This is a genomic window from Acinetobacter sp. YH12105 (assembly GCF_013419095.1).
In the GTDB taxonomy this organism is placed as follows: Bacteria; Pseudomonadota; Gammaproteobacteria; order Pseudomonadales; family Moraxellaceae; genus Acinetobacter; species Acinetobacter pseudolwoffii.
Genome location: NZ_VPAU01000021.1, coordinates 1 through 49,368, shown reverse-complemented (window position 1 = coordinate 49,368; position 49,368 = coordinate 1). Strand labels below are relative to the sequence as shown.

Sequence of the window (49,368 nt, the reverse complement as noted above, 5' to 3'; positions counted from 1 at the left end):
CAATCTTGGCTCATCAATTTTCTGACAAATATTTCTCAAATAAACTTCGAGTCATTTCTACCATCAATCAATGAAAATAATTTCGATCGATCAACCAGTAAAAATCCACACAAGTTGTTCTTCATAATCTCTTAATGATCTTTCTAACACCTCGTCAGTGCCAGAAGCTGGACTTCGATATACTTAACAACTCAGCAATTTGCTTCGTTCGTTTCCGTCTATCTCGTCGGTATGGGCTCATTATAGGGCAATTTCCTACAGGTGCAAGCGCTTTTAACTCACAGGAATCACGACTGTTTTATTTTTATGCACCAATTTGGTTCGTATTTATACAAAACATCACATAACTACATATTTTTAAAACAGAAATATGAATTAAATATTTCTGTTTTATTCTGTACCTAGTTTTTCACAACTGGCGCTTTAATGTTCACACTGTTGATCTTTACAGGCTTCACCGGCACATTTTGATGCATTCCATAGTTTCGAGTCGGTACTTTGGCAATCTGATCGACAATATCCATACCTTTAGTGACCTTACCGAAGACCGCATAGCCTGCATTTCGGGCAGAACGATCCAGAAAATCGTTATCGACCAGATTTATAAAGAATTGTGCTCGTGCAGAATCCGGCTGATTGGTACGCGCCATCGCTAAAGTACCGCGTTTATTTTGCAGACCATTCGATGATTCATTTTTAATTGGAGCTTGGGTATTGGCCTTTTCCTGCATGTTGCTATCAAAGCCCCCACCCTGCACCATAAAGCCGGGAATGACCCGGTGAAAGATAGTGTCCTTATAGAAGTTGCTCTTTACATAGTTTTCAAAGTTTTTTGCCGAGATCGGGGCTTGATCATTAAAGAGCTCAATTTCAATATTTCCCGATGAAGTTTTCATCTCAATAAGGGTATTGGCAGCAAAACCTGGCAGACTGATGGCAGTAAGGGCGATCGCATATAATGATTTCTTTAACATTTTTTAACTCATCTACTTAGAAGTAATGGTTGTGAATGACTGTATATTAATCTTTTATAACTCATAATGCAGTTGCCTGCCGACTAAAGACAAGAGAATAAGAATGAGCCATGCATTATTACAGGAGCAAAATATCCACCAGTTTCCGCCTTGGCATTTACAGGGCGAAGGTTTTATTTTGAATTACTGGCTAACACCCGGCTTTATTCAGCAAGCCAAGCAGTTCCGTATTGCCCCCTCCCCACTGGGTCGCGTGGTACAAGTGTTATTGGTGCGTTATCATTCTTCACCCATTGGTCCTTATGATGAGTTACTGATTCTGGATCATCCTTTAATTAGTAAACGACGCCTCAGCTCGATTCCTAAAATTTATGTGTCTACTCATGAATCTGTCATACACGGCCAGCATTTATGGGGTATTCCCAAAGAACATGCAGAATTTGAATGGCAGGAAAAAAATCAGGAAATATTGTGTCATATTCAGCATCAAAACCAGCGTATGACGATTCGACTCAAAAAAACCAAATCTGCGCGCAAGTTCTATATTAATAGTCATCATATTCCAGCCTCTATGCTCAAAATTCAGCAAGCCTGGAAAGGCCAGCGTTTTCAGTTCAGCCCACAATTCCGTGGCCATCTTTCCAAGCTGTCCCAAGTGGAATGGCAAAATATCAATAATATATTTCCAGATTTTTCTAAAGCCAAGTTGCTACAGAGCTTTTATGTCCCCAAGTTTAATCTGATCTTCCCTGAAGCAAAGATTGCGACCAAGCCATAACAACTTATATCAAGCCAGGTATAAAAAAGGCATTTCCATGAGAAACACCTTTTTGTATGCACGTTTTGGATTTAACTATGTTTATCCCAAAATTTGCGAAAATCCTTGCTGATCTCGATTACATATTTTTTAGCACGGCGGGAAATCGGGGTTAAATTGATAAAACCATGGGCCTGATCGATATAGTCATGATAAGAAACACTTACCCCATTTTGACGTAATTTATGTGCATAAATAGAACCTTCATCATGCAAAACATCATGTTGTGCGGTAATCACATAAGCAGGCGGCAAGTTTTTCAATTGACCATAGGTGGGAGAAACCAATGGATCATCCAGTTCAATCTGGTGGGTTTGGGCATACATCAAGGTCACCAGATCAATATCCTGATCTGACAATACCAAGCCGTCTTTATAAGCATAAAAAGAGGGATGGCGGCTTTTAAAATCAACCGCCGGATAAAGCAAGAGCTGGGCACGTGCTGCATAAGATTTGCCTGCACTACGCTGCGCCACCACTGCTGCCAGATTTCCACCTGCACTGTCTCCCGCCACCGCAATCCGGTTTTTATACACTTTCAGCTGTTTACTATGCTGATGTGCCCAGGCGAGGGCATCTTCACAGACCTGTACCATCTGCAAGGGACTAAATTCCGGTGTCAGCGGATAAGCCACACTCAGCACCTGTACTTTGGCATGCACTGCCAGAAGGCGACAGAACTCATCATGGCTGTCCAGACCACCCACCATAAATGCACCGCCATGATAAAAAATCACCATAGGCAACTTCTTTTGCGGTGCAGGATGATAATGCCGGGCAAAGATGCTGCCACTTTGCAAAGGCAGACGCAGCTCTTCTACCATTTTCACAACAGTCGGTCTGGCCTGAATTGTTTTCATGCGCGCATCAAACGCCACCCGTGCCTGTGCGACATCTTCACTCAGAAAGCTGCCATGCCCCTGTTTAAGCTGAATCGCCATCAGGCATTTGACCATGGGGTCTAAATCAGGATAGTGATGAGGATAGTCCAAAGCCTTAACCAATGCGTCTTGTGCAATACCAGGTAAGCGATCCAGCATACGCGCTGCTGTGCCTTGCCCTTTCTCCATGACACTTTTCAGTACTGGATGATTCACAGTCATTATTTTTAGTCCTTATTCTCTTAATTCTTCATAGTTTCTACACGATTAGCGTTTCAGTGACCATATTCTTATATAAGTCTTAATATCTAAGTACATATAGTTTTATCCAATACGTTATAACCTGATTTATAAAAGATGTCATTGACCGTTTAAATGGTATTTTTGACGTAGTTTTGCGAGCTTCAGTATATTTTTTATTTCAAGTTGGGAGAATGCCTATGGCTGGCAAAATTATAGCTCTGTCTCTGGCGACTGCATTTTTGGCTGTAGGCTGTGTTGCTTTCCCTGAAGATGGTGGCTACTACGATGGCCGTTATGATCAGCGTTCTGATCGCCGCTATGAACAGGACCGTCGTTATGAGCAACAGCGTCGTTATGATCGGCAACGCTGGGAATATGAACAGCAACGTAAAAGTATTGAACTGGATCGACGTAAACAGGAAGTGCAGCGTCGTAACTGGGAACAGGACCGTAAAAGACAGTTAGAACAGGACCGACGTAAAAGCCAGCTGGAACGACAACGCCAGGAACAGCAGCGTAAAAACATGATGAGCCAACGGCAAAAACAGGCTGAAACAGAGCGTAATAAACGCCGCCTGGAGCAGGATCGTAAACGGATCACCGATCAACGTGCCAAAAAAGCCCAGCAAAACCGTTCATCTAACCCACGCTGGAGCGATAATCGACGTCAACAGCAACAACAGCGTCCACGCGATCGCCGTGATTAATACTTTGATTTCACTCTTTGTTAAAAAAGCCTGTAGCAGGCTTTTTTAATGGAAAATTTTATCTCAAGCTGATTGGATAAAAGCAGTATTTTTGCATGAAGGCCGGACTAAGCCGCCAAGCCATCATTTTTATCTTGATCAGATCAAGAATGCTCAATTTTAGCAAAAAAAAGGCCTATCTTAGAGAAAAAGATAAGCCACGAAAACACATTTCAAAATAAGAAGAAACTACAGCGATAGAATCTGGAATAAATATTAATCAAAAGTTCATCTATTGAGAAATACTTTATTGCTTAGATATTAATCGCTTTTATGTCTAATAAATAATCAGGCAAAAAAAAGCCAAGTCTTGGGGGAACTCAGCTTGAAAAAAGTAACTTGAAATAAGGCAACAGCAACCGAGTTCGGCTCTCTCCTCTGAACAAGGTCGCTGTCTATGTCAGTATCATGCAATTTTTTTACTAATATTTAAAACAGATTAAAATTATTAAATTTATTTAAAAATACGATTATCAATTTTTTATATTTATTTTCAAATAATTCATGTTTTATTTTAAAGCTCAGACTGTCTATTCAGCGACGTATACAACAATGATCAGATGACTCCTTGATCATTTACTTCAATTTATCTCCGCCTATATCGCGGTAAAAGCCTGCCATCTGCTCGCTGTTTTATTCAGAATTTTGTATAAATCTTAAATTTAATCTTGACTGACGCTTGAATTTTTACACCCTGCCCCGATTTCTTTAGGTAATCAAGAACTTCAACCATGGCAGTTCAGCATTAACGCAGTGAATACTGAGGCCTGAGGACTGTACATGTTTAAGAACCCATTTAAACGGAGTAAATCAATGGCGACTGAGCAAAACGAGCAAGCTCAAAAATTTGAGCAAGAGCAAGCGGAACAAGATACAGCGCAAACTCAAGCTGAAACCGAGCAGGCAGAAGTTTCCGTTGAGTCTTTACAAGAGCAGATTGCGCAGCTTGAAGGTGACTTAAAGTTAGAAAAAGCACGTACGGCCAATGCAGTCTACGAAGCACAAAAAAGTGTGGAACGTATTCAGCGTGAATCTGAAAAGCATAAAGATACCGTTTTAGAAAAGTTCTCTAAAGAACTTTTAGAAACCGTCGACAATCTCGAGCGCGCCATTGTTGCCGCAGGTGAAGAGAAAACTCCACTGCTGGAAGGCGTTGAACTGACACTTAAATCTTTATTGAATACCTTAGAGAAATTTGGAGTCGTGGTGGTAGACACCAGTAACGGCTTTAATGCTGATCTGCATCAGGCAGTTGGGATTGATCCAAATGCCAAAGCCAATGAAATTGGCACTGTTTTGCAAAAAGGCTACACGCTGAATAATCGCCTGTTGCGTCCGGCGATGGTCATGGTTGGCGCTTAAGCCAAATAAATTCGGGAGTTTGTGAAATTTTTTCAACAATTTTACTTGAAAAAAATCGAACGGCTCTCATATCGGATAACAAGTAAATCCCTTTTAATTTCCCTTTGATAAAGGGAAAAGTTTGGGAATAAAAAAATTTTTGAGGAAACATCCAAATGGCTAAAATCATTGGTATTGACTTAGGTACTACAAACTCATGTGTTGCAGTACTTGAAGGCGACAAAGTTAAAGTAATCGAAAACGCTGAAGGCGCGCGTACAACGCCATCAATTATTGCCTATAAAGATGGCGAAATTCTGGTAGGTCAATCGGCAAAGCGTCAAGCGGTAACGAATCCGAAAAATACCTTGTTCGCGATCAAACGTTTGATCGGTCGTCGTTATGAAGACCAAGCGGTACAAAAAGATATCGGTCTGGTACCGTACAAAATCATCAAAGCTGACAACGGTGATGCTTGGGTTGATGTCAACGACAAGAAACTTGCACCACAGCAAATCTCTGCTGAAATCTTGAAAAAGATGAAGAAAACAGCGGAAGATTACCTGGGTGAAACAGTAACTGAAGCGGTCATTACCGTTCCTGCTTACTTCAACGATGCCCAGCGTCAAGCAACGAAAGATGCAGGTAAAATTGCAGGTTTAGAAGTGAAACGTATCATCAACGAACCAACGGCTGCTGCACTTGCGTTCGGTATGGACAAGAAAGAAGGCGACCGTAAAATCGCGGTTTATGACTTGGGTGGTGGTACATTCGACGTTTCAATCATTGAAATTGCGGATCTTGATGGCGACCAGCAAATCGAAGTATTGTCTACTAACGGTGATACATTCCTGGGTGGTGAAGACTTCGATAACGCATTGATCGAATTCCTGGTTGAAGAGTTCAAGAAAGAACAAAACTTCAACTTGAAACAAGATCCGCTTGCGCTGCAACGTTTAAAAGAAGCTGCTGAAAAAGCGAAGATCGAGCTTTCTTCTTCGAATGCAACTGAAATCAACCTGCCATACATCACTGCTGATGCGACTGGTCCTAAACACTTGGTGATCAACGTAACACGTGCGAAACTTGAAGGTTTGGTTGCTGACTTGGTTGCGCGTACCATTGAGCCATGTAAGATTGCACTTAAAGATGCAGGTCTTTCGACTTCTGACATCTCTGACGTAATCCTTGTGGGTGGTCAGTCTCGTATGCCAATGGTTCAACAGAAGGTTCAAGAATTTTTCGGTAAAGAGCCACGTAAAGATGTAAACCCTGACGAAGCAGTCGCAATGGGTGCTGCGATTCAAGGTGCGGTACTTTCAGGTGACAAAACTGACGTACTTCTACTTGATGTAACTCCGCTGACGCTTGGTATTGAAACCATGGGCGGCGTGTTGACTGCAATCATCGAGAAAAACACCACGATTCCTGCGAAGAAATCTCAAGTGTTCTCAACTGCTGCGGACAACCAGCCTGCTGTAGACATTTCGGTTTACCAAGGTGAACGTAAAATGGCGCAGCAAAACAAACTGTTGGGTAACTTCCAGTTAGGCGACATTCCACCTGCTCCACGTGGTGTGCCACAAATTGAAGTGTCTTTCGATATCAACGCTGATGGTATTTTGAAAGTATCTGCAAAAGATAAGAGCACTGGTAAAGAGCAATCGATCCAGATTAAAGCAAACTCAGGTTTGTCTGATGCTGAAATCGAAGCAATGATCAAAGATGCTGAAGCGAATGCTGAAGAAGACCGCAAATTTGAAGAGCTTGCAAAAGCTCGTAACGAAGCGGATGCTTTAGTTGCTTCTTCACAAAAAGCAGTGAAAGATCTTGGCGAGCAAGTGACTGCAGACGAAAAAACTGCAATCGAAACTGCGGTTTCTGAGCTTGAAGCTGCAACTAAAGAAAATGACGTTGAAGACATCAAAGCGAAAACTGAAGCACTGCAAAACATCATCATGCCAATTACACAACGTGCATATGAAGCAGCGCAAGGCCAAGGCGGTGCGCAAGGTTTTGACCCGAATGCATTCCAAGGTGGCGAAGGTCAATCTCAAAAAGCGGACGACGGCGTTGTAGATGCTGAGTTCACTGAAGTAAAAGATGACAAAAAATAATTTGTCGCTTTAACTGAAAAAACCGCGCGAAAGCGCGGTTTTTTTTATGTCTCAATTTGAAGGAATAAAATAAAAATTACCTAAATTTGATCGTATTTGCAGAAAAAGCTGTGTAAGTTAAATCAAACATTAAAATACACTGAACCGATGAAAATTCTGATTTTGCTGCCTTTACTTAGTTGCTTGGGCCTGACGGCGTGTAACCTGCCCGTTTCATCTCCCCCATCTCAAAGCACTTCGACTCAATCTACCCAAGCCATTGCCCAATTATTTGATCAGGCGGAAAGCTCTGGCATTTTAGTGATTCAGCGTGATCAACAGATACAGGTCTATGGTAATGATTTAGGCCGTGCAGATACCGAATATGTTCCCGCCTCTACTTTCAAAATGCTCAATGCCCTGATTGGACTGCAACATGGCAAAGCCACAACCAATGAAATTTTTAAATGGGATGGCAAGAAACGCAGTTTTGCAGTCTGGGAAAAAGACATGACTTTAGGCGAAGCCATGCAAGCTTCTGCTGTACCCGTGTATCAGGAATTGGCACGTCGCATTGGCCTTGAATTGATGCAACAGGAAGTGAGACGTATTCAATTCGGCAATCAGCAGATTGGGCAGCAGGTTGATAACTTCTGGTTGGTAGGCCCTTTGAAAATCACTCCAAAACAGGAGGTCGAATTTGTCTCGGCTCTAGCCCGAGAGCAACTGGCCTTTGATCCACAAGTCCAGCAGCAAGTCAAAGCTATGTTACTTTTACAGGAGCTGCAAGCTTATCGACTATATGCCAAATCTGGTTGGGGCATGGATGTGGAACCGCAAGTCGGCTGGCTCACCGGCTGGGTTGAAACACCGCAGGCTGAAATCGTGGCATTTTCACTGAATATGCAAATGCAAAATGGTATGAATCCGGCGATCCGCCTTGAAATTTTGCAGCAGGCTTTGGCCGAATTAGGGCTTTATCCAAAAGCTGAGCAGGAAGGCAAATAAGCATGGGAAATGCCTTAAAATTAAGCTATATTTTTTAAAAATAAGCATCTCAATAGCAATATGCGCCTTCTATTTTGTCTGGTCATCGTTGGGTTAATCCTGTCTGCCTCTATGCATATGCAGACCAAAGCTCATCCACAACTGCGCTACAACTCGCTTGCAGACCGGCTCAGTCATCCTTTTGACACACGTTTACGGTTTAAGGTCGATCAGGTAGATGCAGGCTTTGGGCTGAGTAAAGAGCAAGTGATTCAACTGAGCAAAGAAGCCGTCGAGATCTGGCATCAGGGCACCCATCGCGATGATCTGCTGCTCTATGATGAAAATGCCCAGCTGAGTATTCATCTGATCTATGATCAACGGCAACAGGAATATAATGCCTTAAAGAAAGTCGAAAAACAGTTGCTGGCAGATGATGCCCAGTATCAACGTCAGGTCAAAAATCTGGAAGCATCTTATCAACATCTGGAAAGTCAACAACAACGCTTGATCCAGCAAAGAGATCAGATTAATTATGAATTTCAGAAGCTACAGCAACGACGGCATCAGCCAAATTTATCTGCCTATGAGCACGAACAATTAGAATATGAGTTTCAGGCTTTACAGCGCAAATCGGAAAATTTTAAACGGGAAGCCGAGTATCTTCAGCGACAGCAAAGTTCTTTTAACCTGAATGTTTCGCTGCATCAACATAGTCTTGAAAATCATCAACAGAATATCATTCAGGCCCAGCAACGTTTTCCTGCCCGTGAATTTCATAAAGGGGTATTTATGGGTCATCAGATTCATGTATATCAGTTTGATGCAGAAGATGATCTGCGTCTGACACTGGCTCATGAACTGGGGCATGCTTTGGGCCTGTATCATCATGATGATCCAGAGGCGCTGATGTATCCGGTACTGGGAAAACAGAATTTACAACACTTTCAGTTGCGACCTGCCGACAAGACTTTGCTGTATCACCGTTAAGTAATCAGCCTGAATTCCTTAATTAATTTAAGTGTATAAGTGTTATAAAAAACACTCTATTCGGATTTCATGTTATTGTGAACGGCTACATTGTTCAGGCCATCTTTGGAGATTCATGTGAGTTACTACCATATTTTAATTGAAGTAAATGACCACATTAGTACGATTGATGAAACGCGTGATATCGAGATCTTTGATATTGAGGATATTCAGCCACATCTTCATGCGATTTTATTGCCTTATTTCAATGAACAGCTGATTGAACTGGACGATGAGAATCTGGAATATAAAGATATTTTACATCTGGAAATCAAACAGACCCTCTTGCCGATCAATGACCTGATCGAAGAAGAGCAGCGCCTGTTGCCAAGTGATACCGATATTACCATTAGCGCTTATGAGATTTTTAATAATCGTGAGCTGAGTCAGGATGTCACATCAGTAATTTTTGACCTCTTGGAAGCGGTAAAACTGGAAAATTAAGTTTTCTTCAGATATAAAAAAGTCCTCATCAAGAGGACTTTTTTATTCTACGTGTTTAGATCGAGAATGAAGATCCACAACCACAAGTGGTGGTCGCATTCGGGTTTTGCACCACAAAGCGTGAACCTTCCAGACCTTCCAAATAATCTACAACTGAACCGACCAGATATTGATAGCTGAGTGAATCGACCAGTACTTTCACATCGCCGTTGGCAAATTCTGCATCATCTTCATTCTGACTTTCGGCAAAGTTAAAGCCATAAGAGAAACCTGAACAGCCGCCACCGGTAACATACACACGGAGCATTAAGTCTTGGTTACCTTCACTGTCACGCAACTGGCGTACTTTATTTGCGGCATTGTCGGTGAGCACAAGCGCTTGGGCATTCATGGCGGATTCCTCTGTTGAATGGAATGTCTTTAAAAAGAAAAGACCATATCGAAGTATAACACACTCAATATATGGTCAGTCTCTACAGATTAAAAGTCAAATCAGAGTAATTTTATCAGGATTATTTGTAGTTCTCATCCTGTAAGGCACATTCGAAGTTTTGCGGGTTCTGTTTACAACGGAATTGCCACAGCAGTTTCATCATGCGCTTATCATATACGCCGCGTTTGGTCAGGTCGATTCTGGAATCGCGCATCATTTTCTGATAGCCCGGTTTATCTGCAGCCGGAATATCCATCCAGTATTTTGCAGGAATATCGGCTTTCATTTTGCCCAGAATACCAAAAGCGCGCGGCAACTGGCTTTTCACCCATTCACGTGATTTTTGACCATAACCCGCCGGGAATTTATCGGGACGGATAATGATATTACCGGTCACTTGCAACACCGGATAATTCACAATCGCACCTTTTGTACCTAAGCCTTTGTGTAATTCTAGGGGTTTAAATACCGCAGCGGGTGCGCCAATGATATCAACCTGACCATTGTTAAACTTGGCGCCAAAGTTGGTGACATCGGCACTAACGGCTTGAGCACCAACCTGCTGCACCATGATTTTTTGTGCTTCATCATAGTCGAGTACCGCAATTTTTTTACCTGCGGCTTTGGCCACGGTATTAATACTACGGTCATTGACCAACAGAAAAGCATCACCGACAGGAATCACCCCCACCACTTCATATTTGCCATTGAGCATATGTTTGGCAAAAGTCGGACTCGCCAGACCCTGCATCACTTTAACGGCCAGATTCAGATCTGGAATCGCCCCGATAGCATCCAGCGAGCCGGTAAAACTGTTGAACTGACGCCCGCGCATTCCAGTAACACTAATCCCGTCACATTTTCCGGCTTTAAAATCTTCTGCAACCACGGCTTCATTGGTATTCACTCTAAGCTCGATATCAGCGCCCCAGTTTTTCGCTGCCAGCTGATAATCTTTCATGACGCTATGCACATCGCCATTTTTGCCCACCAGATCAAATACGCACATCACCTGTTTGGCCTGTACCAGACCTGAAACAGTAAATGTCGCTGCGGCCAATGCCAGTATTTTCCATCTTCTTTGCATCATCCTAATGTCCTTATACCTTGTTTTTGTTATTGCGATTTCAGCCGCATCTAATTGTTTTTATATTAATCATAAGAAATCAATCTTTAGATCAAGCTTAAGCTATTTAATCAGCTGTACAATGGCTGATCTGCCTCAGTTCAACCACAAAAAAAGCTTAGACTCAGCTAAGCTTTTTCTTTAAAAATCAAATTACTCACCCGGAAGTGAACACTCAAAATTGGCTTTGTCGACAGAACAGCGCGCGCGTTTTAACACTGACATCATGCCAGCATCATAGATTCCGCGTTTGGTCATGTCCATACGGCCATCACGTAACATTTTCTGATACTTGGTTCTATCTTCCACGCTCAGATTCATTTTATATTTCGACGGAATTCCGGCTTCCAGACGGCCGATCATGGCCATACTTTTTGGCAGGTTTTTGATAAACCAGTCACGCGATTTTTGCCCAAAACCTGCCGGGAATTTTTCCGGGCGAATGACAAAATCGGACGTCACATGCAGCACCGGGAAATTAAACATCGCGCCGTTATTGCTAAGGCCTTTATAAATCTCTAGCGGTTTATAAGCATAGGCTGGTGCCCCCACCATATCCACCTGACCATTGTTAAATTTGGCCACAAAATTGGATACATCGGAAATCACGGCCTGTGCACCAACACGCTGCACCATAATTTTCTGGGCATCGTCATAGCCCAATACCGCGAATTTTTTACCTGCGGCTTTTTCGATCGAGTTAATATTTTTGTCACGGACAAAGATGAACGCCGAACCAAGTGGTGCAATCCCGGCAATTTCGTATTTTTTACCACCCAGATTAGTCACCATTTTGCTGGCATTGCGTTTGTCCAGCGCAAAACTAATGGCACGCTGTGCAATTGCATTGCTCGGTGCACCGCCCAGTGCATCGATAGAACCGGCAAATTTATTGTATTGACGGGCGCGCATGGCAGTCATAAATACACCATCACATTTTCCGGCTTTAAAATCATTGTCGGCAACAGCTTCATCCTGGCGGGCAATCAGATTGATTTCTGCGCCCCAGCCTTTTGCAGCCAGTGCCCATTCTTGCGCCATCTGGAAAGACTCACCCGATTTACCCAGTAAGTCAAACACGCAGATATCGACTTTTTCTGCATGCACTGCATTGGCAAAACCAAATGTAGAAAGTGCAGCCAATGATAAGAGTGCTTTTTTCATTGTATTATCCTTTGGAATCTTGTTATTCGCTGAGTGGCCGTACACGGAACAAATATTAAGCAAGTTTAATTAAAAAAAATAGAGCATTTACTCCATTTAAAACCCGTGTTTTGGCCTATAAAGATAAATCAGCGTATGTTCTAAATATTATTTTATAAAATATTTTTAAATATCAATTTCTTAATATTTAATAGAAGTTTCGTATCATTACATTTAATCCGTGAGAGTTACAAAGATATACATCATTTGAATTTTATTCGCCACTAATTGAACACTCAAAATTGGTTCTTTCGACGGTACAGCGGGCACGCTTCAATACCGTCATCATGCCGGGATCATAAATCCCCTGCCGGGTTAAATCGATGCGGCCTTCGCGTAGAATCTTCTGATAGGCAATGCGATCTTCACGGCTTAAGTTCAGCTTATATTTATTGGGAATTTCCGCTTCCATACGTTTCACCATGGCAAAACTGCGCGGCAACTGTTTCACAAACCAGTCTCTGGATTGTACTGCGAAAGAGTCAGGAAATTTATCCTGCCGGATGATCAGGTCGGCAGTGACATTGATTACTGGAAAATTAATCATGGCGCCTTTATTGCCCAGACCTTTTTCTAATTCAAGCGGTTTAAAGGCATAAGCCGGTGCAGCCACAATATCGACTTCGCCCTGATTAAATTTACGGATAAAATTGGAAATTTCCGACATTACCGGCACGGCTTCAATCCGATTGACCATAATTTTCTGGGCATAGTCATAATGCAGCACGGCAAATTTCTTGCCTTTTACCTGTTCCAGTTTATTCAGCTCGCGATCACGGACAAAAATATAAGCCGGGCCAATCTGCCCGATCCCAGCCACTTCAAATTTTTCTTTGCCAATCTGGGTGATCAGGCGCTTGCTGTTGCGTTTGTCCAGTACATAACTGATGGCTTTCATGGCAATGTCATTATTTGGCACACCACCAATCGCATCAATGGAACCGGCGAATTTGTTATAGGCACGGGCCCGCATGGAGGTCATATAGAAGCCATCGCATTTTCCGGCCTTGGCATCCTGATCCACTTTGGCTTCGTCCTGATAGGCAGTCAATTGAACATCAGTATTCCAAGCTTTTGCAGCTAAAGCCCATTCCTCCATTAATTTAAAAGATTCGCCAGACTTGCCCAGCAAATCAAAAACACAGACATTTACTTTGGCATGACTTGAAGTCGATGCCAGTAGACCCAGTGCAGATAAAACTAAAAATCCCTTTTTCATTTTTATTTTACTCTATCGTATTTTTTGCTCGATCAGCTTCTACTATAAACAACTGTTAATGCTGAAAATAGAGCTTATACTCAACTTATGCGTCCATAATATATAAATTCACAGTATTTAAAAGCTGGCTCATTTCAGTAAAAGTCGCAAGATTTTTCATTTTCACAAGGCTTTCCTTTAGAATAGGCGCATCTTATTTCTTAGCTTTGATTTCTCAATGATTCAGTTAGACCAGTTATCTATACGTCGCGGTGGACGTGTTTTATTTCAAAAAGCGTCGATGCAGTTACACCCAGGATGGAAAATTGGCCTAACCGGTGTCAATGGTGCCGGGAAATCGACCCTGTTTTCAGCTTTGCTCGGCGGCATGGAGTCAGACACCGGTTCGTTGACCCGTCCTGCGGTATGGACCGTGGCGCATATGGCACAGGAAATCAAAGCGCTGAATATGAAAGCCATTGATTTCGTCTTGTCCGGCGATGAAGAATACTGGGATATTCAGCAGAAACTGGAGCAGCCAGATCAACTGGATGATGCAGAACTGGCGCATTTATATGGCCGTTTTGATGAAATTTCAGGTTATTCTGCGCCGGCCAAAGCTTCGCAACTGATGGCCGGTCTGGGCTTTTTTGAACATCAATCCCAACTGGATGTTTCAAGTTTTTCTGGTGGCTGGCGCATGCGCCTGAATCTGGCGCGTACCCTGATGAGCCGTTCCGATTTACTCCTTCTTGATGAACCGACCAACCATTTAGACCTGGATGCCATTCTCTGGCTCGAAGACTGGCTGAAAGCCTATGAAGGTACGCTGGTGCTGATTTCGCATGACCGGGATTTTCTCGATGCGATTACCGACCATATTTTACATATTGAAAATCAGGAACTGATTTTATATACCGGTAACTACTCGACCTTCGAGCGTACCCGCAGTGAACGTCTGGCGCAGCAGCAACAGGCTTATGAAAAGCAGCTGGAAACCCGCGCACATCTGCAAAAATATATTGACCGTTTTAAAGCGCAAGCCACCAAAGCCAAGCAGGCACAGAGCCGGATCAAACAGCTGGAGCGTATGCAGGAACTGTCTGCTGCCCATGTTGATACACCATTTACCTTCAGTTTCCGTGAACCGACCAAAATGAGTTCGCCTTTATTGCAACTGGAACATGCCGATATTGGTTATGGTGACAAGCTGATTGTCACCAATGTCAATTTACAGATCACGCCAAGCAGCCGGATTGGTTTGCTCGGGATGAATGGTGCCGGTAAATCTACCCTAATTAAATCGCTGGTCGGTGATTTAAAATTGCTTCAGGGTCTGCGCAAAGACTCGGAACTGCTCAATATTGGCTACTTTGCCCAACACCAAATGGATGCACTGGATGGCAATGCCAGCCCGATGTTACAGCTGGCCCGTATTGCCGATAAAAAAATCAGTGAAGCCAGCTTACGTTCTTTCCTGGGCAGTTTTGGTTTTAGCGGCGAACGCATGGATACGCCAAGTGAAAGTTTCTCAGGCGGTGAACGTGCCCGTCTGGCTTTGGCATTGATTGTCTGGCAGCGTCCAAACGTGTTGATTCTGGATGAACCGACCAACCATTTAGACTTGGATATGCGTCATGCATTAACCATGGCCTTGCAGGATTTTGAAGGTGCTGTGGTGCTGGTGTCGCATGAACGCCAGCTGATTGCCAGTGTCTGTGATGAATTGCTGCTGGTACATAATGGTCAATGCCGTGAATTTGACGGTGATCTGACCGCTTATGCCGACTGGTTACGCCAAGCCCGCATTGAGATGATCAAAAATGGACAAAAGCCAGCCGAGCCGGTGAAATCTCAGGTTGAAGTCAAAGCAACCATTTCCAAACTGGACAAAGAAGCACAGCGTAAGGAAGCGGCACGCCAGCGGGAACTGAGCCGCCCGATTCGTAAAAATATCGAAAAATGTGAAACACAGATTTCAAAGCTGCAACCACGACTGGCTGAAATTGAAAGCTTGCTCGGAGATAGTGCTTTATATGATGCCTCACGTAAAAATGATTTGCTCAAACTGATGAATGAGCAAACCGAGCTGAAAGCCAAACTGGAAACAGCCGAAGAACAGATGCTGGAACTGATGATGGAACTGGAAAGTCTGGAGCAGTCCTTCTAACACTATTTCAACACCCCCATTATCTGAGAGATGAGTAACAAGCGTTATTCATCTCTTTTTTTTATTAAAACCACCCATTTTTAATATTTTCCTCCTGCTTTTCATCTTCGTGTAGTTCCTCGCTATTCTTAAGTGCTGCATCTCTTCTTCAAAACTCGACACATTTTGTCGTGAATTACGCAAGTGCCATATAAGTTTATTTTTTAAACAGTGGAGTGGCTTTTTTCATACATTAATTTACAGCGTCAGCTTGCATCCTAAGGCTCTAATACAAGTGTTTTTTAATTTTTGGCAGCCTTGATTCGAGTCTGTTTAATGTTGAACTAGAGAGAGGAAATCCGCATGCGTGCTCTTACTTATCACGGTACTCGCGATGTACGAGTTGAATCTGTTCCTGATCCAGTCATTCAGGAAGCAGATGATGTCATTCTCAGAGTAACGGCTACTGCTATCTGTGGCTCAGACCTGCATCTTTATCGTGGGAAAATTCCCGCAACCGAACAGGGTGATATTTTCGGTCATGAATTTATGGGGGTGGTCGAAGAAGTCGGTCCTGAAGTCACTTCAGTAAAAAAAGGCGATCGGGTGATTATTCCCTTTGTGATTGCATGTGGCCACTGTTTTTTCTGTGAACACGAGCTGATGGCTGCCTGTGAAAATACCAATAGCGGACGTGGTGCGATTATCAATAAAAAACAGATTCCACCAGGTGCCGCCCTGTTTGGTTATAGCCATCTGTATGGCGGTGTACCAGGCGGTCAGGCCGAATATGTGCGGATTCCCAAAGGCAATGTCGGACCGTTTAAGGTTCCCGGTTCCCTGCCTGATGAAAAAGTATTGTTTCTGACCGATATTTTACCCACAGCCTGGCAAGCTGTGACCAATGCCCAGATTGGCCGAGGTTCCAGTGTCGCCATTTATGGAGCTGGGCCGGTCGGTCTGCTGGCTGCGGCCTGCGCACGCATGCTTGGTGCCGAACAGATCTTTATGGTCGATCACCATCCTTATCGCTTGCGTTTTGCTCATCAAACTTATGGGGCGATTCCGGTCAATTTTGATGACGTGGATGCAGCCGAATTCATCATTCAAAATACGGCAGGTTATCGTGGTGTCGATGCGGTGATTGATGCGGTGGGTTTTGAGGCCAAAGGGAGTATGCTGGAAACGGTAATGACCAATCTAAAACTGGAAGGTTCGAGTGGTTCTGCGCTAAGACAATGTATTGCGGCGGTGCGCCGTGGCGGTGTGGTCAGTGTGCCGGGGGTTTATGCCGGTCCAATTCATGGTTTCCTGTTTGGTGATGCCTTCGATAAAGGCCTGACCTTTAAAATGGGACAAACCCATGTGCACAAGTTCCTGCCACAATTACTGGAACATATTGAAAATGGTGATCTTTCGCCAGACCTGATTATTACCCATCGCATGAAACTAGAAGATGCTACTGAAGGTTATCGCATTTTCGATAAACGTGAAGAAGACTGCCGCAAGATTATCCTGACACCATAAAAATTTAAGCAATAAGAAAGCGCCGTCAGGCGCTTTTTTTGTTTTTTACCGCATTTGATGAATTGTATTTTTTCTATTTTCAATTCACAAAACTTTGATGTCCTTTTCTGTTTTTTCTAAACATCATGCATAGCATGATTGTCACAATGAGATTTAGCACTCAGCCAGAAAATATAAACCTCAAGAAGGAATAAAAACAATAACACGATGATTTTAAATTAAAAAATTAAAATTCACTTGATTGTTAAATTAATTATGTAGTTTAACTACACCCTCTATTTTTCAATCAAAATATGTTTCACGCTCATTATTAAATAAAACTACAATAGATATATAAGTAATTAATTTTAAAAGTATTTATAGTTTTCAATAAAAATAGCTGCTCAAGCATGCTGACGAGTAGCTATTGATTTTGCAGGGTTGTATAACAGAGGAAATATAACTCTAAATAGCACTTTAAATTCAAAACGCCATTTTAAATTCAAAAGCACTTGTCCACAAGCCAAATATTTTAAATTTAAAACCAGAAATTAACTAGAGAGGGAGTTGGTTTGTGGATAAATACAATCTTATTCACATAACTAATTAGGGATAACTTTGTAGTTATCCACATATTTGATCATATTTAGAGCAGACCTTAAAATAATCCTATTCACATATTATTTGAGATACGGCAGGATATTTTAATAAGCCATTCAAATAATAGAATTTAAAAAAACCAGCTTTATCATTTTGTATTTATTATTTTCCAGCTCTATCGCTCTCCACTCTTCAATTCGGCCTTCGCTACGGGTATTTTTCATACACCAACTTTGGCTTCAATGGCTTCTACACGCTATTTTGCAGCACATGTACAATTGATCCTAGTATCGATAGTTATCCTTTAAACCCTGCTAAAATCTTCATATTTATAGTGGCACAATTACTCCCTCTCACCATGATAAATTGCATTCATCCAGATCTCATACTTGTCTTTATGTTGCTTACTTATGGATAATTCTTTTTAGGTCGATTAGCCACCGCTTAATTCGACTTTTTTATAGCTAAAATTAACTGATCATTTGGCAGAAAAGCACGCTCTAGATTGGAATTCCTCCAAAAAAATTCAGATGATATTCGCATAAATTTTGCATCAAAAAAGCGCCTCGAAAGGCGCTTTTTAAAATCATCTTAATCAGGTATCAATGTCTGCATTCAAGGCATTTTCTTCAATGAAGGCACGACGTGGTTCCACATCATCGCCCATCAGACAAGAGAACATGCGGTCTGCTTCAATCGCATCGGTGACTGTCACTTGCAGCATGTTACGATTATCCGGATCCATGGTGGTTTCCCACAACTGTTCCGCATTCATCTCACCCAGACCTTTATAACGCTGGATCATCATGCCGCGACGCGAGTCAGACAGAATATGCTGCCAAACCTGATGAAAATTGTTCACGTTAATCTTACGATCACCTTTTTGCAAATAAGCACCCTCTTCAAGCAGGCTGAACCAGCTCTTCGAATTCTTTAATAAACGTGCATATTCACTTGAACCTAAAAGCACAGAGTCTAATAGATAACTATGTGGCAGGTTATGCACATAGATGGTGATTCTTGGTAACCAGCTTTGAGTTTTCTGACCATCTGCCAGTTCTTTCTCAAAAGATTCCAGCGTTAATTCTGGACGTAGCGTCGGCTGAATGGCTTCAATCGCTGCACGCAGATTTTCACCCCAAGTTTCAACATAACTTTTATCTTCAAGCTGATCGAGTTTAAAGGCGTCCAGCGACAGCAAAGCATCGAGCAAGCTCGCCGGATAACGCTGGGTTAAACGGGCCAAGCTCTTCTGTGAGGTTTGATAATCGGCAATCACCCTTGCCAGTGCTTCACCACGAATCGCAGGTGCTTCAGCACTGATATGCAGTTCTAGCTCGTCAATGGCATTGGAAATCAGGTAAGTTTCCAGTGCATCGTTATCTTTGATGTACTGTTCCTGCTTGCCTTTTTTCAGCTTGTAGAGTGGTGGCTGGGCGATATAGATATGACCACGCTCGACCAGTTCCGGCATCTGACGGAAGAAGAAGGTCAACAGCAGCGTACGAATGTGCGAACCATCGACGTCAGCATCGGTCATGATAATGATTTTATGATAGCGCAGTTTGTCCGGGTTATATTCTTCACGACCAATACCACAGCCAAGTGCAGTAATCAGTGTGCCGACTTCCGCAGAGGAAATCATCCGGTCGAAACGCGCACGCTCTACGTTCAGAATCTTACCTTTCAGCGGTAAAATCGCCTGCATTTTACGGTTACGGCCTTGCTTCGCAGATCCACCGGCAGAATCACCCTCGACCAGATACAATTCAGACAAGGCTGGATCTTTTTCCTGACAATCGGCCAGCTTACCTGGAAGACCGGCAATATCCAGTGCGCTCTTGCGACGAGTCATTTCACGGGCTTTACGCGCTGCATCACGGGCACGTGCGGCATCAATAATTTTGCCGGCAATCGATTTCGCTGCTTGTGGATTTTCTAAAAGATATTCAGAAAATGCCTTGTTCATGGCCTGCTCAACCGCAGTTTTCACTTCACTCGACACCAGTTTTTCTTTGGTCTGCGAAGAGAATTTCGGATCAGGCACTTTCACCGAGACGATCGCGGTTAAACCTTCACGCGCATCATCACCCGAGACTGCAACTTTTTCCTTTTTCAGGATATTTTCGCTGTCCATGTAGTTATTTAAACCACGGGTCAGTGCAGCACGGAAACCAGCCAAATGTGTACCACCATCCTTTTGCGGGATGTTATTGGTAAAGCAGCGTACGTTTTCCTGATAAGAATCATTCCACTGTAATGCCACTTCTACCGTAATGCCGGTGTCGAGCTGTGCAGTAGTGAAATGGAAAATATCGTTCAGATGCGTTTTGCCTTCGTTAATGTATTTAACGAACTCAGATAAACCACCTTCATAGTCATAGATATTTTCAAGGTTGACGCGCTCATCGCGAAGTACAATGCGTACACCTGCGTTCAGAAACGATAGTTCACGCAAACGACGCGCCAGAATATCGACATTGAATATGGTTTGGCTAAAAGTTTCAGCACTTGGGTAAAAACGTACAGTGGTACCTGACGTTTCGGTTGTCCCTGTTTCACGTAATTTATAAACAGGATCACCATGACGGTATTCCTGTTCATAGGTTTTACCTGCACGACTGATGTTCAACAGTAGTTTTTCAGAGAGTGCGTTGACCACAGACACACCTACGCCATGCAAACCGCCTGAGACCTTGTAACTGTTGTCATCAAACTTACCGCCGGCATGCAGAATGGTCAAAATCACCTCTGCCGCAGACACGCCTTCTTCAGGGTGAATATCGGTTGGAATACCACGACCGTTGTCAGAAACTGAAACCGATTCATCTTCATGAATAGTCACTATAATTTCATCACAGTGGCCTGCCAAGGCTTCATCAATCGAGTTATCGACTACTTCGAACACCATGTGGTGCAAGCCTGTACCATCGTCTGTGTCACCAATGTACATGCCCGGACGCTTACGTACTGCGTCTAAACCACGTAATACCTTGATGCTAGAGGAATCATAAGCCTTTTCAATGGTTTGTTCTGTTTGAGAAGCAGCTTGATCTTCTGAACTCATGGTTTCTCCCTAGTGAAAAATAGGTCTATCCCAAGATGGGTAAAACTAAAAAAATACTATTGCACAACAACCTGAACTGTACCGTTTTCAACATTGAATAACTGATATGAGATAGACAAATCATGTAAGTGCTTTTGTACTGATTCATGGTCTAAGGTGGTAATAAAAACTTGACTACCAAGTTGGCTCAATCGCTCAATTAAACGTTGTTGTGCGGTTAAATCTAATTCTGCTGTCACATCATCTAATAATACCACAGTTTCCTTATTACAAGAATGCAGCATTGCGATTTGCGACAGTTTTAACGCCATCATCAGCAGCTTTTTTTGCCCGCGTGACAGAATCACATCAGCATCCCCCAGAGGGGTTTTCAGACGCAAATCTGCGCGATGTGGACCGTATTCTGTATAACGTCTTTCCAGATCTTTTGCATGCTGATTGGTCAGATCATTCAGCAGGCCGGTTTCACTATGAAACCCCGGACTGTATTCCAGACTGATCTGCAGATCAGGCAATAGCTGCTTTAGATCATCTTCAAAAAAGGACTTCCACTGTTCCACGATACCCGCACGTTGCGAATGCAGAAGTTCACCATACTCACTCAGCATCTGGTTCCAAGGCTCCAGATCGGACAGACTCAAGAAACGTTTGCTTTTGAGCAAACTATTGCGCTGCTTCAAGGCACGCGAATAATATTGCCAGGCATGATAAAACTCAGGTTCCACGTGGAACATTAACCAGTCTAAAAGTTGACGTCGTGGCTTGGCACCATGATCAATAATATCGGTACTTTGTGGGTCAATCAGCTGCAAAGGCAATAGCTTGGCGAGTTGGCCCTGCGTTGCCACCAGATCACCATTGACCTTAATCAGCTGTTCCCCGCTGGCCATTTTTTGCATGCCGATTTTTTCGGTCGCGGACTGTGCAAACACAATCGCGTCTTGTGCGCCATGCTGAATATAATTTTTCGGGATATGGGTACGGAAAGAACGACCGGCAGCTAGCAAATGAATCGCCTCTAAAATCGAGGTTTTACCTGAACCATTTTGGCCATAAAAAACATTAAACGGCTGCAATCTGTGGAGAGCAACCGTCTTTAAATTCCGTACACGCTCAATATGTAAACGCGTAATATGCATGTCTTATACGAGTATCAATAGCCGCGACTTAAACACGCATCGGCATGACGACATAAGTTTGATCGGTATGTGCCGGGTCTTGTACTAACACAGACTGATTGGCTTCAGTCATGGTCATGGAGACATCATCACCATCCAGCACACCCAGCACCTCAATCAAGTACTGCGCATTAAACGACATCTCCAGCGGTGAGTCGGCATATTGAATGGCTAAGTCTTCAATCGCCTCATCCTGTTCCGGGTTATTGGCGCGAAGTTGCAGGGAATCGGCATTAAAATTCAGGAACACGCCACGGAGTTTTTCATTACTTAAAATCGCGACACGCTGCAAAGACTGCTTGAACACATCATGCGCAATCATCACGATTTTGTCACCGCCACGTGGAATCACACGACGATAATCCGGGAATTTACCATCAATCAGTTTGGTGGTGAAACGCACGGTAATATCGGCCTGTTCCTTGTCACGGCTTGGCATATTGATGGTCACATTCAGCAGTTCACGACCAATCAGCAAAGATAACTGCTCATCTTCAACACTGAGCAGACGCTGTAATTCCGCCACGGCTTTACGTGGCACAATCGCTTGAATCGGCTGGGTCGCAGTAGATTGAGCCGCAGTTTCACAAAGCGCCAGACGGTGGCCATCGGTGGTCACAGCACGCAGCTGATTGGCATCAATTTCCAGCAAAGTACCGGTCAGGTAAAAACGCACATCCTGCACCGCCATCGCAAAGGCAGTTTTCTCGAATAAACGCTTCAGCTCACGCTGGGTAACAGTTACTTGCGTACCTTGGGTGTTTTCAGTATTCAGTAATGGATAATCATCAGCAGGCAAGGTACCCAGCACAAAACGGCTGTTACCTGATTTGAGAATGCAGCGCTGATCTTCAGTAATATGCAAATCCACCAATGCCGCTGAAGGAAGTGACTTACAGATATCAATCAGCTTACGCGCCGGAACTGTGGTTTCCCCGGCCTGCAAACATGCACCTTCAGCCAGTGCGGTACTGGCCACCAGTTCAACCTCAAGGTCGGAACCGGTCACCGTTAATGCCTGGGCAGTCACCTGAATTTTCAGGTTAGATAAAATATTTAAGGTATGGCGACGTTCAACCGCTCCTACGACATGTGAGAGAACATTCAGTAAGCTTTCTTTCGCGATTTTTAAACGCACGGTGCATTCCTCTAAAGCTGAAGATTAATATAGAAAAAGTGAATTTTTAACGGTTTACTATGCGGCAAAAGCAGCCGCATAGCAAGAATAGAATTTGAGCGATTTAGGTCAACTTTGCAACAGACGTTGCAGGTTTTTATAGTCTTCGTTAAAGATTGGATCTTCCTCACGCAGGCTCTGCACTTTCTCGCAGGCATGCATCACGGTACTGTGATCACGACCACCAAAAGCCATGCCAATTTCTGGAAAACTGTCGCCGGTCAGTTCACGTGCCAGACCCATCGCCAGCTGACGTGGACGGGCATAAATTCGGGTGCGTTTCGGTCCGACAATCTCTTTTAAGGGAATACGGAAATATTCACTGACCACACGCTGAATATTTTCAGTACTGATGGTGCGGGCACGAATCGCCAGCACATCTTTTAAGGATTCACGCACCACATCCAGATCAATCGGTGTGCCTTTAAAACGTGAAATTGCCACCACTTTGTTTAGCGCACCTTCTAGTTCACGCACGTTGGCCACCACCTGCTGCGCAATAAACAGGGCACAGTTACGCGGTAAATCCACCTGATTGCTTTCGGCTTTTCTTAATAAAATTTCAATCCGGGTTTCAATATCCGGTGGTTCAACCCCGACCGACAAGCCCCAGGAAAACCGTGAAACTAAACGTGGATCCAGTTCAGTCAGTTCTTTTGGATAGCGGTCCGAGGTCAGAATAATCTGCTTAGATTCATCTAAAAGTGCGTTAAAGGTGTAGAAAAATTCTACCAGGCTGGCTTCTTTACCGGCCAGTAAATGGATGTCATCGACCAGTAACAAATCCAGAGAACGGCAGTTTTTCTTAAATTCTTCCACTTTGCCTTGCTGCAAAGAACTAACAAAATCTTGTACAAAGCTTTCCGCGGTCATGTACATCACCCGTGCATTCGGCTTGGCCTGCAACAGTGCATTGCCCACGGCCTGCATCAAGTGAGTTTTACCCAGACCGGTCGGCCCATATAAAAATAAGGGATTATGCTGTGAAGCACCGAGTTGGGTCAGTACCTTGCGACAGGTTTCTGCTGCCATCTGGTTAGAACGGCCTTCGACAAACAGCGAGAAAGTAAATAACGGATTGAGCTGACGTCTACGGCTATTTTTAACCGTATCTTCTTTTTCTTTTTTCGGTTTTTGTACCGGCATTGGGGTTGAACTCAACGCCGCGGTGGTGGTCGCTGGCTGTTCACTGGCCGATAAAATCGCACCAGGACGTGAATCGACCAAAATTTCGACCTTGCGTACCCGTCCTTCAGACAGCTGTTCGGCCAGAATCGTAATCAGTTCCAGATGATGCTCTTGAATGTAACGCGTCCAGTAAGGATTAGGTGCATACAAACGCAAGCTATCTTCCAGCTCTTCTGCAACCAATGGGCGAATCCACATTGTAAAGACATTTCCAGAGAGCTCTTGTCGCAGGCGATTTAAGCAGTCCGTCCAAAGCATGTGAATCCCCTATTCATTCCATTGTTCATTCAAAAAGATGACCGCGACCAAAAGCGGGTCGCCATTCTAACCAAGTTATCCACATCTGTCATGATCATTTCCACAGAAACTGTGCAAAAAGCCATCATCGTGCATAAATTTAAATTTAAAACCCGGTGTGGATAAGTTTATCCGCAAGCTGTGGATAAAATATAGCACAAAGTTATCCACAAAGTATAAAATTATTAGAAACAGTTTTATCCACAACATAAGTGTATGTTTAGTTAAATAAAAAGTGGCTTATCCATAGAAAAAGTGCTCCCTAATAATAATAAACTTAAATTTATAAATTTGAATTTATTTATAAGCTTTGAGTTTTCTGTGGATAAATCGAGAGACTACGAATTTAAATTCAAAAACAGAATCTTGCTTTTAAAACCCTGGATGGATTGTGGATAACTTTGTTGATAGAGTTGTTTATAAGTTATATATCTATGTATAACAATAATTTAATCTGTGGTTAAGTATAATTTAGTCATTTTAGCAACAGTTTTTTTGAAAACTCGTATAAAAATCTTTTTTAAGCTTATTTCAAAAGAAAAGTGCTTTTGCATTGACAGCTCAAGCAATGAGCACTAAAATCGCGGACCTTCATAGAAAGATCATTTTTTGGAGTTTCAATATGAAACGTACATTCCAACCATCTGAATTAAAGCGTAAGCGTGTTCATGGTTTCCGTGCTCGTATGGCTACTAAAGCTGGTCGTCAAGTATTAGCTCGCCGTCGTGCAAAAGGTCGTCATAGCTTAACTGTTTAATCAGTTACGCTAAGACGATTTTGGGTGTTATGACAAAACTTTATAGTTTTGGTACAGAGTTGCGATTACGCTGTGCCGCCGATTATAAAGGTGTGTTTGATGGTGCGCTTTTTAAAGTGCATCAGCCCCATTTCTTATTTCTTGCAAAACATTCCGAACTGCCAAATAGCCGTTTGGGTTTAGTTGTTGCTAAGAAGAAAGTGCGCCGAGCACACGAACGAAATAGAGTAAAACGACTTGCTCGCGAAAGTTTTCGCCTGCATCAACAGCAATTAGATGACTTAGACATTGTAATCATGCCAAAAATTGGTGTGGAAGCAGTGCCTAATGCAGAATTGCATCAGCAATTACAATTTGCTTGGCAAAAACTGAACCGTCTTGCCAAAAAGCATACAAAAATAGCCCCCTCCCCACAAAAGTAGAGTAGGCCAATGGTACGTTTACTACATTGGTTGATACGTTTCTATCAGATTGCGATCAGTCCTTTATTGGGGCCGCGCTGTCGTTATATTCCAACTTGTTCTCAATATTCCTTGGAAGCAGTCCAGATACATGGGGCTGGACGTGGAGTGTGGCTGGCTACTAAGCGTATTTGCCGTTGTCATCCGTGGGGGGGCTCGGGATATGATCCTGTTCCCTCTAAAGCGATTCGTTTTATTTCATTTCAGCAAATAGATTCTCAAACGCTTCACGTTGCTGTACCCTTTCGTGATCGTTTATTGAACCAAAATCACTCTCACCACTTGGGGTAATACATATGCAACAATGGGCCAGGATTGCAATTCTCGGAGCCATGTTTGTTGTCGCATATTTGCTCATTTTGGCGTGGCAAAAAGATTATGGAAATGCTGAAACCAAACCGCAGCCAGAAACTGCTGTTGTTTCGCATGACGTATCTGCAGATTTGCCAAATGCTCAGACGGCTACAGTTGCCTCTGATCTGCCACAAGCGAATATGCCAGCGCAGCAAGCCACGGATGCCACAGCACCTGTAAGTCAGCAGCTTATTTCAGTACAAACTGACCTTTATCATCTTTGGATCAATCCGAAAGGTGGTGATATTGTTCGTGTTGAATTACTCAATCATGACAAAAACAAGGACAGCGATGAACCGTTCGTGATGCTGGAAAGCGATGCGAAACGTACTTATGTCGCTCAGTCTGGTCTGATCGGTCTGAATGGACCGGACAGCAGCCGTAACGGCCGTCCGACGTATGAGCTGGAAAAAACCGCTTATACCTTGGCAGACGCGAAAGCAACCAAATCTAAAGAGGGTGAAAACCTTAAAGTCTTGTCTGTACCGTTGGTATTTAAAACCGCGGATGGTGTCGAGATTATCAAAACCTTCAATTTCACTGAAGGTGAATATCCGGTTGTTGTGAACCACAAAGTGGTGAACCGCAGTGCTCAGACCTGGCAAGGTCAGATGTTTGGCCAGATCAAACGTGATAATTCAGAAGATCCGGGTAAATCAGACCAGGGTATTTTCACGCTAGGGACTTTCCTGGGCGGTGCCTGGGGTACGCCAGACGAGCAGTACAACAAGCTTAAATTTGACAACTTTGTTGAAGAAAAAGTCAGTACTGAAGCGACAGGTGGCTGGGTTGCCATGGTACAGCACTACTTTGTCAGTGCTTGGGTACCTGGTAATCTGAAGTTGACTCAGGGTAATGGTGAAGCGTATAGCGCCAAGCTTGAATCACGTAAATCAACCGATAACATGAACATTATTGGTTTTACTTCTCCAACCTTTAATGTGCCTGCAGGTACTGTGGCCGAGATTGATGCGACCTTCTATTCAGGTCCAAAAATCCAGTCAGAATTGAAGGATTTGGCCACAGGTTTAAACCAAACAGTCGATTATGGCTGGTTATGGCCAATTGCGAAACTCTTGTTCGTGGGTCTGGAATTCTTCCATGGTTTAGTGGGTAACTGGGGCTGGGCAATTATTCTATTGACCATTCTGGTGAAACTGATTCTGTGGCCATTGTCGTCGAAGAGCTACCGCTCAATGGCGAAAATGCGTGTGATTGCTCCAGAAATGCAGCGTATGAAAGAAGAGTTTGGTGAAGACCGTATGCGCTTCTCTCAGGAAATGATGGCACTGTATAAACGTGAACAGGTCAATCCGCTTGCGGGCTGTTTACCGCTGTTATTACAAATGCCAATCTTCCTGGCTTTGTACTGGGTATTGATGGAATCGGTTGAACTGCGTCATGCGCCATGGATGCTCTGGATTCAGGATTTATCCTCAATGGATCCATGGTTTATCCTGCCATTGTTAATGGGTCTGACGATGTATATTCAACAGTCCTTAAATCCTCAACCCACTGATCCAATGCAAGCCAAAGTCTTCAAGATTATGCCGGTGATTTTTACCGTATTCTTGCTGTTCTTCCCTGCGGGCTTGGTTCTATACTGGATTGTGAACAACTTGATCACCATCCTGCAACAAGGTTTGATCAACAAGTCTGTTGCTAAAGAACGTGCCAAACGTGATGAAGCAACGCCAGTCAACTAAGTTGTAATGACGGGCTGAATAAATCCGCTTAAGATGATACTCTTAGGCGGATTTTTTTTGGCTGAACTTTTGGATTTTTTAGGTGAATTTTATGCTCAACCGAACCACGACTATTGCTGCGATTGCAACGCCACCAGGACGTGGCGGCGTTGGGGTGATTCGCCTATCGGGTCCAAAATCCTATGAAATTGCCGAAGCACTCACAAAACAACCCCTTGCCGGTGCACGCTATGCTGCCTTTCGTAAGTTTTACGATACCGCTGGTGAAATTATGGATGAAGGCCTAGCCATTTGCTTCCCGAATCCGCATTCTTTTACCGGTGAGGATGTAGTGGAGTTACAAGGTCATGGCGGTCCGGTGATTCAAAATGCCTTGCTTGCACGTTTGCTGGAACTGGGTGCGATTGCTGCCAAAGCCGGTGAGTTTTCTATGCGTGCTTTTGAAAATGGCAAGATGGACTTGGTACAGGCTGAAGCCATTGCTGACCTGATTGATGCCACCTCACAAGCAGCTGCGCGTTCTGCGGTTCGTTCCCTGCAAGGTGCATTTTCAACCAAAGTCAATACGGTGCTTGAGCAGCTGGTGCATTTACGTTTGCATGTGGAAGCCGCAATTGATTTTCCAGAAGAGGAAATTGACTTTCTGGCTGATGGCAAGATTCTGAATCTGCTCGATGGTGTGGCGACTGCGGTCACGCAAGTTCAGCAATCAGCACGTCAAGGTCAGTTATTGCGTGAAGGTTTGCAAGTGGTGATTGCCGGTAAACCGAATGCCGGTAAATCTTCATTACTGAATGCGCTGGCCGGGATTGAACGTGCGATTGTGACGGATATTGCGGGTACTACGCGTGATGTGCTGCATGAAAAAATCACCTTAAATGGCTTGCCAATTACCCTGACGGATACCGCAGGCTTGCGTGAGACCGGGGATATTGTCGAAAAAGAAGGGATTCGCCGCGCAATCAAGGAAATCGAACAGGCCGATTTGTTACTGCTGGTCTATGACCTAAGTCAAGGTGAAGATCCGCTGCAACTGGCCCAAGAATATTTTGCTGAACATATTGAAGCAAAACGCTTGATGCTGATTGGGAATAAGTGTGATCTGACTGGTGCTGAAGCTGCAATTGCTGATTTGAATGGTTTTCGGCATATCGCAGTCTCTGCCAAGCAGGAAACTGGTGTGCAAGCGCTCATAGAGGCGATTACAGCGCATGCAGGCTTCCAGCCTGAAGAAGATACCTTTATTGCGCGTACCCGTCATTTAGACGCAATGAAACGCACTCAACTGTATTTGGCTGAAGCACGTGAACAATTGGTGGTGTACAACGCCGGTGAACTGGTGGCGGAGTCCTTACGTCTAGCCCAGAATGCACTGGGGGAAATTACTGGTGACTTTAGTGCCGATGATCTGCTTGGAAAAATTTTCGGTTCGTTTTGTATTGGAAAGTAAGCAAAAAATTATGCATAAATAGCCCTCATCAGAGGAATGCCAGTCAGTTAAGAAATTGACTAGTATTTTCTTTTTTAAATTCATGATCATATTTGACAAGTAGAAAAGTCATCCGCAACTGTTTGAGGCAGGACTAGATTTAAAAATGATTGTTTCTGCGACAAATTTACTAGTCGATGGTGGCTGACGAGTTTTGTGGTGAGGAGTGTTGCTCCGCAAGATGCCTTCCTTGCGAAGCTTCGCTTCTCATTTGGGCGAAACCAAAGTAACAAATTATTTTCAAGTATTTGATTTATAAGGTGAAGACTCCGTCATGAACGACTAAAAAGTTAAAGAGTCTATTTCTAAACTCCTTAACTGATCAGCATTACCTCATCAGAGGGCTATTTTAAGCTTTTACACTGAGCTTCTGGTGGCATAACCAGAGCACGACACATAAAGCACTCATCGCCACACAGAAGCTGATCACAGCGAAATTTAATCCAAAATGGTCGGCCAAGTAACCCACCGCAAGAATCGGCACAATGGTGCCCAAATAGCCAATAAACAAGTAGGTCGACATCACCGCGGCCCGGTTTTGCAAAGTGGTTATAGCATGAATTATGCCAAAAGCCCCCATCAGGGCAAAACCATGCCCAATACCAAATAAGAGATCGCTCACGAAGAATAAGAAACTTGCCTTAAGCAACATACACAATGCAAGGCTGAGCAGGCTAATCAGCATCATGACCAAGCCGATATTCAGACATTTTTTTGCAGCTACCGCTTTGGCCAGGTATTGCACCACTGCAGATACCAGCAGAATACAGGTAATGGCGGTACCACTTACTAAAGGACCATGCCACGGTAAAATATCTTGCACAAAAGAAGGCGAAAGTGAGGCAAATAAACTAAAGGCAGCAAAGGCACTAAATGCAGTGAACCCAATGATCATAAATACAGCATGATATTGAGCCTCAGGACGCTGTAATTTGGGGGCGATACTAAAGGGCTGACGCTCAAAAGCAGGCACTTTTAACCAGAATAAGCCGATAAAACAAAGCACTGCTCCAACAATAATCGGAATATAGGGAGTCACCAGCGGGGCTTGAGAAAACTGCGCAATGACTCCCCCGATAAACGGACCCAGACCAAAGCCAATCGCAGTCAAAATAGAGACCCATTGCGGCGCAAGCTGCTTATGACTCTCCGGAATGGTCTGCATCATGCCAAGCATGGCAGAAGTCGTCATCAAACCAGAGGCAATCCCGATAATGAAACGGCCCAGAGATAAAATCAGGGCATTATTGGCAAAGACCGAAATAATCAAACCCAGACTAATAAACACGAGGCCAATTTGTAGAGTTTTTAAAAAGCCAATGCTATTGCTGGTGCGCCCCAGAAACAATAAGGTGCCCAGACAGCCAAACATATAGGCGACAAAAATATAGGTAATCTGGCTTGGGGATAAATTCCAGAGTTGTTGATAAATCGGATAGAGTGGACTCGCCAAAGCAGTACCAATCGTTCCCATGATTAAAGCCAGGCTGACCATCCAGAAGGGTCGCCAAGTGGTTATTGTTGTCATGAACATGCCGTTATAGTGTTGATCCTTGGCCAATCCATGTCAGGGCATAGCGAAGAAAAAGAAAAGTATATGCAGTGTAGAGCGGGCCAAGAAACATGGTCAAGGGCGAATCAGTAAAAGATTTTAAATCAAATAGATGTGTTTATATATTTCAATAAAATAATATATTATTTTATGAGATATAAAATCTTAACCAGAATTTAATCTCATACAAGAATTTATTTTTGTCCGTCATTTAAGCTTCTTTTATCGCTTCTGTTCCACGTGAAACATAATTCACTGATTAAACTTGGAATAAACAGTAACATAAATCCGTGGGTAATTTAAAAGCAGACCCATTAGAATCGAAGCATATTTTTATCTGATTCATGTAGAACATTCATGTTAAAAAAAACACTGATTATTGCTTTAAGTACATTTGTTTCAAGCTTCGCATTCGCTAATATTGATATGGTAAAAGCCAATCTGGCAAAGAATAGCCCCAATTTAAAAATCGAAAATATCCAGACCACGGAAATGAAGGGCATCTACAGTGGTTTTATGCAGGGTCAAGTGGTTTATCTGAATGAAGATGCCCAGCATCTGATTGCCGGGGCGATGCTGCGGATTCAGGATCAGCATAATCTGACCCGTGATTTGATACTAAAACAGAACAGTGTTGACTGGAAAAAATTGCCGCTTCAAGATGCTGTGAAAAGTGTAAGAGGTACGGGGAAACGTCAGATTGCGATCTTTTCTGACCCAAATTGCCCGTATTGTAAACAGCTTGAAGTAGAGTTGAAAAAACTCAAGGATGTGACGATTTATACTTTTATTCTGCCTTTAAAGCCACAATCGGTTGCGCCTTCAAAACAGGTGTATTGCGCGTCTAATCCTGCTCAGGCCTGGGAAGATCTGATCACTCAAGGTAGCCTGCCAAAATCGAAAAAAAGTTGTGCCAATCCGATTGAGCGAAATAAAAAACTGGCCCAGTCTTTGGGTGTGAATGGGACACCAGCAATTATTTTTTCGAATGGTTTTAAAGTCATGGGGGCCTATCCGGCAGAACAGATCGAACAGATTTTTAAGGAATTTTCACTATAAAGTTGAGAGATATACAAGAGCAAAAAGCACCCGACTGGGTGCTTTTACTGGAACTGCTCAGATTGAGCCAGAACCGCTTAGACCGTACGGCGTTTGGTCAGCATGTTATAAATAAACAGAATAATCACCGCACCGATCACGGAAGCAATCAGACCTGCCGCAGAATCTGCCGAATAAAGACCGAGCATACGACCAGCAAATGTAGCCAATAAGGAACCGGCAATACCTAACAGGGTCGTCATGATAAAGCCTGCCTTGTCATTACCTGGATGGATTGCACGTGCAATCAGACCCGCGATAAAACCAATGACAATCGCAACAATAATTGTCCACATAGGTATGCTCCTTGTTATCATGTCTTTGTTTTTACATCATGTTTAATTATCTTGAAACAGAATAGAAAGCAAAAAAAGTTGAATCCTGAAACGAGATGTTATTTTTTGTTCCTATTTTTCTGTCTATTTGAGACATAAAAAAAGTGGCCTAAGCCACTTTTTTAAATAAATTTTAAAGACCGATTTCACCAATAAATGGCAGATGACGATACTTCTGGTCATAGTCCAGACCATAACCTACGATAAATTTATCTTCAACTTCAAAGCCCAAAAATTCGACCTTTAAATCGATTTCACGACGTGATGGTTTACTTACCAAAGTACACAGTTGAATCGAGTTTGGTTGGCGGGTTTGTAGGATTTCCAGCACCTTGCTCAAGGTATTTCCCGAGTCAATAATATCTTCAACCACCAGCACGTCTTTGCCACGGATTTCGCCGTCTAAATCTTTCAGAATTTTTACATCACGCGAAGATACGGTGCCGCCGCCATAACTGGATACCGTCATGAAATCCAGTTCATGGGGTTTGGAAATCACCCGACACAAATCGGCCATAAAAATCACTGAACCACGTAATAAACCGATGAGCACAAGGTCTTTGTCACTATGGGCATAGTGTGCATCGATTTGAGCACCAAGCTCTTTGACTTTAGCTTGAATTTCTTCAGCGGAAATCATTACGCTCATTTGAACGGTCATGGGTAGATACCTAAAAAGTAAAAATAGCAAAATAAAAAAGGTGTTGACCTGCAACACCTGAATACACTGTAATTTTAATACATCCCTACTGCAGATGCACCTGTTTTGCATGCTGTAAATGTAATCATTTCTTTGCTGCCTGCGAATCCCTGCGCAGGATGAAAGTACAGGTCAGCAACATGGCAGAGACGATCAGCCAGCAATGGCGGTGCTGGGTTTTAGTCGTCTGAGCGGGTACATCGGGCTTTGACATAGATAGCTTCTCCGTAGACATAGGTCACTGCAATATTACGGTCATCGCCGAGCATGGTCAGTGCAAAAAATGCATCTTCAATATTTTTGGCTCTGCTTTGACGTAATTGCTGTAAGGCAGTGGCATTTAGATCCAGCACCACAAAGTCCGCTTCCTTGCCGATATTAAAGTTCCCCAAACGATCGTCCAGACTTAAGGCTTTAGCACCGCCCAGCGTTGCATGATACAAGGCTTCAAAAGCAGAGAGTTTTTCTCCCTGCAATTGCTGCACTTTGTAGGCTTCATTTAAGGTCTGTAGCTGGTTAAACGAGGTGCCTGCCCCGATATCGGTACCCAGACCGACTTTCACCTGCTTGTCCCACGCTTTCTTTAATGGGAATAAACCACTGCCCAGAAACAGGTTTGAGGTCGGACAAAAGGCAATCGCTGAATTGGTCTGCTGCATGCAATCCCACTCCTGCTCTTCCAGGTGTACACAATGTGCAAACACTGATTTTGCACCGGTTAAACCATAGTGATGATAGACATCCAGGTAGCCTTTACGTTCCGGAAATAACTCTTTGACCCAGGCAATTTCATTTTTATTTTCACTTAAATGGGTATGTACATAGACATCTGGATATTCGGCTTTGAGCTGACCTGCTTTTTCAAGTTGTTCATTGGTGGACGTCGGGGCAAAGCGAGGGGTAATGGCATACAGGTTACGGCCCTGCCCATGCCATTTCTCAATCAGCGCTTTAGAATCGGTATAAGCACTTTCTGCCGTATCTTTCAGCGCTTCCGGTGCATGTCGGTCCATCAAGACTTTACCGGCGATCAGACGCATATTTCTGCGACTCGCCGCTGTAAACAAAGCATCTACCGATTCAGGATGTACGGTACAGAAGACCAGTGCCGTGGTGGTGCCATTTTTAAGCAATTCCTGCACAAAAAATTCGGCGATTTTTTCGCTATAGGCTGTATCTGCAAACTGGATTTCTGTTGGAAAGGTATAGGTATTTAACCATTCCAGCAGTTGTTCGCCATAGGCCCCGACCATCTCGGTTTGCGGGAAATGAATATGGGTATCGATCAATCCCGGCACAATCAGCTGTTCAGGATAATGGGCGACCTGGATATTTTCAGCTAGATGTTTCTGCCCTTCATCCCAGCTGCCAAACCATTGAATCTTGCCGTCTTGCATGATAATCAGACCATCTTCTACATAGCGCACCTGGTCATCAATCTCATGTGCCTGGGCAACTGTATGCTGGATATCAAGGAAACGACCGCGGACTGCCGTTGTTGCAATCTGAGAAGACATGTTAAAACCTGTGCTTTTAATTTTTTCAATAGATTGTAACCCACTTCAGTGGATTTATAACGTGATCATGCTGACTTCATTTGCCTGAGTTAAGTCGAAGCTGTGGTAAGGCAGTCGAGCAATAAAAAAAGTCCGCTCATGATTGAACGGACTTTTGTGACGCTAAAGATGATCGTCTATACAGTTATTAGAGCGTGGTTTGGTTATGTTTTTTACTGTGGCGAATCGACAGGATCGCCGTGATTGTCAAGACAATCACAATAAAGCTCAGTGAAATCCAGATTGGCATATGGAATACATCCAGCATCAGCATTTTAAAGCCGATAAAGACCAGAATAATCCCGAGGCCATAGGGCAGATAATGCATTTTTGATGCGGCACCCGATAACAGGAAGAACATCGCGCGCAGACCCAAAATCGCCATCAGGTTAGCAGTCAGTACAATGAAGGGATCGGTGGTCACAGCGAAAATTGCCGGAATAGAATCGACCGCAAAGATCACATCCGAGGCTTCGACCAGAATCAAAACCAGGAATAACGGCGTTGCCCACAGTAAACCATCTTTACGGATAAAGAATTTGTCAGCTTCAAGTTGCGGGGTAATCCGCATACGTTTACGCAGCCATTTCAGAATCGCCATATCTTCAATATTGCTTTCTTCTTCATCCTGACCACGCAGGAATTTAAAGCCGGTATACACCAGAAAGGCACCGAAGATATACAAAATCCATGAGAATTCCTGAACGAACCAGGCGCCAATAAAAATAAAGATGGTTCTGAGGACAATCGCACCGAGTACACCGTAGAGCAGCAATTTACGTTGTAGCGCGGGTGGAATGGCGAAAGCAGCGAAGATCATCAGCCAGACAAAGACGTTATCAATTGCCAGAGATTTTTCCAGCAGATAACCGGCAAAGTATTCCATGACCTTGGCATTGGCAATTGCAGTACCTGCGGTCTGCTCCAGATAGAGCCATAAACCGCCACCAAATAAGGTCGCGACACTGACCCAGGCAATACTCCAGTAGGCCGCAGTCCGGACTTTGACCTCCTGGCCATGCTGATGTTTAAAACCGACGAAATCGATGATCAGCATGACTGCGACAATCGCGAAAAAGACAAGATACAGCCACAGCGTACCAATTGTTTCCATGTGAATTCTCCACATCTGACAATCGGCCATAAAAAAAACCTTGACCTGTTGTCAGATGAAAAACATCTATACCAACATGATCAAGGTCTTGCCTACATCTTAGTGTTACACTTCTCATTGAAAGTGTCGCAGTGAGATGCTCAGATACCGACTTTTTGCAAAGTGTAATGACGATATTCTGACACGTTGAACAATCTGAACCACAATTGCTAAACGTTTGGAGGAGGCTACTCCCCTTGTTCAAACGAAATTCTGTTTGAGCCAATGCTCAATATGCAGAAGCATGACAGATTTTTATTAAGACTACAATTTCATTTACAAAAATGCATGATTCAAGCTATTTTTTGGGCAATAAAATCCGGACGGCGAATTAAATATAACGTGATGAGAAAACCCAGACTGGCCAAGATGGCCCCGAGCCAGCCAATACTGTGCAAGCCGATCTGTGCCGTTGCGATCCCACCGAGTAAAGCGCCAGCACCAATTCCAATATTATACAGGCCAGAATAAATCGCCATGGCCACGTCGGTGGCATCGGAGGCCAGATTTAAGGTCTTGGCTTGCAAGGCCAGACTGAAACCAATAATACTGATGCCCCAGAGTAAAGCCAGGGTATTTAACTGCAAGACATTGCTGGACAACGGCAGCAATAATAGCAACGAGATAGCCAGTCCAAGTGTGAACAGTGGAATAGTAAGTTTGGGAAAATGCGGTGCAAAACGGCCAAATAGATAAGAGCCGATTAAACCTGCCCCACCATAGACCAGCAATAAAGTCGTGGTCTGTACAGAACTGAGCTGGGCAATATTCAGTGAAAATGGCTCGATATAACTATAGGCGGTGAATTGTGCACTAATTACAATGACCGTCAGGGCAAATACCAGCATCAGGCTTGGACGTTTTAACAAGGTTTTCAAGCTGCTGAGTGAACCTGAATTGACACTCGGTAATAAGGGCAAGGTTTTGGCCAGTAGCAGGCAGACCACGCTGGCGACGATGGCAATCAAGGCAAAACTATTGCGCCAGCCATAGGCCTCCCCGATCATGCGACCAAAGGGAATTCCCAGAACCATGGCCATGGCAGTACCTGTGGCCAATAAACCCAAGGCTTGAAATTCTTTGCCTGCTGGTGCGACACGTACTGCAAGCGAAGCGGTAATTGACCAAAACAGCGCGTGCGCTACTGCAATCCCGATCCGGCTAAATACCAGAACACTGAAACTCCAGGCAAAATAAGACAGCACATGACTGGAAATGAAGACCGCAAATAAAACCATCAACAAGAAACGTCGTTCAATGTTTTTGGTCAGTAGCATCATCGGTAAAGACAATAAAGCCACGACCCAGGCATAAATGGTCAGCATCAACCCGACCTGAGTCGCCGGCATGTCAAAACTTGCACCAATATCACTGAGTAAGGCCACGGGAATAAATTCGGTGGTGTTGAAAATAAAGGCGGCACTGGCTAACGCAATTACGCAGATCCATTGACGTCTTACCGAGGAGCTAAAAGAAGGGCTGGACATAAATATCTGGCTTAAACAACAGACAGGCAGTTTAAACCTGTTCATTGCACGGTGATATCAGGAAAGCGCACAGATTCACAATCGTTTAAAGAAATCGAACAATATGCGACTGAAAAATATGTCAGTCTGGATTAAAAATACGGAGTTTAGAGGATGTTGATTGAGCATCAGCAACAAGGCAGTCAAGGTCAATGGTTTGTCGAGCCAAATGAAAAGCGTCTGGCCGAAATGAGCTATTTCTGGAAAGATGAGGATCGACTGGTGATTGAACATACCTGGGTCGATGACAGTTTGCGTGGACAGCATGTCGGACATTATCTGGTCGAAGCAGCAGTCAAGTTTGCCCGTGAGCAAGGGGTCAAGATTATTCCGGAATGCCCTTTTGCTCAATCGGTATTTGAGCGTGATCCTAATTTCAGCGATGTGTTAAGCAGTTAAAAATGAAAATAAAGGTGGAGATCTATGCAGATTCAATATCAAGATTCAAAACGCGGTGGTGTATTTTTTATGGAAGATCAAGGTCGACGTCTGGCCGAGATTACCTATCAATGGCGGGAAGCCTCGGTGATTATTGCAGATCATACCTGGGTCGATCATTCCTTGCGTGGTCAGGGCGTTGCCCGAAAAATGCTGGATGTGCTGGTCGATTTTGCCCGTGAAAAAAGTTTAACCATCATTCCGCAATGTTCCTATGTGGATGTGATGTTTAAGCGTGACCAAAGTTTATCTGATGTCGCGGCCTCTTCTACTTAATCATTTAGATCGATTTGCCAAGAGCAAAACGGCCTAATGAGCTTTCAATACAAGCTGATAAGTAGTGCGGTGATATGCCCTATTTTTCACTCCAGCTACAAATAAAAAAAGTCCGCCAAGCGGACTTTTTACTTTCCCGCATTAATTGAGTTCGATCATCACTTTCAAGGCCTTTTCATCGGCTGCATGCTTGAACACATCATAAGCTTTTTCAAATTCATTAAATTTAAAGTGATGGGTCGCCAGTTTTTCCAGCGGTAATTTACCGGAACAGCAGGTTTTGAGCAGCATAGCAGTGGTATTGGCATTGACCAGTCCGGTGGTGATGGTCAGGTTTTTAATCCAGAGTTTATTCAGTTCAAAATTAACTGATTTGCCATGTACGCCGACATTGGCAATATGTCCACCCTCTTTGACTACATGCTGGCAGATATTCCAGGTCGCCTCCAGACCAACCGCTTCAATGGCACAATCGACCCCTCGCCCATCCGTCAGCTCCAGCACACGTTGTATGGCATCTTCTTTCGCGGAGTTAATGCTATGCGTCGCTCCCACTGTTTTGGCGAACTCGAGTCGGTTGTCATCCACATCGACCATGATGATGTTGGCCGGTGAATAGAATTGAGCGGTCAGCAGGCAGCTCATGCCGATCGGGCCGGCACCGACAATCACCACATTGTCTCCGGGTTTGACATCGCCATATTGCACACCAATCTCATGTGATGTCGGCAAGATATCCGACAGGAACACAGCGACATCTTCATTTAACCCTTCAGGTAAATGATAAAGAGAAGTATCCGCAAACGGCGTGCGTACATATTCGGCATGAGTACCATCAATCATATAGCCCATGATCCAGCCGCCTTCATTGCGACAATGTGCATACAGCTGTTTCTGACAGTTTTCACAGGTTCCACAGCGGCTGACACAGGAAATAATCACCCGGTCGCCTTTTTTGAAGTTTTGAACGGCAGAACCGACTTCTTCTACAATGCCAATGCCTTCATGACCTAAAATACGGCCATTAAAACTGCCCTGTTTGCGTGTGGCTTGCTGTTCAATTTCCGGGTTTTTACCTTTCCAGATCCCGAGGTCTGTACCACAAATAGTGACTTTAGTGAGTTTGATAACCGCATCGCTGGGATGCAAAATAGTGGGAATGGGACGGTCTTCAAACCGGATGTCGTTTTCGCCGTAATAGACCATGGCTTTCATTGTTGTCATGACACATCTCCTGAAGGAGTGAGGAATGAGAATGACCTGATTCTGATCTGGCTGTCAGGTCTATAAATACCTGTGTTCTTCTCGATTGTGCCTTGAGTGATGTGCTGCTGCAATCTATCTCGCGTTCAGATTGCAACAAAACATCATGCGTAATGACTAATGACTAATGACTGATGACTGATGAGTGATCGGCATTTTAGGCCAATTTGACATCATGCGATGCAAAGATCAAAACTGCCATTCTCTCTTTTTGCTAAAACAACTGCCCTAAAAAAAAGAAGCCCGCATCGCGGGCTTCTTTTTTCACATACTTATCCACGCATCTATTTTATGCGTTTAAAGCACTGATCAATTTCTGATGCAAACCACCAAAACCGCCATTTGACATAATCACTACGGCATCGCCCTCACCTGCCTCTGCTACCACGGTCTGAATGATGTCATCCAGTGTGCGTGCAATTTTGGCTTTATTTGGCGCAGCATTAATTATCGGTTGCAGATCCCAGTCCAGTCCTTCCGGTTGATACCAGATTACTGCATCGGCCAGACGTGCTGAATGAGCCAGACCCTCTTTATGACTGCCCATACGCATGGTATTGGAGCGTGGTTCAATAATTGCCCAGAGTTTACGTTCACCCAGTCGTTTGCGCGCGCCCTCCAAGGTCGTATCAATCGCTGTGGGATGATGGGCGAAATCATCATAAACCTCAATACCACGGACTGTGCCTAATAGTTCCATACGGCGTTTTACCCCACCGAAATTAGATAAAGCTTCACAGGCGGTTTCAATGGAGACGCCGACATGCTCGGCAGCGGCAATCGTCGCGAGCGCATTGGCCACCGAATGCTGTCCGGTCATGCTCCACTGCACTTCACCTTTCACCACACCGTGTTGCAAGACTTTAAAGTGAGAACCATCTGTCGATAACTGTTCGGCATACAGTTCAGATTTTTCATTGGCATCCAGACTGGTGCGCACCACCGGTGTCCAGCAACCCTGCTCTAGTACTTCATCGATATTGCTTTCGGTAATCGGCGCAATGATTCGGCCTTCGCTTGGAATAGTACGAACTAAATGATGGAACTGTTTTTGAATTGCAGCCAGATCATCAAAGATATCAGCATGGTCAAATTCAAGGTTATTTAAAATCGCCGTTTTTGGATGGTAATGCACAAACTTGGAACGCTTGTCGAAGAAAGCCGAATCGTATTCATCCGCCTCGACACAGAAATATTTGCCGCCACCGAGACGTGCACTCTCACTAAAACCCAGTGGCACACCACCAATCAGGAAGCCTGGCTCTAAACCAGCTTGATCCAGCACCCAGGCCAGCATGGTTGTGGTGGTGGTTTTGCCATGTGTACCCGCAACCCCCAATACATGTTTGCCTTGCAGAACATGATCTGCCAGGAACTGTGGGCCTGAAATATAAGGCAAGCCTTCATTCAGCATATATTCTACTGCATCAATACCACGCTTCATGGCATTGCCGACAATGATCAGGTCCGGATGTGGCTGCAAGTGACTACGCTCATAACCCTGCATCAAGCTGATGCCTGCATTTTCAAGTTGGGTCGACATCGGTGGATAGACGTTCAAATCTGAACCTGTCACCTTGTGGCCCAGATCGCGTGCAAGGAGCGCCAGCGATCCCATAAAAGTGCCACAAATACCCAAAATATGCAGATGCATCTACTTCACTCCGTTCCTGTCTGACCCATCACCTTATATTGGTGCGGTTATCATGATTTATTCAATTTGCAAGCAACGATAGCAAGGCTTACACGGAAAAGATAGTCAAAGTTCAAGCATTGCTGCGGGAATTTTTAAATCCTGTTTCACGGATAAATTCAGAGAAAATTTCAAATTTAGAGAATATCTTTTTGCAAAATAAATCGTAGAATAAACCCGATCTTTTTGCAGAGTACATGCCGATGTTACCGGCTTTATTTCTTCTGGTGATTGCCAATTGCTTTATGACCTTGGCATGGTATGGGCATTTAAAATTTTTACCGCATGATGCGCCGTTGTGGCAGGCAATTTTATTCAGCTGGATGATTGCCCTGTTTGAATATAGCCTGATGATTCCGGCCACCCGATTACTGGCACAGCAGGGACTGGCCGTGGGGCAAATGAAAATCACTCAGGAAGTGGTGACCTTGCTGGTCTTTGTGCCTTTTATGATTTTCATGTTTAAGCAGCCCTTTAAACTGGATTATCTCTGGGCAGCCTTGTGTCTGTGCGGATGTGTGTATTTTGTCTTCAGAACTTCCTGATCGAAAGCTTTGCAGACTACAGGCCTATTTTTATTCCAGTTTTTAATATTCTGCCAAAAAAATAAGAAAAATCGAACCTTGCTTTGACCGTTAAATTTTATGAAGCCGAAAAATCAGTCTATAATAAGCACCTCCTATTAAAGCTTGGCTCTCTCGTCGAGATTTATTTTTTGTTACTTTAATCTCTGGAAAATTTGCAATGAATGCGGCTGCTGCACAAGATGCTCCTCTAGTAGGAATTATCATGGGTTCTCAATCAGATTGGGCAACTCTCGAACATACTGCCAACATGCTCAAGCAGCTTGGTGTCCCATTTGAAGCTGAAGTCGTTTCTGCACACCGTACTCCTGACCGTTTATTTGAATATGCTGAACAGGCGCGTGATCGTGGCATTCAGGTGATTATTGCCGGTGCTGGTGGTGCTGCGCATTTGCCGGGCATGTGTGCGGCAAAGACTGATCTTCCAGTCTTGGGTGTGCCAGTCAAATCATCCATTTTAAACGGCGTCGATTCTTTGCTTTCAATTGTACAAATGCCAGCAGGTATTGCGGTGGGTACGCTTGCGATTGGCCCTGCCGGTGCAACCAATGCAGCCATTATGGCAGCGCAAATTTTAGGTCTGACCCGCCCTGATATCGCGAAAAATGTTGCAGATTTCCGTGCGGCACAAACAGATAAAGTGGCAAGCAATAACATTCCTGGTCAAAACTAAAACCAAGCTTCATACGGGACAGACATCATGGATAAAACCATCGGTATTTTTGGCGGCGGTCAGCTCGGGCGCATGATGGCGCAAGCGGCATTGCCATTGAATATTCAATGTACTTTCTTTGAAGCAAGTACGGATTGCCCTTCTGCGGCACTCGGTCAAGTGATTTCCAGCAAGGCCGAAAATGGTCTACAGGATTTTATTGACAGTGCTGATGTATTCAGTCTGGAATTTGAAAATACACCTCTTTCAGATGTGGATGTGCTGGTGAAAAATAAAGACCTGTATCCACCACGTCAAGCCTTGGCAATTGCACAGCATCGTCTGTCTGAAAAAGCCCTGTTTGATACGCTCGACATTCCTGTTGCGCCGTATAAAGCAGTGACTGCACTTGATGGTTTACAGGCTGCTGTGGCTGAACTGGGCTTACCGATTGTATTAAAGACCTCTCGCGGTGGTTACGATGGTAAGGGTCAATTTGTCCTGCGTAGTGCTGATCAGATTGAGCAGGCTTGGGCGGAACTTGGCCCTGCCGGTGAACTGATTGCAGAAAGCTTTGTGACGTTCTCACGTGAAGTGTCGATCATTGCGGTACGTGGTCAAAATGGTGATGTAAAAACCTGGCCCCTGGCTGAAAATCATCATCACAATGGCATTCTGTCGCACTCGATTGTGCCTGCGCCGAACAGTGCAGACTTGCAGCCGGTCGCACAGGACTACATTACTCGCCTGCTGAATCATCTGAACTATGTGGGCGTCTTGACCCTTGAGCTGTTTGTGACAGATAAAGGTCTATATGCAAACGAGATGGCACCACGTGTGCATAACTCAGGGCATTGGTCGATTGAAGGTGCAGTCTGCTCACAGTTCGAAAACCATATTCGTGCGGTGGCCGGTCTGCCACTGGGTTCAACGGAAGTGATTCGTCCAAGCGTACTGGTGAATATCATCGGACAGCATCCAAAATCTGCAGATGTTCTGGCTTTAGAAGGTGCGCATTTGCATCTGTATAACAAGTCAGAGCGTGAAGGTCGTAAGATTGGTCACATTACCCTGATGCCAACCGACAGTACTCAGCTGACGACTTTATGCCGTCAACTGGCGAAGATTTTACCGAATCCACTGGCATTGAGCGAAGATATGACCATTTAAACGCTATCTTGCTGATAAAAAAAGCGATCACTTCGGTGGTCGCTTTTTTATTTATCCAGATTCAGGCATGATTGCGCCTCTTCGAAAATGCCTGCCATTTATCGGATCATGATATTTTTCAATTGATTGTAAAATGAACAATTGCGTATACATAAAAGAGTCTAAATGAAGATTCACAGACCACAGAGAAATACTTTGAATTTAAAATATTAAATTTAAAACAGTCTTTGAATTTAAAGTTTAAATGAATTCAAAATATGAATTTAAATTCAAACCGCTACTTTGAATTCAAAGTTTAAATTTAAAAATAAATCAAGCCACCCTGTTTTTAATTCACAAAATAAAACCTTGATAAATATCTGATTAATCCTGTTTATGTTAAGTTATCCACAAAGAAGGTTTTGAATTTAAAGGTTGTTTCCTGGATTTTAAATTTAAATTCAAACAGCGCCGCTGCTTTTGAATTTAAAAACAAGTTGTGGATAAGTTATTTAAATTTAAAACTACAAAATGAATTCAAAAGTGCAGAAATTATGAATTTAAATTTACCTATTTGAGCTTTAATTTTCATCATGAGCTGCTAAGGTAGAAAAATAATTCAAAATCTAAATATTCAAGGGTCTTATGCAACGTTTTGCGCTTGTGGTTGGTTCTTTATTCTTGGCTGTTTCTCAGGCAAATGCCGAGCTGATTATTAATGGTCAGCGTGTCGACACGACTACTTTGCCTTCAGCGGCCAGCAGCCCGTCAAATTTCCCTGCCCAGAATAATTTTCAAAACTGTTTGGCGAATTTACGTAGTCAGGCTGTAGCAAAAGGTGTTAGTGCAGGCAGCTATGACCGTTATACGCAAAATTTAACGCCTGATTATTCCGTAATTGAACGTTTAAACTATCAACCGGAATTTTCTACCCCGATTTGGGACTATTTGTCTGGTTTGGTCGATGAAGAGCGGGTTCAGCTCGGCCGGCAAAAATTACAGCAACATCGCGAAGTCTTAAATCGTGTTTCCGCAGCCTATGGCGTGCCTGCAGAAACGATTGTCGCGGTATGGGGTGTAGAAAGTAATTTTGGTGATATTTCCGGTCGCTATCCTTTATTGCAGGCTCTGGGAACATTGAGCTGTGAAGGGCGACGCCAGAGTTATTTCCGTGGTGAGTTTTTTACCACGATGAAACTGTTACAGCGCGGTGATGTACGAGAGGATCAGCTGAAAGGTTCATGGGCTGGAGCTTTTGGTCATACCCAGTTTATGCCATCGACCTATGATGAGCTTGCGGTCGATTTTGATGGCGATGGCCGCCGTGATCTGGTCAGTAGTATTCCGGATGCTTTGGCATCAACCGCCAACTTTTTAAGCAAGCGTGGTTGGCAGGCCGGACAGCCTTGGGGTTTTGAAGTAAAAATCCCGCAAGGCATGTCAATCTCAAATGAAGGCCGTCGCAATAAAAAATCACTGAATAGCTGGATTAGCCGTGGTGTAGTGCGTGCCGATGGTTCCCCTTTAATTCAAGGGAATTTATCAGCATCTTCTCAAGCTGGCTTGCTTGCGCCTGCCGGCCCAAATGGCCCGGTGTTCCTGGTCTTTAGAAACTTTGATGCCATTTATAGCTATAATGCAGCAGAAAGTTATGCCTTGGCGATTGCGCATTTATCTGATCGTTTACAGGGTAAAGGGAGCTTCAGCACATCTTGGCCAACCGATGACGCGGGTACTTCGCGTTCAGAACGTCGCGAGATTCAGCAATTTTTACTAAATCGTGGCTATGACATTGGTGCGGTGGATGGTCTGATCGGTGATAAAACCCGTCAGGCGATTCGTCAGGAACAGCAGCGTTTGGGCTTGAGTCCGACCGGCCGCGCCGGCCAGCAGATTCTGCGTGCGTTCCGTAATGAAAATGCCAAACTGATGATGCAATAAGTAAGATTGAAAATGAAAAAGGTCTGTATAAATGCAGACCTTTTTTTATAACTTTAGATTGCTCTGGTCAGGTTTAAACAGCAGTAATGGTTCCCAGAACACGGTAGCCTAAAGCACCGGTCACCGCTGGCAGGTTACCATTGAGTTGCTTGATAAAACGCATCGCCAGCCAGGCAAAGGCGGTGGCTTCTACCCAGGTCGGACTGAGGCCCAAATCAGCCGTGGTTTGTATGCTCCATTCATGTTTGCGTAAGCGCCAGCGCAGTTGCTCAAGTAAATAAGAATTATAAGCGCCACCACCACACACGAAAACTTGTCCGGTATCCATGCCAGAACGATAAATGGCTTTTTTAATGGCGCGGGTAGTGAGCTTTAATAAGGTCGCCTGCACATTTTCCGGGGTATCTTCCAGTTCATCGTATTGCAGGTCATTGCGCCAGTCGGCAATCTGTTCATCCAGCCATTCCAGGTTAAAGTCTTCACGGCCGGTACTTTTAGGCGGTTCTTTAGAGAAAAATTCGTGTGACTGTAAACGATCCAGCAGGCTGCGAATCGGCGTACCATAAGCGGCCCAATTGCCATTTTCATCATAAGGCTGGCCGGTATAACGCGCGCACCAGGCATCCATCAGAATATTGGCCGGCCCTGTATCAAAGCCATAAACATCATCAGGCTTTCCGGCAGGTAACAGGCTGACATTAGCAATCCCGCCCAGATTTAAAATTACTCGGTGAATGCTGTCATGCTGGAAAATATCCTGATGAAAGGCTGGCACCAATGGTGCGCCTTGACCGCCCGCCGCCAAATCACGACGACGGAAATCTGAAATCACCGGAATCTGGGTGATTTCGGTAATAATATTGGGGTCACCAATTTGCAGGGTAAAACCATGCTCAGGGCGATGGCGGATGGTCTGACCATGTGAGCCAATGGCTTTAATTTTAGATTTATCTAACTGGTTGTTTTCAATCAGTTGATTGATACCATGACCAATCATTTCTGCCAAGGCCACATCGGCCTTGCCCATACGGTCAATTTCATTGTCATCGGGCAAAGTCAGTGCCATCAGCTCATGCCGCAGGTCAGGATCGAATGCCAAAGTGAGTGTGGCATGAAGCTGTAAAGGATCAAAAGAAGCAGCAACAATATCGACACCATCCATGCTTGTGCCGGTCATTACCCCAATATAGATCGCTGTCATGGTTATTCTTAAGCCTGCAATATGCTGAAAAAGTGTTAGTATATCGCACAAATTGAGTAACTGATGTATTGGATTTTGTGATGTCAAATTTCCTGCCGGCTGAAGAACAACTTGCCCTCATTCAACGAGGCACCCATGAAATTATTTCTGAAGAAGACCTTCTTAAGAAATTAAAAAAGAATCGTCCATTAAAAATTAAAGCAGGTTTTGACCCAACTGCGCCTGACCTGCACTTAGGTCATACGGTTCTCATCAATAAGTTAAAAGTGTTCCAAGATTTGGGCCACGAAGTGTTCTTCCTGATCGGTGACTACACGGCGATGATCGGTGATCCAACAGGTAAAAGTGCTACACGTCCACCATTATCACGTGAACAAGTTTTAGAAAATGCAAAAACCTATCAAGAACAGGTGTTTAAAATTCTTGATCCAAACAAAACCAAAGTTGTATTTAACTCGGAATGGTTTGCACAAAAAACCGCGGCTGATTTAATTCAATTGGCATCACAGCAAACTGTGGCGCGTATGTTGGAGCGTGACGACTTTACCAAGCGTTATAACAGTCAACAGCCGATCGCGATTCACGAATTTTTGTATCCATTGGTACAAGGTTATGATTCGGTGGCTTTAGAAGCGGACGTAGAGTTGGGCGGTACAGACCAGACCTTTAACCTGTTGATGGGTCGTACGCTACAAGGTCGTTATGATCAGGAAGCACAAGTGTGTATTACGGTGCCTATTCTTGAAGGTTTAGATGGCGTGAATAAAATGTCTAAATCTTTAGGCAACTATATTGGTGTATTTGATGCGCCAGGTGCGATGTATCAAAAAGTGCTTTCAATGCCGGATGCATTGATTGAGCGTTATTTTGATCTGTTGAGCTTCAAAACCATTGAAGAAATTCAACAGTTATTAAAAGAAGTGGCTGAAGGCCGTAATCCTCAAGAGGTGAAAAAGATTCTTGCGCTGGAGCTGGTTGAGCGTTTCCACGGAAGCGACGCTGCTGCGCATGCACATAAAGGTGCGGGTAATATCATTACTGAGGGTGAATTACCGGAAGGTACGCCAGAAGTGACTATTTCACGTGGCGAGTTTGGTGGTGAAATCTTTATTACTTCAATTTTACGTGAAGCAGGTTTGACCAAGAATGCGGCCCAAGCCAAAGATGCTTTAGGTCGTGGCGCGGTGAAAGTGGATTGGCACACTGTAGATAGTTCTTATTCGGTCAAGGAAAATCTGACCTTGATCGTTCAGGCCAGCAAAAAAGCGATTGCGAAAGTTACTTTCACCGATTAAAAAATTGATAAGTTATTGAAATAAAAGCAGGCTTCGGTCTGCTTTTTTATTGATGTTCTATATTCATAAAGCAAATAAGCAACTTCAAAAAAAACCCTATAAAAACAAGAGTTAAATTTTCCCAAATTGCTTGCTTTTCGGGTTTATTATCTATAGGATTTATTCATCTAGAGAATTGGTTCAAAGCATCTAGAGGGTGATAATAAGACAACTCCACAATTTATAAGGTCTCTTCCCCAAGAGACTCTTTTTTAAGCTTTAAAGTGAATAACTATAATAATGACATAATGGATCGGGTAAAGATTCAATTCTAAGGAGGAGATTTTGGGAGAGATCTCTTCCTTTTTTATTTGTAGCGATTTCATTCTGAACCTTTAAAATCGCAGGTATTATTTTCTTGGAGGACATTCCACCTAGAATTCATCCTCTAATTAAGTGTTGTTTTGCTAGCTAAAGGGTGGCTGACTATATTGGTTCGCAAAAGACACCACAATATAAAAAGAAAGCAGAGGGGGTTCGATGTATCGCTATCCAACAGAAAATATTTTTGATGAAGACATTGATTGTATTTTAAGTTTCTTATTTGAATATCAGTCTGCCGAACAAAAACAGCAACGTTATATCCCTGTCTATAACTTATTTATGCAGCTTGATCTGGCTGCGAATTATTATCTATTTTCCCTGATTGAAGAGCGTTTACCGCGACGTGCAAAACTATTTTTTGTTGCTGAAGACTATCAGGGCAAAAAAGACATAATTATAGAAGTCATGCAATACTGGCTTGGGCAGCGCAAGCAGGAAAAGTAACTGAATAGAATTAACCTGCTGATATGTTCTATCTCTATATAGATAAGCAAGCTTGTGCGGCCTTATACCCAAACACCAAAATCATTGAATAACATCTTTATAGCCTAAGATACCGATACGCTTTTATAAGAAGTTTCACTAAAAAAGTGCGAATGAACTACCAAGCCGAAAGGAAAGAATCGTTGGTTTCGCTAATATGTCATGATTTGGTTTTGTTTCTGGGGGTTGAACGAGATAAAAAGCATTATTTAAGGATAAACAGCAAAAATTACTACTCTAGCTATTATTTTGATCGCTTTTAAGTCTAATTAAATTTTGGCTTATAAAAATAAAATGATGTGTTTAGTGCATTTATTGCATAAAAACGCTTAAAAATTAGATAAAAAAGCGATTTTTTAGGATTTTTTGTAGAAAAAAAAGACATACGTGAAAAATATAGTGAATTGGGGGTTGCAATGATTCTGAAATCCTCTAGAATGCACCCATACCGACGAGATAGACGAAAACGAACGAAGCAGATTGCTGAGTTGTTAAGTATATCGAAGTCCAGCTTCTGGCACTGACGAGGTGTTGGAAAGATCATTAAGAGCTTATGAAGAACAACTTGTGTGGATTTTTACTGGTTGATCGATCGAAATTATTTTCATTGATTGATGGTAGAAATGACTCGAAGTTTATTTGAGAAATATTTGTCAGAAAATT

General features: G+C 43.6%; 42 protein-coding genes. 23 read left to right on the top strand and 19 right to left on the bottom strand.

All coding sequences use genetic code 11. The features are described 5' to 3' along the window. Window positions 1-401: 401 nt before the first annotated feature. Entirely contained in the window at window positions 402-974 is a 573-nt protein-coding gene (locus FTU44_RS13290; protein WP_180051082.1) for a peptidylprolyl isomerase, read from the bottom strand. Window positions 975-1,077: 103 nt separating this feature from the next. On the opposite strand from FTU44_RS13290, the gene FTU44_RS13285 reads away from it, so the two are divergent. Then, window positions 1,078-1,752, top strand: coding sequence for an acetoacetate decarboxylase family protein (locus FTU44_RS13285; protein WP_100535518.1), 675 nt, complete (start codon window positions 1,078-1,080; stop codon window positions 1,750-1,752). 71 nt (window positions 1,753-1,823) lie between these two features. Here FTU44_RS13285 and FTU44_RS13280 read toward each other — a convergent pair whose 3' ends face one another. Next, window positions 1,824-2,894 (bottom strand): alpha/beta hydrolase, encoded by a 1,071-nt coding sequence (locus FTU44_RS13280; RefSeq protein WP_180051079.1) that lies wholly within the window; start codon window positions 2,892-2,894, stop codon window positions 1,824-1,826. Window positions 2,895-3,112: 218 nt separating this feature from the next. Between FTU44_RS13280 and FTU44_RS13275 the strand changes: the two genes are divergently transcribed. From FTU44_RS13275 to FTU44_RS13250, 6 genes are all read left to right on the top strand, one after another. Beyond that, window positions 3,113-3,622: a hypothetical protein gene (locus FTU44_RS13275; protein WP_180051076.1), complete on the top strand. Its 510-nt coding sequence runs from the start codon at window positions 3,113-3,115 to the stop codon at window positions 3,620-3,622. A gap of 852 nt (window positions 3,623-4,474) precedes the next feature. Then, complete coding sequence (gene grpE, locus FTU44_RS13270; RefSeq protein ID WP_005173545.1) at window positions 4,475-5,023, top strand: nucleotide exchange factor GrpE; 549 nt, start codon at window positions 4,475-4,477, stop codon at window positions 5,021-5,023. A 155-nt stretch (window positions 5,024-5,178) separates the two neighbouring features. Continuing rightward, window positions 5,179-7,119, top strand: a complete 1,941-nt coding sequence (dnaK, locus tag FTU44_RS13265; protein WP_180051073.1) for a molecular chaperone DnaK — start codon at window positions 5,179-5,181, stop codon at window positions 7,117-7,119. Window positions 7,120-7,266: 147 nt separating this feature from the next. Continuing rightward, window positions 7,267-8,106: an OXA-134 family carbapenem-hydrolyzing class D beta-lactamase gene (gene blaOXA / locus FTU44_RS13260; RefSeq protein ID WP_180051070.1), complete on the top strand. Its 840-nt coding sequence runs from the start codon at window positions 7,267-7,269 to the stop codon at window positions 8,104-8,106. Between the two features lie 60 nt (window positions 8,107-8,166). After that, window positions 8,167-9,075: a matrixin family metalloprotease gene (locus tag FTU44_RS13255; protein WP_100329869.1), complete on the top strand. Its 909-nt coding sequence runs from the start codon at window positions 8,167-8,169 to the stop codon at window positions 9,073-9,075. A gap of 105 nt (window positions 9,076-9,180) precedes the next feature. Continuing rightward, window positions 9,181-9,558: a hypothetical protein gene (locus FTU44_RS13250; RefSeq protein WP_167381287.1), complete on the top strand. Its 378-nt coding sequence runs from the start codon at window positions 9,181-9,183 to the stop codon at window positions 9,556-9,558. Between the two features lie 55 nt (window positions 9,559-9,613). Here the strand turns inward: FTU44_RS13250 and erpA are convergent, their stop codons facing one another. The 4 genes from erpA to FTU44_RS13230 form a co-directional block, all read right to left on the bottom strand. Next, entirely contained in the window at window positions 9,614-9,949 is a 336-nt protein-coding gene (gene erpA, locus FTU44_RS13245) for an iron-sulfur cluster insertion protein ErpA (protein ID WP_004281944.1), read from the bottom strand. Between the two features lie 121 nt (window positions 9,950-10,070). Next, window positions 10,071-11,078, bottom strand: a complete 1,008-nt coding sequence (locus FTU44_RS13240; RefSeq protein ID WP_257226506.1) for a putative solute-binding protein — start codon at window positions 11,076-11,078, stop codon at window positions 10,071-10,073. Window positions 11,079-11,270: 192 nt separating this feature from the next. Then, complete coding sequence (locus FTU44_RS13235) at window positions 11,271-12,281, bottom strand: putative solute-binding protein (RefSeq protein ID WP_100329867.1); 1,011 nt, start codon at window positions 12,279-12,281, stop codon at window positions 11,271-11,273. A gap of 253 nt (window positions 12,282-12,534) precedes the next feature. After that, a complete protein-coding gene (locus FTU44_RS13230) occupies window positions 12,535-13,539 on the bottom strand; it encodes a putative solute-binding protein (RefSeq protein ID WP_100535514.1) in 1,005 nt (334 codons plus the stop codon). A 217-nt stretch (window positions 13,540-13,756) separates the two neighbouring features. Here FTU44_RS13230 and FTU44_RS13225 point away from each other — a divergent pair, with 217 nt between their 5' ends. Both FTU44_RS13225 and FTU44_RS13220 read left to right on the top strand, forming a co-directional pair. Further along, window positions 13,757-15,688 (top strand): ATP-binding cassette domain-containing protein, encoded by a 1,932-nt coding sequence (locus FTU44_RS13225; protein ID WP_180051067.1) that lies wholly within the window; start codon window positions 13,757-13,759, stop codon window positions 15,686-15,688. A 342-nt stretch (window positions 15,689-16,030) separates the two neighbouring features. Next, window positions 16,031-17,194 (top strand): zinc-dependent alcohol dehydrogenase, encoded by a 1,164-nt coding sequence (locus FTU44_RS13220; RefSeq protein ID WP_180051064.1) that lies wholly within the window; start codon window positions 16,031-16,033, stop codon window positions 17,192-17,194. A 1,174-nt stretch (window positions 17,195-18,368) separates the two neighbouring features. Here the strand turns inward: FTU44_RS13220 and gyrB are convergent. The 4 genes from gyrB to dnaA form a co-directional block, all read right to left on the bottom strand. Continuing rightward, the gene (gene gyrB, locus FTU44_RS13215; RefSeq protein ID WP_100329864.1) at window positions 18,369-20,840 is read right to left on the bottom strand and encodes a DNA topoisomerase (ATP-hydrolyzing) subunit B; all 2,472 of its coding nucleotides are present in this window, start codon (window positions 20,838-20,840) and stop codon (window positions 18,369-18,371) included. A gap of 56 nt (window positions 20,841-20,896) precedes the next feature. Then, window positions 20,897-21,979, bottom strand: a complete 1,083-nt coding sequence (gene recF / locus FTU44_RS13210; RefSeq protein ID WP_005173511.1) for a DNA replication/repair protein RecF — start codon at window positions 21,977-21,979, stop codon at window positions 20,897-20,899. A gap of 28 nt (window positions 21,980-22,007) precedes the next feature. Next, entirely contained in the window at window positions 22,008-23,156 is a 1,149-nt protein-coding gene (gene dnaN / locus FTU44_RS13205; protein ID WP_005173508.1) for a DNA polymerase III subunit beta, read from the bottom strand. A gap of 108 nt (window positions 23,157-23,264) precedes the next feature. Continuing rightward, window positions 23,265-24,641 (bottom strand): chromosomal replication initiator protein DnaA, encoded by a 1,377-nt coding sequence (gene dnaA / locus FTU44_RS13200; protein WP_005173504.1) that lies wholly within the window; start codon window positions 24,639-24,641, stop codon window positions 23,265-23,267. Between the two features lie 661 nt (window positions 24,642-25,302). Here dnaA and rpmH point away from each other — a divergent pair. The 5 genes from rpmH to mnmE all read left to right on the top strand — a co-directional run bounded on the left by rpmH (window position 25,303) and on the right by mnmE (window position 29,408). Continuing rightward, window positions 25,303-25,437: a 50S ribosomal protein L34 gene (gene rpmH / locus FTU44_RS13195; RefSeq protein ID WP_000831329.1), complete on the top strand. Its 135-nt coding sequence runs from the start codon at window positions 25,303-25,305 to the stop codon at window positions 25,435-25,437. Window positions 25,438-25,466: 29 nt separating this feature from the next. Continuing rightward, window positions 25,467-25,859: a ribonuclease P protein component gene (gene rnpA, locus FTU44_RS13190; protein ID WP_100355778.1), complete on the top strand. Its 393-nt coding sequence runs from the start codon at window positions 25,467-25,469 to the stop codon at window positions 25,857-25,859. Between the two features lie 9 nt (window positions 25,860-25,868). Continuing rightward, window positions 25,869-26,189, top strand: coding sequence for a membrane protein insertion efficiency factor YidD (gene yidD / locus FTU44_RS13185; RefSeq protein WP_005173498.1), 321 nt, complete (start codon window positions 25,869-25,871; stop codon window positions 26,187-26,189). 5 nt (window positions 26,190-26,194) lie between these two features. Then, window positions 26,195-27,958, top strand: a complete 1,764-nt coding sequence (gene yidC, locus FTU44_RS13180; protein ID WP_005173495.1) for a membrane protein insertase YidC — start codon at window positions 26,195-26,197, stop codon at window positions 27,956-27,958. Window positions 27,959-28,049: 91 nt separating this feature from the next. Further along, window positions 28,050-29,408: a tRNA uridine-5-carboxymethylaminomethyl(34) synthesis GTPase MnmE gene (gene mnmE, locus FTU44_RS13175; RefSeq protein WP_159516723.1), complete on the top strand. Its 1,359-nt coding sequence runs from the start codon at window positions 28,050-28,052 to the stop codon at window positions 29,406-29,408. Window positions 29,409-29,796: 388 nt separating this feature from the next. Here the strand turns inward: mnmE and FTU44_RS13170 are convergent, their stop codons facing one another. Next, window positions 29,797-30,942: an MFS transporter gene (locus FTU44_RS13170; RefSeq protein ID WP_180051088.1), complete on the bottom strand. Its 1,146-nt coding sequence runs from the start codon at window positions 30,940-30,942 to the stop codon at window positions 29,797-29,799. Window positions 30,943-31,356: 414 nt separating this feature from the next. On the opposite strand from FTU44_RS13170, the gene FTU44_RS13165 reads away from it, so the two are divergent. After that, window positions 31,357-32,058 (top strand): DsbC family protein, encoded by a 702-nt coding sequence (locus FTU44_RS13165; protein ID WP_180051061.1) that lies wholly within the window; start codon window positions 31,357-31,359, stop codon window positions 32,056-32,058. Window positions 32,059-32,135: 77 nt separating this feature from the next. On the opposite strand, the gene FTU44_RS13160 is transcribed toward FTU44_RS13165, so the two are convergent. From FTU44_RS13160 to FTU44_RS13140, 5 genes are all read right to left on the bottom strand, one after another. Beyond that, window positions 32,136-32,393, bottom strand: coding sequence for a GlsB/YeaQ/YmgE family stress response membrane protein (locus tag FTU44_RS13160; RefSeq protein ID WP_005173486.1), 258 nt, complete (start codon window positions 32,391-32,393; stop codon window positions 32,136-32,138). A 172-nt stretch (window positions 32,394-32,565) separates the two neighbouring features. Beyond that, window positions 32,566-33,093: a hypoxanthine phosphoribosyltransferase gene (gene hpt, locus FTU44_RS13155; protein WP_100355776.1), complete on the bottom strand. Its 528-nt coding sequence runs from the start codon at window positions 33,091-33,093 to the stop codon at window positions 32,566-32,568. A gap of 218 nt (window positions 33,094-33,311) precedes the next feature. Then, window positions 33,312-34,649 (bottom strand): guanine deaminase, encoded by a 1,338-nt coding sequence (gene guaD, locus FTU44_RS13150; RefSeq protein WP_074383797.1) that lies wholly within the window; start codon window positions 34,647-34,649, stop codon window positions 33,312-33,314. A 187-nt stretch (window positions 34,650-34,836) separates the two neighbouring features. Beyond that, complete coding sequence (locus tag FTU44_RS13145) at window positions 34,837-35,802, bottom strand: TerC family protein (protein ID WP_100329858.1); 966 nt, start codon at window positions 35,800-35,802, stop codon at window positions 34,837-34,839. A gap of 332 nt (window positions 35,803-36,134) precedes the next feature. Continuing rightward, on the bottom strand, window positions 36,135-37,328 hold the full coding sequence (locus FTU44_RS13140) for a sugar transporter (RefSeq protein ID WP_180051058.1): 1,194 nt from the start codon (window positions 37,326-37,328) through the stop codon (window positions 36,135-36,137). Window positions 37,329-37,481: 153 nt separating this feature from the next. On the opposite strand from FTU44_RS13140, the gene FTU44_RS13135 reads away from it, so the two are divergent. Then, complete coding sequence (locus FTU44_RS13135) at window positions 37,482-37,766, top strand: GNAT family N-acetyltransferase (RefSeq protein ID WP_005173474.1); 285 nt, start codon at window positions 37,482-37,484, stop codon at window positions 37,764-37,766. A 24-nt stretch (window positions 37,767-37,790) separates the two neighbouring features. Next, window positions 37,791-38,081, top strand: a complete 291-nt coding sequence (locus FTU44_RS13130) for a GNAT family N-acetyltransferase (RefSeq protein ID WP_100329856.1) — start codon at window positions 37,791-37,793, stop codon at window positions 38,079-38,081. Between the two features lie 141 nt (window positions 38,082-38,222). Here the strand turns inward: FTU44_RS13130 and FTU44_RS13125 are convergent, their stop codons facing one another. Together FTU44_RS13125 and mpl are read right to left on the bottom strand one after the other, a co-directional pair. Beyond that, window positions 38,223-39,305, bottom strand: a complete 1,083-nt coding sequence (locus tag FTU44_RS13125) for a zinc-dependent alcohol dehydrogenase family protein (RefSeq protein ID WP_005173470.1) — start codon at window positions 39,303-39,305, stop codon at window positions 38,223-38,225. Between the two features lie 328 nt (window positions 39,306-39,633). Next, window positions 39,634-40,998: a UDP-N-acetylmuramate:L-alanyl-gamma-D-glutamyl-meso-diaminopimelate ligase gene (mpl, locus tag FTU44_RS13120; protein ID WP_005173468.1), complete on the bottom strand. Its 1,365-nt coding sequence runs from the start codon at window positions 40,996-40,998 to the stop codon at window positions 39,634-39,636. Between the two features lie 242 nt (window positions 40,999-41,240). Here mpl and FTU44_RS13115 point away from each other — a divergent pair, with 242 nt between their 5' ends. From FTU44_RS13115 to FTU44_RS13100, 4 genes are all read left to right on the top strand, one after another. Continuing rightward, a complete protein-coding gene (locus FTU44_RS13115) occupies window positions 41,241-41,582 on the top strand; it encodes a DMT family protein (RefSeq protein WP_005173466.1) in 342 nt (113 codons plus the stop codon). 199 nt (window positions 41,583-41,781) lie between these two features. Next, entirely contained in the window at window positions 41,782-42,294 is a 513-nt protein-coding gene (purE, locus tag FTU44_RS13110; protein ID WP_005173464.1) for a 5-(carboxyamino)imidazole ribonucleotide mutase, read from the top strand. A gap of 27 nt (window positions 42,295-42,321) precedes the next feature. Then, window positions 42,322-43,443, top strand: a complete 1,122-nt coding sequence (locus FTU44_RS13105; protein ID WP_180051055.1) for a 5-(carboxyamino)imidazole ribonucleotide synthase — start codon at window positions 42,322-42,324, stop codon at window positions 43,441-43,443. Between the two features lie 624 nt (window positions 43,444-44,067). After that, window positions 44,068-45,363: a lytic murein transglycosylase gene (locus FTU44_RS13100; RefSeq protein ID WP_218208679.1), complete on the top strand. Its 1,296-nt coding sequence runs from the start codon at window positions 44,068-44,070 to the stop codon at window positions 45,361-45,363. 73 nt (window positions 45,364-45,436) lie between these two features. Here the strand turns inward: FTU44_RS13100 and FTU44_RS13095 are convergent, their stop codons facing one another. Beyond that, the gene (locus tag FTU44_RS13095) at window positions 45,437-46,564 is read right to left on the bottom strand and encodes an anhydro-N-acetylmuramic acid kinase (protein WP_005173456.1); all 1,128 of its coding nucleotides are present in this window, start codon (window positions 46,562-46,564) and stop codon (window positions 45,437-45,439) included. Window positions 46,565-46,644: 80 nt separating this feature from the next. Between FTU44_RS13095 and tyrS the strand changes: the two genes are divergently transcribed. Continuing rightward, window positions 46,645-47,859 carry a tyrosine--tRNA ligase gene (tyrS, locus tag FTU44_RS13090; protein WP_180051052.1) on the top strand — a complete coding sequence of 405 codons (1,215 nt, stop codon included), beginning with the start codon at window positions 46,645-46,647 and terminating at the stop codon, window positions 47,857-47,859. Between the two features lie 519 nt (window positions 47,860-48,378). Further along, on the top strand, window positions 48,379-48,666 hold the full coding sequence (locus FTU44_RS13085) for a hypothetical protein (RefSeq protein ID WP_005173437.1): 288 nt from the start codon (window positions 48,379-48,381) through the stop codon (window positions 48,664-48,666). The last annotated feature ends 702 nt before the right edge of the window (window positions 48,667-49,368 follow it).

What these genes read in the sequence shown, in the direction of transcription:
- FTU44_RS13290 (WP_180051082.1), bottom strand. Translation starts at nt 974, where the DNA reads ATGTTAAAGAAATCATTATATGCGATCGCCCTTACTGCCATCAGTCTG.
- FTU44_RS13285 (WP_100535518.1), top strand. Translation starts at nt 1,078, where the DNA reads ATGAGCCATGCATTATTACAGGAGCAAAATATCCACCAGTTTCCGCCT.
- FTU44_RS13280 (WP_180051079.1), bottom strand. Translation starts at nt 2,894, where the DNA reads ATGACTGTGAATCATCCAGTACTGAAAAGTGTCATGGAGAAAGGGCAA.
- FTU44_RS13275 (WP_180051076.1), top strand. Translation starts at nt 3,113, where the DNA reads ATGGCTGGCAAAATTATAGCTCTGTCTCTGGCGACTGCATTTTTGGCT.
- grpE (WP_005173545.1), top strand. Translation starts at nt 4,475, where the DNA reads ATGGCGACTGAGCAAAACGAGCAAGCTCAAAAATTTGAGCAAGAGCAA.
- dnaK (WP_180051073.1), top strand. Translation starts at nt 5,179, where the DNA reads ATGGCTAAAATCATTGGTATTGACTTAGGTACTACAAACTCATGTGTT.
- blaOXA (WP_180051070.1), top strand. Translation starts at nt 7,267, where the DNA reads ATGAAAATTCTGATTTTGCTGCCTTTACTTAGTTGCTTGGGCCTGACG.
- FTU44_RS13255 (WP_100329869.1), top strand. Translation starts at nt 8,167, where the DNA reads ATGCGCCTTCTATTTTGTCTGGTCATCGTTGGGTTAATCCTGTCTGCC.
- erpA (WP_004281944.1), bottom strand. Translation starts at nt 9,949, where the DNA reads ATGAATGCCCAAGCGCTTGTGCTCACCGACAATGCCGCAAATAAAGTA.
- FTU44_RS13240 (WP_257226506.1), bottom strand. Translation starts at nt 11,078, where the DNA reads ATGCAAAGAAGATGGAAAATACTGGCATTGGCCGCAGCGACATTTACT.
- FTU44_RS13235 (WP_100329867.1), bottom strand. Translation starts at nt 12,281, where the DNA reads ATGAAAAAAGCACTCTTATCATTGGCTGCACTTTCTACATTTGGTTTT.
- FTU44_RS13230 (WP_100535514.1), bottom strand. Translation starts at nt 13,539, where the DNA reads ATGAAAAAGGGATTTTTAGTTTTATCTGCACTGGGTCTACTGGCATCG.
- FTU44_RS13225 (WP_180051067.1), top strand. Translation starts at nt 13,757, where the DNA reads ATGATTCAGTTAGACCAGTTATCTATACGTCGCGGTGGACGTGTTTTA.
- FTU44_RS13220 (WP_180051064.1), top strand. Translation starts at nt 16,031, where the DNA reads ATGCGTGCTCTTACTTATCACGGTACTCGCGATGTACGAGTTGAATCT.
- gyrB (WP_100329864.1), bottom strand. Translation starts at nt 20,840, where the DNA reads ATGAGTTCAGAAGATCAAGCTGCTTCTCAAACAGAACAAACCATTGAA.
- recF (WP_005173511.1), bottom strand. Translation starts at nt 21,979, where the DNA reads ATGCATATTACGCGTTTACATATTGAGCGTGTACGGAATTTAAAGACG.
- dnaA (WP_005173504.1), bottom strand. Translation starts at nt 24,641, where the DNA reads ATGCTTTGGACGGACTGCTTAAATCGCCTGCGACAAGAGCTCTCTGGA.
- rpmH (WP_000831329.1), top strand. Translation starts at nt 25,303, where the DNA reads ATGAAACGTACATTCCAACCATCTGAATTAAAGCGTAAGCGTGTTCAT.
- rnpA (WP_100355778.1), top strand. Translation starts at nt 25,467, where the DNA reads ATGACAAAACTTTATAGTTTTGGTACAGAGTTGCGATTACGCTGTGCC.
- yidD (WP_005173498.1), top strand. Translation starts at nt 25,869, where the DNA reads ATGGTACGTTTACTACATTGGTTGATACGTTTCTATCAGATTGCGATC.
- yidC (WP_005173495.1), top strand. Translation starts at nt 26,195, where the DNA reads ATGCAACAATGGGCCAGGATTGCAATTCTCGGAGCCATGTTTGTTGTC.
- mnmE (WP_159516723.1), top strand. Translation starts at nt 28,050, where the DNA reads ATGCTCAACCGAACCACGACTATTGCTGCGATTGCAACGCCACCAGGA.
- FTU44_RS13170 (WP_180051088.1), bottom strand. Translation starts at nt 30,942, where the DNA reads ATGGTCAGCCTGGCTTTAATCATGGGAACGATTGGTACTGCTTTGGCG.
- FTU44_RS13165 (WP_180051061.1), top strand. Translation starts at nt 31,357, where the DNA reads ATGTTAAAAAAAACACTGATTATTGCTTTAAGTACATTTGTTTCAAGC.
- FTU44_RS13160 (WP_005173486.1), bottom strand. Translation starts at nt 32,393, where the DNA reads ATGTGGACAATTATTGTTGCGATTGTCATTGGTTTTATCGCGGGTCTG.
- hpt (WP_100355776.1), bottom strand. Translation starts at nt 33,093, where the DNA reads ATGACCGTTCAAATGAGCGTAATGATTTCCGCTGAAGAAATTCAAGCT.
- guaD (WP_074383797.1), bottom strand. Translation starts at nt 34,649, where the DNA reads ATGTCTTCTCAGATTGCAACAACGGCAGTCCGCGGTCGTTTCCTTGAT.
- FTU44_RS13145 (WP_100329858.1), bottom strand. Translation starts at nt 35,802, where the DNA reads ATGGAAACAATTGGTACGCTGTGGCTGTATCTTGTCTTTTTCGCGATT.
- FTU44_RS13140 (WP_180051058.1), bottom strand. Translation starts at nt 37,328, where the DNA reads ATGTCCAGCCCTTCTTTTAGCTCCTCGGTAAGACGTCAATGGATCTGC.
- FTU44_RS13135 (WP_005173474.1), top strand. Translation starts at nt 37,482, where the DNA reads ATGTTGATTGAGCATCAGCAACAAGGCAGTCAAGGTCAATGGTTTGTC.
- FTU44_RS13130 (WP_100329856.1), top strand. Translation starts at nt 37,791, where the DNA reads ATGCAGATTCAATATCAAGATTCAAAACGCGGTGGTGTATTTTTTATG.
- FTU44_RS13125 (WP_005173470.1), bottom strand. Translation starts at nt 39,305, where the DNA reads ATGACAACAATGAAAGCCATGGTCTATTACGGCGAAAACGACATCCGG.
- mpl (WP_005173468.1), bottom strand. Translation starts at nt 40,998, where the DNA reads ATGCATCTGCATATTTTGGGTATTTGTGGCACTTTTATGGGATCGCTG.
- FTU44_RS13115 (WP_005173466.1), top strand. Translation starts at nt 41,241, where the DNA reads ATGTTACCGGCTTTATTTCTTCTGGTGATTGCCAATTGCTTTATGACC.
- purE (WP_005173464.1), top strand. Translation starts at nt 41,782, where the DNA reads ATGAATGCGGCTGCTGCACAAGATGCTCCTCTAGTAGGAATTATCATG.
- FTU44_RS13105 (WP_180051055.1), top strand. Translation starts at nt 42,322, where the DNA reads ATGGATAAAACCATCGGTATTTTTGGCGGCGGTCAGCTCGGGCGCATG.
- FTU44_RS13100 (WP_218208679.1), top strand. Translation starts at nt 44,068, where the DNA reads ATGCAACGTTTTGCGCTTGTGGTTGGTTCTTTATTCTTGGCTGTTTCT.
- FTU44_RS13095 (WP_005173456.1), bottom strand. Translation starts at nt 46,564, where the DNA reads ATGACAGCGATCTATATTGGGGTAATGACCGGCACAAGCATGGATGGT.
- tyrS (WP_180051052.1), top strand. Translation starts at nt 46,645, where the DNA reads ATGTCAAATTTCCTGCCGGCTGAAGAACAACTTGCCCTCATTCAACGA.
- FTU44_RS13085 (WP_005173437.1), top strand. Translation starts at nt 48,379, where the DNA reads ATGTATCGCTATCCAACAGAAAATATTTTTGATGAAGACATTGATTGT.